The sequence below is a fragment of the Croceibacterium selenioxidans genome (assembly GCF_018599195.1).
GTDB lineage: Bacteria > Pseudomonadota > Alphaproteobacteria > Sphingomonadales > Sphingomonadaceae > Croceibacterium_A > Croceibacterium_A selenioxidans.
Map to the genome: position 1 here is coordinate 1 of NZ_JAHFVK010000003.1, position 56271 is coordinate 56271.

Genomic DNA, 56271 nt, shown 5'->3' on the forward strand with positions numbered 1-56271 from the left:
CCATCGCGTCGTAGCCGTAAAGCCCCGAGTTCGCCGGGTTGAGGTGGTCGTCGATCGAGGCGATGTTGCCATCGGCATCGTAGCCGTACGACAAGTTCGAAAGATCCGAGCCGTCGAGCGTGCGGTAAAGCCGCCGCGAGGCGAGCAGGCCGGCAAGGTCGCGCTCGTTCGCAACCGACAGCCCGTTGCCCAGCTTCATCTCCGCAACCGCGCCGAAGGGTTCGTAGCTGTAGCTGTTCGATACGGTGACCCAGGGCCGACCTTGCCATCTATTTTGGCTGACGCAAGAATCGCCCTTTCCAACTAACGGGCTCCATCAGGTCCTCTATGTTGATGTATTGGGCATTCCGGGTGCGGAATTGCTTTTCGGTTTCATAGCTTGCTGACCACCATCGACGTTGACAGCAGAACTCCACAAATTCTTCGCGCGCTTGTTCAAATGTCAACTGGATCGGCGCGCCGAAGACGTACTTTACTCGAACTCGCCTATACCGCCGACGACTTACCATGTTCCAGGGGGTCCACGACGCGCCTAGATCGATCAAATCCAGGAAAGGAAATTTCCGGCATTCGACGTCGACAGAAAAGCAGTCTTGGCCTTTCCACCATCCCAAATCCAGTTGCCATCTGGTGGGCGTAAATTCCCAACTATTCCCCTCAATTTTCGTTATGAATTCTGGATGAAAAAAGAGGTATGGCGCCGATGGCTCATGTTCCTCCAACAATAGTTCAATTCCCATCGATTGCCTCCTCGATCGCGCTGCCTGCGCCGATCGCCGCACCGCCAAGGACGGGTTTTGGGGTCCCTCGAAGGAAACCCGGCAGAAACTCTCCAGCGTGAAGGTCCTGATGCACATTTCGCGGCAGCGGATTGAGGTTCCATGGCCGATTGATGATACGATCGCGCAACCCTCCAACGCCATCGCCCGCTCTTTTCGGGACGAGCCAATGGTGCAAGTCCACATCCTTCTTGACCAGCCCTTCCGCTCTACGGACCCGGCGCGACACATTGTTCCACTTCATCGAGCCTGGAGTGAGGCGCACCCAACCTTTGACCCAATTTCCTCCGAACGCACCCATCGCCCCGGCAGCCGCCACTTCTCCCCATTCGTAGCAATCTGGATCGAAGATATCGCGTCCACCCCACCAGTTCGAGAGTCCTTGGAGGCCCAGTTCGATGCCCGCTCCGATCAAGGCACCGCCGATAATCGCAGGCACGAACTGACCGGTTGGGTCGGTCAGATTAACCGGGTTGTTCCCGGCATAGGCGTAGAGGTTACTCCCACCCCCAAGCCCGATCGGATCGGCCTGGATGTAGCGCCCGGTGACCGGGTCGTAGTCCCGGTAGCGGTTGTAGTAGAGGTCGGGGAACGCCCGGCTCTGGCCGGGGAACCCGGGGAGCAGGTAGGCGTCCGACAGCGCCACCGGGTTGCCCGCGGCGTTGGTCGTGACCAGTGGCACCCCGAGGTGGTTGCCATGGACCCAGGTGAGCGCGAGCGCGCCCGAGGCGTCGGGGCTTGCCACCGCCAGCGGCGCGTAGCCGCCGACACCGTCGCCGCCGCCGAACGGGCCGTTGTCGTTGGCCGCCTGGGGCAGGGCCCAGATGAACTCGGCGTGCACCTCTGATGCGCTTTCGCCGTATTCGCCGAGCACGCGGCCGTCGGCGTCGTAGATGAAGCGCCGGGTGGCCGTCGGGCTTAGCATCGCCACCCGGTCGTCGAGGCCGTTGTAGACATAGCTCTGCGCCCCGGCGTTCGAGCGGTTGTATTCGATCAGTCGACCGTAGCCGTCATAGGCCGTGGTCACACTCACTCCCCCGGGCCGGGTCTCGGTGAGGGTGTTGCCGCGCGCGTCGTAGCCGATGGATCGCGTGCCCGCGGCGTCGGTCATCGAGGCCAGGCGGTTGGTGCCGGGAGTGTAGGCATAGTTCTGATCGCTGCCGCCGGCAGGCGTCACCGCCAGGGTCAGCCGGCCCATCGCGTCGTAGCCGTAAAGCCCCGAGTTCGCCGGGTTGAGGTGGTCGTCGATCGAGGCGATGTTGCCATCGGCATCGTAGCCGTACGACAAGTTCGAAAGATCCGAGCCGTCGAGCGTGCGGTACAGCCGCCGCGAGGCGAGCAGGCCGGCAAGGTCGCGCTCGTTCGCAACCGACAGCCCATTGTTATTACAAAATCCCCCCGCCGGTTCTATCAAACCCCTTCATGCTTTCACCTTCATTCATAAAAAATTCAGGGTCGTCACTATTTTCACATATTGCTCCAACGTAATCCAAAGCGCACTCCATGGCATTAAACTCGTCTATCCCTTTTGATGATGCATTGTATTTAGGAACGTTTGAAAATGTTATTTTGCAAGAATATTTATTATCATCTATTTTAAAGGGTTTCTCGATCACGATTTGTGTCTCAAAGAGCACGCCGTCCCACATCGTGAATACATTCCTCTCAATGAACGTCGAGTTTCTGCTCATTCTAGGGTTTAATCCTATTCTTGTCCGGACCACTGCGGCGCCCATTGGGCAGAAATAGCGGTGTCGTGATATTGGCTGGGTTGATCCCTCGGCTTCGGCATTCGCCGAATCTCGTTATTACCGTGCGCATGCAAATCGCATATCCTTGACTTCTTGTATAACCCGCCCTCGTTCCAAAAATATGCCATTGATTGCATTCAAGTTCGTCTGCTTCCTTTTGAATTTGACAAGGGTCATCGTCGTCGAAGCAAACTTCAATGAAATCTCGAAGCCTCTCCAGATTCCGTTGCATTCGCCGGGTGATGTCCTTGCCGTCAGGGACACCGTTGCGATTGCTGTCTGCGCCAGGCCCGTACGGCGGAGCGGGCCCGACAGGCACGGCGCCGGGCAGAGGGAGAAGCCTCCTCAATTGCAGCCCATCCGGATCCACCTGATTAACCGGGTTGTTCCCGGCATAGGCGTAGAGGTTACTCCCACCCCCAAGCCCGATCGGATCGGCCTGGATGTAGCGCCCGGTGACCGGGTCGTAGTCCCGGTAGCGGTTGTAGTAGAGGTCGGGGAGCACGCGGCTCTGCCCCGGGAACCCGGGGAGCAGGTAGGCGTCCGACAGCGCCACCGGGTTGCCCGCGGCGTTGGTCGTGACCAGTGGCACCCCGAGGTGGTTGCCGTGGACCCAGGTGAGCGCGAGCGCACCCGAGGCGTCGGGGCTTGCCACCGCCAGCGGGGCGTAGCCGCCGACACCGTCGTCGCCGCCGAACGGTGTGTTGTCGTTGGCCGCCTGGGGCAGGGCCCAGATGAACTCGGCGTGCACTTCGCTGGCGCTGGCGCCGTACTCGCCGAGCCCGCGGCCGTCGGCGTCGTAGATGAAGCGCCGGGTGGCGGTCGGGCTTAGCATCGCCACCCGGTCGTCGAGGCCGTTGTAGACATAGCTCTGCGCCCCGGCGTTCGAGCGGTTGTATTCGATCAGTCGACCGTAGCCGTCATAGGCCGTGGTCACACTCACTCCCCTGGGCCGGGTCTCGGTGAGAGTGTTGCCGCGCGCGTCGTAGCCGATGGATCGCGTGCCCGCGGCGTCGGTCATTGAGGCCAGGCGGTTGGTGCCGGGGGTGTAGGCGTAACTCTGATCGCCGCCGCCGGCAGGCGTCACCGCCAGGGTCAGCCGGCCCATCGCGTCGTAGCCGTAAAGCCCCGAGTTCGCCGGGTTGAGGTGGTCGTCTATCGAGGCGATGTTGCCATCGGCATCGTAGCCGTACGACAAGTTCGAAAGATCCGAGCCGTCGAGCGTGCGATAAAGCCGCCGCGAGGCGAGCAGGCCGGCAAGGTCGCGCTCGTTCGCAACCGACAGCCCGTTGCCCAGCTTCATCTCCGCAACCGCGCCGAAGGGTTCGTAGCTGTAGCTGTTCGATACGGTGACCCAGGGGCCGACCGTTGCTGTCTCCTTGGTGGTGACCGAAGCCACCCGCCCCTTGCCGTCGTAACTATACCGCACGATCCGGCCCGAGGGGTACGTGATCTGCGTGACCCGGTCCGCAAGGTCGTAGACGTAGGCGAGTTTCGACGCGATGGTCGTGCCAAGCGTCTGTTGCTTGAGGAGCAGGTTGCCGCGGTGGTCATAGCGGAAGAGCGTGGGGCCGGATCCGTCGACCACCTTGCCGAGACGGCCGATGCCGTAGGTCGGTACCAGGCCGCCCGTGTCCCAGTAATACTGGATCTTCTCCGATGCGGGCCGTCCTTGCGGCGTCTTGGTTGTCACCCGACCGAGAGCGTCGCGGGCATAGGCGATCACCTGGCCCCGGCCGTCGCTCGATTTGATGAGCCGGCCGGCCGCATCGTACCAGTAGATGCTGGTGCCCCGGTCGGGTGACACCTCCTGGATCACTTCCCCGAAGCCGTTGTAGACGAACCGCGTAGTCACCGAGATTGGGTCGGTATGGCTGACCGGATTGTCGCGCGCGTCGTAGGTAAGGGCGGTGGTGCCGCTGTCAGGGGCGACCGTGCTCACCACGCGATCGAGCGCATCGAAGGCCGTCGTTGTCGCATGGCCGTTGGGCGAAATCGAAGACACGGGGTTGCCAACCTTGTCGTAACCCCACTGCGCCGTGTGTCCGACGCCCGTCGTCTCGCGGATCAGCCGACCGAGTTCGTCGAAGTTCCTGCTTATGCTCAAGGATGTCGAGCCGTCGCCGTGCTTTACCGTCTCATGGCTGACGTTGCCCATCGCGTCATAGGCATAGTCCCACCGTTCGCCATCCGCCGTCCGCATGCTGGTAAGTCTGCCAGCGGGGTCGTAGTCCATGAACAGAGCCGCGGTTGCAGGCAGCGTCAGTTGCGTCACCTGCCCGGCCGCGTCGTACGCGATGGCAGTGGTTGTGTTCAGTGCCGAGGTGGCGGGATCCCTTACCGTGATCGCTGTGGCTCGGCCGAGCTCGTCATAGGAATAGGCTGTGATGACGCCGTTGGGATCGGTCATGGTGCGGGGACGGGCGGCAGCGTCATGGTCGCCGAACGCCGTAACGTGCCCGAGCGCGTTGGTAACGGTTACAAGGTTGCCCTGCGTGTCGTAGGCGTAGCTGGTGATGTCGTCCCGTCCCTGCGCATCGGCTGCAAGCGGCCCGTTGATCGACATCAGACGGCCAACGGCGTTCCAGCCGTAGGTCCACTTCCGGACCTGACCGTTGGTCGAATAGGGGGCCGTGTGGCTCGTAGTGTCGGTCAGCGTGACGGTTTCGAGTTGGCCACTCGCATTATAGGTATTCTCTTCGGTAAGTCCGGGCCTGACAATGCTGACAGGGACGTTCAAGGTCGGGTGCCAGGTGATTGCCGCAGTGCGCTCGTCGACGGTACCTTTTCCCTCGACTATGCTGGTCGGACGGCCCCGCGCATCGCGTAGCGTCGATGTGGTCCGTCCCTCCGCGTCGGTACTGCTGCTGATAAACGTGTTGCTGCCATAAGCCGTCAATGTGGTGCTGGCAGGCGTACTTGGGCTCGCCTCGCCCGCTACCTGAGTAAGGCGGTAATCGGCCGGCCCCGCGCCAGTGAAGGAAGAGTAAGTATAGACGGACGCCTTCCCAAGCGCGTTCGTCACGCGCCGAGTTCGGGAAGTTCCATTCTGTCCGTATTCGACCTCGTAGGAATCCGCACCACCGGCCGTCGCCGTTAAGGTCGCGCGGCCCTGTGCATCATAAGCGTAAGTGCGGGTGCGAACCTGGCGGTTGTCGATTATCCCGGTGATGTGCGTGGGAAAGCGGGCGTCTTCATAGAGGTATTCGACCGAGTCCAGGGCAACGCCCGCCGAACTCAGGCGCTCGACCTTGATCAGTCGTTTGATGACAGAGTTTGATGGTGCCTTCGTCGCCGGAGGCGGATCGTAGCTGTAGCGCAAGGACGTTCCATCGGGCAGCGCTATCGATGCGACCGCTTGAGGGAAGGGCAGTGATCCTGCCGGAGGTGACGCAAGCGAAGAGGTGAAATACTGATACCAACTGAAGGTCGCTGTACGCCCGAAGCTGTCGGTGATGGACCCGAGGCTGCTGTCGGCATTATAGGCAAAGGTCCAACTGTAGCCGTCGCGGGCGACCTTGGCCGTGGGCCAGGCCCTGTTGTAGCTGCCGCCATTCGGACCAATCCGGGTTTGCAGTGTCCAGGCGTTGTCGTCATGGTCGGTAAGTTTCCACGTACTCGACGCTTTCGCTATGTCCGAAAGGTTCGCCGGCAGATCTCCGACCAGTTCGAGCTTCAAGGAATTCGACGCGTTGGCTGCGCCAAACGCGGGATCTGGTATCCACCGGCCATCGGCCTGAAGGACGAAGCCGAAGCCTGTCCCGTCCGGAGCTAGGACGGCGACCTTGGCTTTGGGCGAGGACGGAGATCCTGAGAACGCCCCCAACTGCAGTTCATAACTGAAATCAAAATTCCAACCGCCTGTCAGGCCGCGCGGCAAAGATCTGGGAAGCGCCCTGCCGTCAATCGGGCGGCCTACCTGGAAACTGCGATAATGGCGGCCGATGCGGAAATCACCATCCGCGGTTTCATAGTCTCGGGCCGTTAAGAATTTTGCACCGGTGGAAAGGACGATTGGATTTCCGACCGTGGGATTGGTCCGGCCATCCGCGTCACAAATACAGGGCTGTTCGACCGGCGGATCTGCTCGGCAATGCCCGTCGACAGTCGGCGTATATCCGCTGGCGCACGAAAAGTAGACGTTCGAGGGCAAGACAGTGCCGCAGCCGCCGATGCCAGATCCAGGCTTTTCCTGAGGGCAAAGGTATTGGAAGCTGGTCCATTTGCAGGTTGCGATCGTCCAGTTGTCTTCGTGAGGTCGGGCCCCGATGAACCGACTGGCACCGCCGCCCATGTAGCGCTGCCATTGAGCCTCGCAGGCTTCGTAAGCTGTTGCGTACCCGCCGCTCCAACTGCCTCCGCCGTCTGCCGACTGCGCTCGTGCAGCGCCCGAGATGGCAAAACTCAGAAGTGAAAGTGCAATAGCGCCGTACTGAAGTGCGCACGAAAGCCACTTAACAGCGCGATTCACGCGATTACCAAAGGATACCACCTGCCCCCACAATCCAATCAGTCCCCAAGACCCCAAGGATTGGTCGATCACTTATTCCAGACGAAGCAGCCAAGCTTCCCCGACCCCCACTGCACCGGACCGGACGCGATCGTGCCCACCGTTTGCGCGATGCGATTTCCGTTCACATCGTACTTGAAAGTTACGCAACGGCTGCCCGAACTCAGGAGCTTCAAGCTCGACTGGCTGATCTGCGGCCCGAAAAGCATCAAGCCACTGGCCTGCGCGGATACAGGAACGCAAAAGGAGGCCAGGGCGCCGATTGCCGCAATCCGAAATTTAGTTAGTCCAGGAAAAATTCTGAACCGCATTGATGGTCTCCTCCGACGCAAGCACGCGACCGACCGCCTGCTCACTGACTTCTCCCTTGTGTGTTTACCGAATACGAACGCGCGCGCAGGTTCGGTATGTCACCTAATGGATGTAAAGAACTGTAATATTAGGAGCTTTTCATCTCGCGGGAGGTCTATCTATACGCAATGTCCGCAACTCATCGACCTAATGCCTGCCGGAGGGTGCTGTCAGACTAACGCGAACCGGTCTCCACTTTGCATAGTCGGGTCTTTGAAGGCCGCGAACTTCACGCAGCGAGATTCTGCCACTCGGCCAAGGCGGCCGAGCGGGCTCTGGATTTGCGGCTCATTTTTTCGCCGCTAGCAGCTTCGCACTGTCACGTTGGTCTGACAGTACCTGGTGCTGGGACTGGCTGGCGGAGCGGGAGGGATTCGAACCCTCGATACGGTTTTGCCGTATACACACTTTCCAGGCGTGCGCCTTCGACCACTCGGCCACCGCTCCGCATGCCTGACGGGAGCGGCGCACCTAGCGAGAGGGGCGCGGCATTACAAGCCATGTGACTTGTCGCGTTCGTTTGTGGCCCCTATCCCGTTCGAATGACCCGCACGATCGGTCTGGCACCGTCCGCTGACGAAATCGAAACGCTCGCTCGTGCGGCGATGGAGCGGCTGCCGGCGGAATTTGCCGTCCACCTCCAGGATGTCCTGCTTCAGGTAGAGGAATATGCCGACGAAGTATTGCTGGCCGAGTTCGGAATCACGGATCCGTACGAACTCAGCGGCGTCTACGAAGGCACGCCTCTGCACGAGAAGAGCATCGACCATTCGGGCCGCATGCCTGACCGAATCCGCCTGTTCAGGGCGGCGATTCTCGACGAATGGATCGCCCGAGGAAACGAGACGCTCGAGCATCTCGTGGCCCATGTGCTGATCCACGAGGTCGGGCATCATTTCGGCCTCAGCGACGAAACCATGCATGCGCTTGAGGATGCAGCGAGTTAGCGGCACGGTGGGGACATGAAGCTACTGTCTACCTTGGCCCTTGCGCTCCTGGCCACGGCCGCATCCGCGCAGGAGAGTGCGCCGCAAGCCACTCCAACGTCCATCGTCGCCGGTGCGCCGGTGAGCGACTGGCGGGCGATCGACCCGGCGAACTTGCTGGTGATGACCCTCGCACCCGACAGCAGCGGGAAGCCCAGGCAGGTCGTGATCCAACTCGTTCCCGCTCCGTTTAGCGAAGGATGGGTGGGGAACATCCGGACATTGGCGGGCCAACACTGGTGGGACGGAACCACGGTCTATCGGGTGGTCGACAACTGGGTGTCTCAGTGGGGCGACGGCGAGGACGATAAGCCCGATGCCAAGCCGCTGCCCGAAGGCCTGAAGGTCATCCCCGAAAGCGAATACACCGCGCCCATGACCTGCGAGGTCTATAAGTACGACGGGAAAGTCCTCGACGAGCGGTGCGCGCCGGCGTTCGCCGCGATCGAGGCGATCGACCCCTACGTCATGCAGGGCCAGACCGGCTTCTCAGGCGGTTGGCCAGTGGCCTTCATGCTCACTCCAGAGGGCAACCGAATCTGGCCGACGCACTGTTACGGCACCGTGGGCGTGGCGCGCGATCTGTCGCCTGACACCGGGACGGGAGCGGAGCTCTACGCGGTGATCGGCCACGCACCGCGTGCACTCGATCGAAACATCGCCGTGGTCGGCCGGGTGATCGAAGGGATTGAGCATCTCTCCACCCTGCCGCGCGGAAAGGGTGAGGCGGGGGTCTATGACGATCCCGCGCTCAAGGTGCCGATCGTCTCTGTTCGGCTCGGCAACGACATGCCCGAAGCAGACCGGCCGCATTTCGAATTCCTCGCCAGCGACAGTGCGAGCTTTGCCCAACTGATGAAGGTGCGCGCCAACCGGAGCGACGAGTTCTACAAGGTCCCCGCGGGCGGCGTGGACGTATGCAACGTGCCGGTGCCAATGCGGCGAGCGGCGTCTCGATGAACCCCGCCCTGGTCCGCTTTGCTGCCCCGTTGCAGATATGGACCAACGAGGCGGAGAACAGTTCGGTCGGTTTTGTGATACTGCCCGCCGAAGCCGCCGAACAAGTCGCCGGACATGAGCTCGTGCGACGGCTGGAGCTCGGCAAGCGTCGCGGCTTCGGATCGGTCAAAGTGACGGCAACCATCGGCGATAGCACGTGGGACACGTCGGTCTTCCCGCAGAAGGGCCGCGAGAGTTGGTTCATGGCCGTGAAGGTAGCGGTCCGCCGGGCCGAAGGGATCGAGGAAGGTCACTTGGTCGAGGTCGAGCTGGAGCTCCACTAGATACTCCCCCAGAGTCTCGCCCGTCAGGAGCCATTCTAGATGCGCTCTGCCTCCGCCACGGCGTCGCTCGCCCGGAGTGCGCTGACGATGCGCGTGAGATGGGCGAGGTCCTGCACTTCCATGTCCACCTCGTAGGTGTGGAAGGGATCGTCGAGCTCTGTTTGCTCCAGAGTGATCACGTTCGCGCGGTTCTTGGCGAAGATGCCGGCCATCTCCGCCAGGGTGCCCAGCCGGTGGTAGAGCACCACACGCAGCCGTCCGACCGCGCCCTGTGAACGCTCTCCCCACGACAGGTCGATCCAGTCGGCATCGACGCCGTTGGCCAGCTCCATGCAGTCGATCGCGTGGACTTCCACCCCTTCGCCCTTGCGCCTGAGGCCGACGATCCGGTCCCCCGGAACAGGGTGGCAGCATTCGGCGAGCGTGAAGCCCATGCCGGGGGTCAGGCCCTTGATTGATATTGCTCGCGCCTGCGTCGGCTCATCCGGAAGGTCGACGGTGCTTCCGGGAACGAGCGCTTCCATCACCTCGCGATCGTCCACCTTGGCAGCGCCGATGGCGTACATCAGGTCTTCCTCGTCTTCGAGGTCGAGGCGCTCCGCGGCCGAGGCGATCGCCTTCTTGCCGACCTTGGCGGGCAGACGCTCGGCGATCTGGTTGAACAACTCGCGTCCGATCGTGACGACTTCCGCCCGTTCCTTCGCCCGCACCGAGCGGCGGATCGAAGCGCGCGCCTTGCCCGTCACCACGAAGGCCAGCCATGAGAGCTGAGGCTCCGCGTTGGCGCCCTTGATGATCTCAACGACGTCGCCGTTGTTGAGCGGCGTGCGCAGGGGCATGTGGCGGCCGTTGATCTTGGCGCCCACGGTATGCGCGCCCAGGTCGGTGTGAACGGCAAAGGCGAAGTCGACCGGCGTCGCGCCCTTTGGAAGCTGGAACAACGCGCCTTTCGGGGTAAAGGCGAAGATGCGGTCCTGGTAGATCGCCAGCCTGGTGTGTTCGAGCAGCTCTTCGGCGTCGTGGCTGGAATCGACGATCTCGATCAGGTCGCGCAGCCAGCCGACCTGGCCATCGGGCTTGTCTCCCTGCTTGTAGGCCCAGTGAGCGGCGAGGCCAAACTCGTTCAGGCGATGCATCTCACGAGTGCGGATTTGCACCTCGACGCGCATCGAGTTCTCGAAGATCAATGAGGTGTGGAGCGAGCGGTAGCCGTTGGTCTTGGGGGTCGAGATATAGTCCTTGAACCGGCCGGGCACGAACTGCCACGCCTGGTGCAACACCCCGAGTGCGCTGTAGCAATCGCCGACCGACTCTGCGAGGACGCGGAAGGCCATGATGTCGGTGATCTGTTCGAAGCTGACGTGCCGTTCGGCCATCTTCTTCCAGATCGAATAGGGGTGCTTCTCGCGGCCCCAGACCTCGACCTTCATGCCCGCTGCGGCCAGGGCCTGCTTGATCTTGAGCGCGATCGCATCGACCTGCCCACCTTCGGAACTGCGGATCTGTTCGAGCCGCCCGGTGATCGTGGCGTAGGCTTCGGGTTCGAGTTGCTCGAACGCGAGCAGCTGCATCTCGCGCATGTATTCGTACATGCCCACACGCTCGGCAAGCGGGGCGTAGATATCCATCGTCTCGCGGGCGATGCGCTTGCGCTTCTCCGGGCTCTTGATGAAGTGCAGCGTGCGCATGTTGTGTAGCCGGTCGCCGAGCTTGACCAGGAGCACGCGGATGTCCTCGCTCATCGCGAGGAAAAACTTGCGCAGGTTTTCGGCCACGCGCTCGTTCTCGGCCAACTGTTCGATCTTGGAGAGCTTGGTGACTCCGTCGACCAGCTTGGCGACGTCGGGGCCGAAGTTCTTCTCGATGTCCTCGATTGTCGCCAGCGTGTCTTCAACCGTGTCGTGAAGCAGCGCGGTGACGATCGTCTCCTGGTCGAGCTTGAGGTCGGTCATCAGGCCGGCCACCTCGACCGGATGGCTGAAGTAGGGGTCACCGCTCGCGCGTTTCTGGGAGCCGTGCTTCTGCACGGTGTAGACATAGGCGCGGTTGAGCAACGCCTCATCGGCGTCGGGGTCATAAGCTTTGACCCGCTCCACAAGTTCGTACTGTCGCAGCATTACACCTGATGTGCGTTGCAGCGCGGCGGGGGGCAAGGGGGCTTTTTCCGCTGGTGCGTCAGGACAGGCATATCTGTTGCGTTTACATAACGGATAGGCTTATATGCGCGCATGAGCGCACGAATATACAATCGCATCGCTGTGTTCCGCGCCGAAGTCGGAATGACGCGCAAGGCGCTCGCCGAAAAAGTCGGCGTCAATCCGCAGACGATCGGGTTCCTGGAGCGCGGGGACTACAACCCCAGCCTTGAGCTCGCCCTGCGTGTCTCCCAGGTGTTCAAGGTGCCGGTCGAGCTGCTGTTTTCCTTTACCCCATTCCCGAGCGTGGCGGCGACGCTGCTCGGCCAGGAGAGTGATAATGCCTTACAAGGGTGATCCGATCGCCGAGAAGCTCGACAAGCTGGCAGAGGCAACCGGGATGCCGCAGCTCTCGCGCCGGCTGGCCAACCGATATCCGGTCCGCTTCCGGATCGTGCCCCTGATCTTGCTGGCCGTCGCTTTCGGCGGTTTATGGGCGCAGATCGCCGTCAGCGAGATCTACGGATACTTCGTAGTCATGTTTGCCTTCCTGGGGACCATGGCGCTCTTGCCATTCAGCCCGTTGAAGAAGGTTGGCCGCGGGTTCGACGAACGCGAAGCGGCGCTTGTGAAGTCCGGCCATTTCATCGGCCTTCTGGTTGCGGCGGGCCTCGTAGTGCTCGGATGCGTGTTCATCGGACTCGGTGTGGTTGCTTCAAAATTGGGCCTCGGCCACTTCTGGGCGCCGTCCAGAGTGACTGACTGGTTCGCGCTGGCGCTGTTGCTTGCTACGGTCGAAATCAATGTCGCGATCCTGGCGGCCAGTGCCCGGCTGCCTTCAGACGATCCGAATGACGAGGACGAATGAGCCCGCCAACGACCACGATCTTCGACCGCATGTCCGCCCTCGCGCGGGAGCTTGGCGCTATCAATCTGGGGCAGGGCTTCCCCGACTTGCCCGAGCCGCCAGAGCTGCTCGAGGCCGCGCAACGGGCTCTGGTCGAAAAGTCGAACCAGTACCCACCCATGCGCGGGCTCGCCGACCTGCGCGATGCCGTTGCGCGCTACTACGCCCGGGAGCAGGGACTGCAGATCGAGCCGGAAGAGGTCATCGTCACCTCTGGCGCGACCGAGGCCCTTGCTGCGGCCATCTTCGCCTTCCTACGGCCAGGTGACGAGGCGATCCTATTCCAGCCGTTTTACGACGCCTATCTGCCCCTGGTGGAGCGCGCGGGCGGGGTGGCTCGCACGGTCAGTCTTGTTCCGCCGAGATGGTCCTTGCCGCTCGACCGGTTCGAGGCTGCGATCGGTCCCAGGACTCGGCTGGTCATTCTCAACACGCCGAACAATCCGACCGGCACGCTGGTGGATGACGCCACGTTGGAAGCCCTGGGGGAGCTTTGCGAACGTCATGACCTCATCTTGCTATGCGATGAGGTGTGGGAAGGGATGATCTACGGCGGTGCGAAGCACATGTCCCCGCTCGCCCTCTCATCGTTGCGAGAGCGGGCCGTGAAGGTCGGATCGGCGGGCAAGATATTCTCGCTCACGGGCTGGAAGGTCGGCTGGGCTATCGCCGCGCCGCCCCTGGCCGAAGCGATCGCACGGCAGCATCAGTACCTGACGTTCACCACGCCTACGCCGCTGCAATGGGCCGTGGCCGAGGGGCTGGGCTTGCCGACCGAATGGCATGCGGATCATCGCGCGCGCTACGAGGCGGGGCGGGACCGGCTGGTGAATGGGCTGACCGCGGCGGGCTATGCCTTGCTGCCGTCCCAGGGGACCTGGTTCGTTACAGTCGACCTCGCCGCGTCGGGCCTGCCGCCCGACGACGAAGCCGTTGCCGAGCGCCTGATCCGCGAGGTCGGTGTGGCGTCGATCCCGCCGTCGGTGTTTTACCGCGACGATCCGGAGCGAGGCTACCTACGGCTATGCTTCGCCAAGGACGATGCGACGCTCGACGAGGCGATCGCGCGGTTGGCGCGGTTCAGGCAGGGCTGAACGTCGCGCCGGCGTCCTTCGACAGGCTCAGGACGAACGGAAGTCGGGAGGAATCCAGTAACCCCGAAAGTCCGTTCGTGGTGAGCTGGTCGAACCCCTCAAGCACCGCGCTCAGGATCACCCGCCCGAGGTGACCAACTTGTCGACGGACCCCTGCGTCACCGAGTGATAACCCGCCCGCGTTTCGGCATAGATACGCTTGGCGATCGGCTGGCCCCACTCGCCTTGACCCCACAGCGCCTCGAACAGCGGCAGGACGAACTTCCGGCGGCCGACCTGCGAGAGAAACTTTTCCGCCACGGGAACGGCCGGGTCGTAGCGATTGGCCAGCGCCAGCTCGAGCCAGGCGAACAGGACTTCGCTGTTGCCCGAGTGCGAAAGGCCGAGGTCACGGTCGAGCCGGTCAAGCTCATCATGGCTGAGCTTGCGCGGCAGCTTGGCGAGCAGGCGTTGGCGCTCGGCGGTGGTCCAGCCCGCCCAGGCTTCCGGATCGATGAAATGGGAAGAGGGATAATGCGCGGCCGCACCGTCAACTTCAGCGAAGGCCGAAGCTGCCGGGCGCGCGACATTCGAGGGCAGGCCCGGTGCATAGACCCACTGGTCGAGCATGAGCTGCTCTTCGAGTTGGGCATCCCCCGCGATCAGATGCTCGCGCATGTCGGCGACGATCATCGCCGAAGTCGCGGGTTGGAAGGCGTGGCTGTCGAACCACTGGCGCAACCAGGCGTCGAACCGTTCGCGGCCGACGGCTTTTTCGACGGTGCGCAAGAATACCGCGCCCTTGTCGTAAACGATGCCGGACTCGCTGTCGTCCGGGCCGTCGGTGCCCTTTGGCAGATGCAGCGCCGTAACGGGCGAATCCGCACCCTTTTCCGCCAGCACCGTCTCGATTTCGGCAAAGCTCAGCGCAGCTTCCTGGCTTGCCCGGCGCGAACCGTAGAGAGCCTCGACGATGCGGTTCTCGAAGTAGCTGGTCACGCCCTCATTGAGCCACGAGTCCGACCAGTTGGCATTGGTGACGAGGTTGCCCGACCAGGAATGCGCCAGTTCGTGCGCAACGAGGCCCGTCAGGCTGCGGTCGCCGGCGATGAACGTCGGCGTGAGGAAGGTCATCACCGGGTTTTCCATGCCGCCATAGGGAAAGCTCGGCGGCAGGACGATCATGTCGTAGCGGCCCCAGCGATAGGGGCCGTAAAGCGCCTCTGCGGCTTCGACCATTTTTTCGGTGTCAGCTAGTTCGGCCGCAGCGGCGTCGAGCATCGAAGGTTCGGTCCACACGCCGGTACGGGGGCCAAGCTCGCGGAAGGCGATGTCGCCCGCGGCTATGGCGATCAGGTAAGGCGCGACCGGCTTGTCCATCGAGAAGCGGAAGGCACGGGTGCCGCCAAGATCCTCGGGCTCGCCGACCTTGAGGCCGGACATGACCACGGTCAGCGGCTTGGGCGCGACGATGCGCGCTTCCCAGGTCTGGCGAATGCCGGGGCTGTCCTGGGTTGGGACCCAGCTGCGGTTGAGGATCGCCTGGCCTTGGCTCAGCAGATAGGGAAACTTGCCGCCAGCGGTTTGCTCTGGTGTGAGCCATTGCAGCGCCTCGGCTTCGGGCGCGGCAGCGTACGTGACCACGATGCGACGGGCCTTGCCGATGCTGACGGTGACCGGCGCGCCCTTGCCTTCGACCTCTTGACCGACAGTGAAGGGCAGCGCCCGTCCCGCGTCGTCGGTAATCCGGGCGATCTGCAGCCCCTCGCTGTCCAGAACGACCGTGTCCGCATCAGGCCGGGCGGCGATGTCGAGCGTGGCGGTGCCGCCCACGCTCTTGGCTTCGAAATCGAGCGCGAGATCGAGCGCAACATGGGTCACTCGCGCCACTTCGGGCTGGGCAAAGCTCCACGGATCGCGCGCGTCATCGCTCAAGAGCACCGGAGAAACCAACTCAGCGGACTGCGCCTGCGCGGGGACGGCGGCAACGGACGCCAGGAGCAAGGCAAGCGGGGCAGCGAAACGCATTCGAATCTCCGGAGAGGGGCAGGAAGTTTCGCGTGTAACGATAGGGAGCTGAACGAGAGTTGTCACCACGGGCGGGCTCATTGCCCGCCGGAGTCGCGCAAAGCTCAGTTCTTGGCGCGCAAACCTGCCGCTTCGATCGCTGCGAGCGCGCAGGCTTCGTCATTGTCGCTCGTGTCACCGGTAACGCCGATCGCGCCGACCACCGTGCCGCTTCCATCGCAGATGATCACTCCACCGGCCGCCGGGACCATTCCGCCTTCGCTCATCGTGTCGACCGCGGCGATGAAGTGGGGACGGTCGACCGCCATGTCGCCAATGGTGCGGCTCGATACGCCCAGCGCCAGTGCGCCCGCCGCCTTGCCGCCCGCCAGCTTGACCCGCATGTTCGAAGCGCCGTCCTGGCGCTGGCAGGCGATCAGGTAGCCGCCCGGATCATGGATGGTGACGGTGAGCGGCTTGAGGCCAAGCTCGGCGCCCTTGGCCAGGGCGGCTTCGATCAGGGTGTTGGCTTGGGCGAGGTTCAGGCGATGCATGGCTTCAACTCCACTTAACCTCGGGCGGCAGGCTCATCAGGATCGCGTCGATATTGCCGCCGGTCTTGAGGCCGAACAAGGTGCCACGGTCATAGACCAGATTGAATTCGACATAACGCCCGCGCCACTCGAGCTGGGCTTCCTTTTCCGCCGGTGTCCACTCCTGTCCCATGCGCTTGCGCACGATCCGGGGAAATACGTCGAGGAACGCCTCGCCCACATCCTTGGTGAAGGCGAAGTTGCGGTCCCATTCGGGATCGTCGGCGCACTCGAGGTGGTCGTAGAAGATTCCGCCCACCCCGCGCGCCACGTTGCGGTGAGGGATGAAAAAGTACTCGTCGGCCCACTTCTTGAACCGCTCGTAGTAAGTGGGATTGTGCGCGGCGCACGCGGCGCGGAAGCGAGCGTGAAATTCCTCGGTGTCTTCCTCGTAGGGAATTGGCGGATTGAGGTCTGCCCCGCCGCCAAACCACGCCTTGCCGGTGGTGAGGAACCGAGTGTTCATATGCACCGCGGGCACGTGCGGATTAGTCATGTGGGCGACGAGGCTGATGCCCGTCGCCGTGAAACCGGGATTCTCGTCAGCACCGTGAATTGTCCGCGCGAATTCGGGCGAGAACTGCCCCGAGACAGTCGAGACGTTGACTCCGACCTTCTCGAACACCTTGCCCTTCATCACCCCGCGCACGCCGCCACCGGGATTCTCGTTGCCGGCTTCCTGGCGATCCCAGCCGATGTACTCGAACCCGGCGTCCGAGCCGGCTTCGCGCTCGATCGCTTCGAATTCGGCGCAAATGCGGTCACGCAGGCTTTCGAACCAATCCTTGGCGCGGGCGGTGTGGGGGGTCCAGTCGATCATCAAGTCCTCACTTGCAGGAGATGGGGTATCGCCCGCATCTGCCCGGCCTCGCAACTCGCCGCATTGACGAGCCTCAAGCGGCCCGGTTCCCTTGCCAAAGCCGCCGGTCGGGGGCAAGGGAAGCAAATGGTTCCCCTTTCGTTCGCTGGCGAGGAATTCCTCCTGACCACCGGTCGCGCGCTCTACTGGCCGCGCGAACAGGCGTTGCTGGTCGCCGACCTGCACCTCGAAAAGGCCAGCTTTTACGCGCGGCATGGCCAGATGCTCCCGCCCTACGACAGCCGGGAGACCCTGGAACGGCTGGCCTTGGCCATTGGCGAGACCGGCGCTCGTCGGGTGTTCACGCTGGGCGATAACTTCCACGACTCGGCAGGGACCGAGCGGCTCGAACCCCACGCGGCCGGAATGCTCGCGGCCCTGACGCGCGCGACCGACTGGGTCTGGATCACCGGCAACCATGACGCGGCCATGGAAGCGCGCGCAGGCGGCACTTTGGCAGCCGAGCTGGAGATTGCTGGAATGGTGCTGCGTCACCAGGCGCGGGCAGGGGAGACCCGGCCCGAGTTCTCGGGACACTACCACCCGCGCCTTCGGCTGACCGTGCGCGATCGTCACATCCGCCGCCCTTGCGCCGTCTTGAGCCGGGATGGGAAGGGCGGTGGGCGGATGATCCTGCCCGCATTCGGTGCGCTCACGGGCGGAATGGATGCCGCCGATCCAGCAATCCTCTCCGCGCTTCAGCCCGCGACGCAGATCGACGCGGTGCTTCCGGCGGGAGGAAAGCTCGTCCAGTTTCCGTTGTGGCGAGCGGCCGCCTGAATCATCCGCGTGCCGGGGAGGAATCCAACCCCTAGCGCGTTTCGCCTTAAGCCACTAAGTAGCCGCCTTCGCTAAACCGATTCAGGAGATTGCCCCATACCCCGTCCACCCCGGCGCATGCTCGCGCCCCCGGTTAAATCCGGCCCTCGCTTCGACGATATGATCCAATCGGACAAAGTCCGCGTGATCGACGAGAACGGCGAAAATCTTGGCGTCATGTACACTCGCGAGGCGATCGAGCAGGCGAACGACGTTGGCCTGAACCTCGTTGAGGTTTCGCCCAATGCCGACCCGCCGGTGTGCAAGTTCCTGGACGTTGGCAAATTCCGCTACGAAGCGCAGAAGAAAGCCAACGCTGCCCGCAAGACGCAGAAGACGCAGCAGATCAAAGAGATCAAGATGCGTCCTAACATCGACGATCACGACTACGACGTGAAGATGCGCAGCGTGGTCAAGTTCATCGAAGAAGGCGACAAGGTGAAGATGACCTTGCGCTTCCGCGGCCGCGAAATGGCGCACCAGGAGCTGGGCATGAACCTGCTCAAGCGCGTCCAGGACGATGTGGCGGAAATCGCCAAGATCGAGGCTTATCCGCGCCTCGAAGGCCGCCAGATGCTCATGGTGCTGGCGCCCAAGTAAGGCCCCTTATGCTCCGTTCGTCTGTCGCGCTTGCGTCCTTCGACAAGCTCAGGACGAACGGAGGCCGGGTTCTGTCAGAAGACTAGATCCTCCAAAGCCGTTCGTGGTGAGCTTGTCGAACCACGGTGCGCAACGTTTAGCCGCTGGCGGCCGGGGGTTCCCACAATTCGATCGGGTTGCCTTCGGGATCGTGGATGCGGGCGAAGCGGCCCACGTCCGGATGGTCCCACTCCGGCTTGGTGATCACTTCGATCCCTGCCGCCTGAAGCCGCGCGATCAGCGCGTCGATCCCCGCGACCTTCAGGTTCACCATCACCTGCCGGTCAGCCGCGAAGTAGTCGCTGGATCGCGGGAAGATCGAATAGACGGTCTCTCCCCCCTCCGCCTTCCAGAACCAATCCCCGTCGGGAGTGGCCTCCCCCGCCGGCGTCACGGGAAAGCCCAGTTGGTCGCGATACCAGGCCGCGAGCGCCTGTGGATCCTCGGCCCGCAGGAACAATCCGCCGATTCCGAGAACCTTGCCGTTGTCCATCGCCTGTTCCTTTGTCCTTGCCGGGAGGAGACGAGAGCCTAGGATCGCGCCGGAAGAGGGTAAAGGGGGGACTGCCGCATGTCGGCAAAGCGTATCGGCTTCATCATCGGTCTCGGCGCTTTCCTGCTCACCCTCGCGATCCCCGCTCCTGCTGGAATGCCCCCTGCTGCCTGGCTCACCGCCGGCCTTGTTGCATGGATGGCCGCCTGGTGGATGACCGAAGCCGTCCCTCTGACGGCCACGGCCTTGCTGCCCTTCGTAGTTCTGCCGCTGGGCGGAGTGATGACCGCCAACGACGCGGCGAGCAGTTATTACTCGCCGACCATGTTCCTGATCCTGGGCGGCGCATTTCTCGCGCTCGCCATCGAGCGGACCAACCTGCATTGCCGCCTCGCCGTCGGCATCCTCAACGCGATGGGCAAGCACGGCGGGCCGAACCAGTTGCTGTTTGCCTTCATGATCGCGACGGGACTGCTCTCGACGACGATCTCCAACACCTCGACCGCGCTGATCATGATGCCGATGGCGTTGGCAGTGCTGGGCGCGGGCGGAGTCTCGGCCGACCGGCAAGACGGCCTCTCCGGCGCCCTGCCGATGGGGATCGCCTTTGCCGCCTCGATCGGTGGCCTTGGCACGATCATAGGTTCGCCCACCAACGCCATCGCCGTCGGCCTGCTCGAAGAGACCATCGGTGTCCGCATCAGCTTCGTGCAGTGGATGATCTACGGCATGCCGATCGTGCTGCTGGGAATTCCGCTCGCCGCGCTGATCATCTCCCGGGTGCAGAAGGTCGGGCACGACAGCTTCGACGTCGGCGCCGCCCACGCCGCCATCGCCACGCAGCGCGAATGGACCGTGCCAGAAAAGCGCCTGGTCCCGCTGTTCGCGCTCGCCTTCCTGTTGTGGGTGACCCAACCGCTGACCGAGCCGTTGCTGCCCAAGGGGGCGCTGACCGATGGCACGATCGCCGTGTTCGTCGGCCTGCTGCTGTTCATCGCCCCGGATGGGACGGGGCGCCCGATGCTTACCTGGCCCGAGGCCAACCGCGCGCCGTGGGACGTGATCATGATGTTCGGCGGCGGGCTGGCCCTTGCCGCCGGAATGACCGCCTCGGGGCTCGCCAACTGGCTCGGTCAGTCGCTGTTGCCGTTGTCCGCCCTGCCGTTGTGGGTCGTGGCGCTGGCGGTCGTTGGTCTGGTCATCCTGATCACCGAGTTCGCGAGCAATGTCGCCACCGCCAGCGGAATCATGCCTGTGGTCGCGAGCCTGACCGTTGCGCTTGGAGCCGATCCCCTGCTGCTCGCCCTTCCGGCAGCGATGGCGGCGAGCTGGGGCTTCATGCTTCCTGCTGGCACCGGTCCCAATGCCATCGCCTGGTCGACCCGCCGGATCGCGCTCCCGCGCATGGTTGGCGCCGGGTTCGCGCTCGACGTCGCCGGGATATTTTTGCTGGTCGGAGCGGTTTGGGCAGTGGCCGCGTTGTTCTAGCTGGTAGCCCGCTATCGAGGTCGTCATCGGAGAAACCATGCCTGAACCAATCGACCGCACACCACGACGCAAGCCCAAGCCCGAGGTCAGGACGCTGAAGGGGCGCAAGCTCAAGCCTTCCACCTTGATGATGGGATATGGCTACGATCCCGTGCTGTCCGAAGGATCGCTCAAGCCGCCGATATTTCTCACCAGCACGTTCGTATTTGAGAGTGCGGAGGCGGGGAAGCGGCACTTCGAAGGCATTACGGGCCAACGCGCCGGCGGCGCGACGGGTCTGGTCTATTCCCGATTCAACGGCCCAAATCAGGAAATACTCGAAGATCGCCTGGGCGTCTGGGACGGTGCCGAGGACGCTTTGGTCTTCTCGAGCGGCATGACCGCGATCTGCACGCTGATGATGGCCTATTGCGAGGCTGGGGACGTCATTGTCCATTCCGGGCCGCTCTATGCCGCGAGCGAAGGGTTCGTGGCCAAGGTGCTGGGCCGGTATGGCGTAAGCTACGTCGATTTCCCCGCGGGGGCGACGCGCGACGAACTCGACGCGGTGCTGGCCAAGGCCAAGGCGCAGGCGACGGCTTCGGGCGGCAAGGTGGCGATGATTTATCTCGAAAGCCCCGGAAACCCGACCAATGCCCTGGTCGACATCGAAGCGGTGCACGGCGCACGCGATGCCGCGCTCGATCCCGAAGTGACGCCGATCGCCATCGACAACACCTTCCTCGGCCCCCTCTGGCAAAGTCCCCTACAACACGGGGCGGATATCGTAGCTTATTCGCTGACCAAGTACGCGGGCGGCCATTCGGACCTGGTGGCGGGCGGCATTTCGGGTGCCAAGCGCTGGATGGAGCCGGTGCGTGGCCTCAGGAATACCATGGGCGGAATCTGCGATCCCAACACCGCGTGGATGCTCCTGCGCAGTCTGGAAACTCTCGAGATCCGCATGCAGCGTGCGACTGAGAACGCCATCCGCGTGTGCGACTTCCTCAAGGACCATCCCAAGGTGGAGGGCGTCGGGTTCCTGGGATTACTGAAGGATCCGCGGCAGAAGGACATCTACGACCGCCACTGCACTGGCCCCGGCAGCACCTTTTCGCTGTTCATCAAGGGAGGCGAAGCGGAATCCTTCCGTTTCCTCGACAACCTCAAGGTCGCCAAGCTGGCGGTGAGCCTGGGCGGGACCGAGACTCTCGCCAGCCATCCGGCGGCGATGACCCACTTGTCCGTACCTTCTGAACGCAAGGCGATGCTGGGGATCACCGACAACCTGGTCAGGGTATCGATCGGCATCGAGGATGCGGACGACCTTATTGCCGATTTCGATCAGGCGTTGGCGGCAGTCTGACGGCTAAAGGATGAAATAGTCCCCCGCCGCCCGCACGGTCACCTCGGCAATCGAGACTCCCCAAGGCTGGTCGATCGCTTGGATGATGGCGTCGGCGATATGCTCGGGTGCCAGCGAAGCGTAATCGATGTTGTCCTGGTCGAGCCGCTCGGCCGGGAAGGTCCCGTCCTGCAGGCCCATGACCATGTCGGTGAACTCGCCCATGTTGTGCGCCAGGATGCCGATGCCGGCCGCCTGGTTGACGATGGTTGCGTTGAGACCGGTCACCGGAACGCCGGTCGGACGGACGACTGTGACCTTGATCCTGCCGCGCCCTTCGACGCGCAGCGATTCGGAGAGGAAGTTCACCGCGCTCTTCGTCGCGCCATAGACCGCCGCGCCGACGACCGGATGATTACCGTAGATCGAAGACATGTTGATCACGTGCCCGCGGCCTTGCGCCATCATCTGGTCGAACACCGCGATGATGCCGTGCATCACGCCCTTGAAGTTGATGTTGATGCATCGATCCCAGGCTTCGAGCGCGGCCTCATGGTCGGCGAAGAACGCCAGCGGCATGATACCGGCATTGTTGAGCATCACATCTATAGCGTCGTAGGCTCGTACCGCTGACTGGGCGAGCGCGCGCATCTCGGCCATGATGGTGACGTCGGTACGGACCGCCTGCGCCGTGCCGCCGGCGGCCACGATCTCCGCGACAACGGCCTCGATCGCCTCGAGGTTGATGTCCGCGCACGTCACGCGCGCACCCAGGGCCGCGGCCTTCTTAGCTACCAGCCGACCGAAACCGCTGCCAGCTCCGGTGATGACGATCGATTTGCCTGCGACATTCCCACCCATCGGCACAGCTTAGCGGGCCGGTCGGATGGCGCAACACTCCTCACCACTTGGGAACGGAAGGCGCCCGTCGCGCCGCGATGGGAAGGTGAGGGTCGGCCGCCGCGATCACCCTGACCCTCCCAACGGGAGAGGGAGATTGCGACCTGGATCGCAACGTGGTTCAATCCCCCGCAGCTAATTCGGGGGAGAGGACGATGAAGCTTTCGCGTGTCGCAATCGGCGCCGCTGCCTGCGTGATGGCGGCGGGTTCGTTTTCAGTTTTCGCCCAGAGTCCTGTCGAACTGGCGGCGGCGTCGGGCGCTCCAGAGGCTCCCGCGGGCTGGACCGCCCCGCGCACCGAATGGGGCGATCCCGACTTGCGCGGTACCTGGCCGCTTGATGCCGTGGGCCGCACCCCGACCGAGCGGCCAGCGAACCTCGGTGACAAGGCTTACCTGACCGACGAGGAATACCAGGCCGCCATAGCCCAGGCGGAGAACACCGCGCAGAACTACGACCGAGAGGATGAGGCTGGCACCATCGGTTCGGGCCACTGGTTCGAATGGGGTCGCCCGCTCAAGCAGACATCGCTGATCATGGAGCCCGCTAACGGTCGCATCCCCCCGTTGACCGCGCAGGGCGAGAAGCTGTCGAGTGAAATGCGCAGCAGCTGGAACGTCCAGCAGTTCGACCGGATCGGCGACTTCAACTCGCTCGACCGCTGCATCAGCCGCGGCCTTCCGTCCTCGATGACGCCGTTCCCGTACAACAACGGCATCCAGATCTTCCAGTCGCCGGGCTACGTCGTGCTGCGGCTGGAGATCGTGCACGAGACGCGCATCATCCCGCTCGACGGTCGCCCGGGCCTGCCCGCGACGATGCGCAACTACCTCGGTGAATCGCGCGGCCATTGGGAGGGTGAGACGTTGGTGATCGAGACCACCAATCTCACTGGTGACACCCCGATGAACATCGTCGGCCCGGGCAACAAGCCGATCCCGACCAGTCCGGAACAGAAGGTCACCGAACGCCTGACGCCTGTCGGCCCCAACACCATCCTCTACGAGGCGAGGGTCGAAGACCCGGTAGTCCTGACCGCCCCCTTTACCTTGCGCTTCCCGTGGACGCGCGACGAGACCTACAAGCTGTTCGAATACGCCTGCCACGAGGGAAACACCGTCGTCCCCAACTACATCAAGACCACCTCGCCGCGGTTTGTCGGCAAGCTTGAGAATCCGTCGGACCCGGCGGAGTGGGTGCGGGATACGGTCCAGAGGTAGGGATCGCAGGAAATCCCGCCGTTCCGGTATGGGGCGCTATCTGCCGCCGCAAGGAACCGATCGACCTCCGAGACGGTTAGAGCCGGCGAGGAGGCGTAGATGACGGTCGAGCAAGCCTTTGCCAGGCGGTCGGCATGCGTGATGAGCGGCTAGACATACTCCGCGGCTACGCGATGGTGACGATCGTTCTCAATCATTTCCAGGCCCTGCTCTCCGAGTTAGGCCTGGAAGGCTTTGCCATACCGACGCTGACCAATTTCGGATTTTCGTCCGCGGCCGAGATATTCTTCCTGATGTCCGGCTGGATGGTTGGCCTGGTCTACATGCGCCGGCCCAATCGCAACGCGGTGGTCCTGAAGCGCGGCGCGACGATCTACGGCTTCAACATCCTGGCCTTCGTGGCGGCTGTCTTGGCGGCGTGGCTTGCCGGGTCGGCGGTCGCGGCAGCGACGGATGTCAGCTTCACCTTAGCGCATCCGTTGACCGAGGTCCTGCGGTTCCTGGTCTTTCTCCAGCACCCGTACTTGCTGGGCGTCCTGATGCTCTATGTCGTATTCATGCTCGTAGTCCCGTTTGCCGCCCGCTTGCTCGATCGGTGGCCGGCGCTGTTCGTTGCGACCTCCGTGGCCATTTATCTCTTCGTGCAGGTGGTCCCGGAGTTCAACTTGCCGGGCGGCTCGCCGAGTGGAGACCGGCAATGGAACTTCAATCCCTTTGCCTGGCAGCTCCTGTTCTTCATCGGGATGTGGCTGGGCAAGGCCGGCTTCCATCGCACCGCGTTCGATTATCTGGCGGGAAGGTTATGGACCACCGCTGCGCTGGTTTGTCTCCTGCTCCTGTTCGCGGTTTTGCATCGGCTCGACTTGCGCGGGTTCCTGTCGGTGCCGATGACCGGCAAGGAGAACCTGGAGCCCCTTCGCCTCATCCACGCGACGGTGGTGGTCGCCACGCTGGCCGCGCTTATCGCCAACGCTCCCGCGTCACTCAAGCCGTTGCTCGATTGGTTCGCTCTGAATGGCCGGCAGACCCTCTATTGCTTCACCGCCAGCATACCCCTGACTTATCTGGCCGCGGGGCTGTGGCTTGGCCTTGGAGGCGGCTACTTCGCGTACGTCGGACTGGCGGTGGTGCTGGTGCTGGCGATCACACTTACCGCGCTGATAGCCGAGCGATGGCGCCGCGGCGGCGCACCGGCCGCTTCACGTCCCCAGGAAGGCACCGCGAGCGAGGGTGTGGGCCGCCCATAAGGCACGGCAGCTCAGGTGTTAACTTAAGGCCATGGCCGAGACGCATTCAGCGGCCCCTTAAGCGATTGGGATAGCGCCGGTGTCAGGGGCTGGTCGGATTGTCGTCATCGTCCAGGATGAGGATGAGGAGCACAATGGCAACCAGGGCACCACCGACGATCCAGATCGTGGAAACCCCAGCCACCTCTTCGCTTTGGGTGCTGACCGGGGCGGGAGCGCGGGCGGGGACGGCGGCCTGTGCGGTAGTGCCAGCCACCAGCGACAACGCCAGGGCGGAGGAAATGATAGCTTGACGGATCATGGCTATGTTCCTGACCAATGGAGTCGGACGCTTGTGCGACCGCCGCCCTTCTGCCGTCGTGCCAGCCCGTTGACTATTGGGACAAACCCGAGGTCAGCGAGAAAGAGTTCCCAAGTCATCCAGGCCATCATGGGGCGGTCCTCTCTCGCCCAGGGAACTGAGCCCGAGCGAATGTATCGCCGGCGTGATCGCAACAGCTTGAAATTGGCCGAAAACACTTTCCTACAAGGCCGCGATCAGGGCATGGTCGCTTCGGCTCATTCCCTTTGTCGGGTTCACTGGTGGAAAGCCCAATCGTGACGCCCGAAATGTGTCAACTTGGCGGAGGCATGGCGAAAGCCAAAGGTGACACTTCGACCGTAAGTTGACACAAAATTTGGCGGTTTTCCGCGGAAATTGGGCAAGGTGACACTTTTTCGCAAAGGCCGCTCTACCGTGTCACCCCGTCACCCCTAAAGTGTCAATTTGAGGGAAGCAGGAGGCGCCTGGGCGGCTACGCCCGGTAAGCCGCAAGAAACGGTTGCAGATATTCTCGATAGGGCTCGGCGGACCCCACGGCCTTCCGGTTGATCGGCCGGCGGACTTGCATCACGCTCGAGGTCGTGACGATACGTTCGTTCCGGTGCGGCTCAAAGACCTGCGGTTCTTCGGCCAGCCCGCAATGACCGAGGATACGACGGGTCCAGCTGGTGGGGTCTTCGGTCAGGGCTTCATAAGGCACGACCAGCAAGCGGTCGCCCAGGACCTGCTGCCATTGCCCGAGGAGCTGGTTCTCAAGCTCGAAGCGGAAGGCGATGTCCTCAAGGTCGTAACTCCACTCCACGCCGGCGAGAAAGTGGGTCCGGAAGCAGGACCAGGCGCAATCGAGCGGATCGCGCCTGAGCCAGACGATCGGCGCTTCCGGCAACAAGGCCGCCGCGAGACCGAGGTACCGGCTCGTCTCCATCGACTTGTCGACCACTCGCCCCGGCGCCGGGAAGCGCTCGTCCATCCAATGCCGCCAGAGGCGAGCGGCCGGCGGTGCGCCGTGGCTGGCGACATGGCGGGCGAGCGACGAATGGGAGGCGCCGCCGACGTCTCGCGCCAGCATCGGCATCCGGTTGATCTCGGCCCCATCCGAAACCTCGCTGTGACCTGTCAGGATCTGGTCGACGAGCGTGGTGCCCGAGCGTGGCAGCCCGCTGACGAAGATCGTGCGGTCGGTCGGCTCACTCTGTTGCCTGGCGATGCTCGCGACCGCGTCGGCATCGTAGCCGCGTACTGCTTCGGCGGCGGCCGCACGATCGCCTTGCCTGTCGTAAGGGCGCTCTGATTTCTTGAGCCGCGCACCCTCCGCGAAAGCCGCGAAGGCCCGGGCATGCTCGCCAAGATCGGCATAGGCCTTCCCCAGGGCATGGTAATAGGGTGCCTGCGCGGCGGGCGGCGCTTGCCGCATCTGGCGTTCGGCGGCGACGATTCGTTCTGTAAGCTCCGGTTCGCCGGCGAAGTTGACCAGGGTCGATAGCGGCAGCCAGGCCTGGCCCAACTGAGGGCGCAGCTCGATGGCCCGTTCGAGCAACTCGCGGGCTTCCTCGAGCTTGCCGATGAACACCGCGGCCGCCCCGCGACTATAGGCGTTGACCGCCGGGTCGGGCACGTTCTCCGGCAACGCTTGGAGCAAGGCATAAGCCTCTTGAACCGCGCCGCCCTGGGCCAGGAGGCCTGCCTGCTGATATCGCGCCATGGGATTTCCGCCCGATGCCTCGACATAGAGCGCCATGGCCTGGCGGGAGAGGGTGAGTTCGCCGTGATCGGCTGCCATGTAGGCAATCTGCTGCCACTGCGCGCCCATGGGCGCTCCACGGCTGACCAGCTGCCGGACGGCGTCCACGATCCGGGCGCGGTCGTTCCGACCGAGCGCGCGCTGCAATTCGTCGACTAGGGCTAGCGACGCGGCCAGATTTGAGCCGGTCGCTCCGCCCGTGCCTGGGGGACTGGACACTGTCTGGGCCGTGCTTTTTACGTTGTTCTTCAAGCTCAGAGAGGCGATGCACCGCCGGACATCAACGCCAAAAGTGTCGTAAATTGTGTCGATAGTGGCCCATTTGTCGCAAAACGCGATGGATTCGTCTTGCTGTCCAGCGCGGTCCCGGATTAATCAAGATTCAGGAGAGGCTGCCGCCCACGTCGAGTCAATCGGCGGGGCTGCTAATATGAAGGGGTGGGTGGCTATCGCGACCCGGGCTTCCAAGGCTGGAAGGGGACGTCCCCCTGTCCAGATTCAGGCGCAATTTCTGCGCGAGTCAAACGCATATACGCGTACCGGTCCGATGTCCGGCTTTGCGATCATTCCTGAAGAGGAAGCGCTACGTCCGGTGGAAATCGGGGCCCGAGATGCGGAACCCTGGCAGGAACAGGACGTCCAGCGTGCCATCGCGGCGGCGCTAACGGCTGGACTGACGGACTACCGCGTCGAGCTAGCTCCCGACGGCACCATATCCATCATCGTGGGTGCGCCATCGGTCGCAGCGGACAGTTCGGGGGACTAGCTCGAGGCCTTGTATCCGGCTGACTGACCGGCGGCGCGTGGCCACCCGTCAGTCAGCATAGAAGAATGGCGAAGCTCCCTACTTTGCGACGGCCGCTGCCAGCATCTCCGGCGTCGGCGGCGCGGTGTCCTTCGGGTCGGAGCCCTTGTGTTTGTCCGTCGCAGGCAGGGGCGCGCCGTTGGCGATCCCGAATCCCGCCTGTTCGCCGGCGAACTCGCTGTAGGCGATGTTCACGTTCATATGCGCCCGGGCGAGCGGCGTGTTGCCGTATTCGAGCCCCTTCTTGATGTGGGTGTCGAGCAGCGGAGCGAAGTCCGGATTCTTCTGCAGCTGGGCCACGGCGACACCCGGCGCATCACCCCGGTCGTAGGCCGCCCGCGCTTCGGTCAACAGGGCGCGATTGAAGCGTGACAGCCGCTCGAGACCGGCCCAGTCGTTCACGTGACCGTGACCCTCGACCACAATGTCGATGTCCTTGACAGTGGCCACGAGCTTCTCGGTCTCTTCCGTGATCGCCGCCGCTCCGCCCGCGGGAAGGAACGGCGCCATGTTCCAGGCCATCACGTCGCCCATGAACAGCAGTTTCGCGGAGGGCACCACGACGAACGTGTCGCCGCCGGTATGGCCCGTGCCTGTGTGATAGAGCTCGATCCGGTTGGCGCCTTCGCCGATCGTCAGCCGGTCCTTGTAGGTCTCGGTCGGCAGCAGCGCAGGGTTCCCGCGCGGGTTGGCGGCAAGTTCGGCCTTGGTGCCTTCGCTCATAATGATCCGCACATCGGGATAACGCTCGCGGATGAAGTCGGTGCTGCCTGTATGGTCCGGATGGCTGTGGGTGCTGATGATCGTGGTAATCGGCTTGTCGGTGACCTTGCGAACCTCGTCGAGGATTGCCTGACCGTTACCAGGCATCTTGGTGTCGACGAGTACGACGCCCTTGTCCTGCACGACTACCAGCGTGTTCCCGCCGCCGCCGAAGATCTTGTACACGTTCCCCGTGATGTGCTCGATCGGCTCGGGCGGAGGCAGAGTTGCACGGGGCGGACCTGCGGCCGGACGCCCGCCGGGTGCCGTTCCAGCGGCCGGTTGAGCTTGTTGCGCGACTGCGGTTGCAGACAGACCGCCCGCCAGGAACAAAGCCACGAGCACTTTCGATTTCATTCCGATCTCCCAATCCCTTGGGTCCCACTCGGGTCCCTCTTCAGGGCCTGCGTACTTGGCCCATCGGGCTTGGCAAGATGTCGCCGTGTCGCGAAATGTCTCAGGGATATCGCTCGCAGCAGCGCGGTCCTTAGCTTTCGCGTGCAGCCCTTATCGCCGCGCCGCCGGCGAACGGAGTGATCGCTACCAGTAACAGGCTGATCGCGGCGGTCAGGGCGATGCCGCTATCACCTCCAGTCGAGAGCGCGCCCGCACCGAAGACAAGCAGGGGCACTGCGAGGGGGATCAGCAGGAGGCCAGACAGCGCGGCACCGCCTCGCATGCCAACCGTAAGCGCGGCGATGATCAGGCCGATCGCGGCGAGGCCGGGCGTGCCGGCGAGGAGGCCAAGCTCAACGGTGCGCAAGGTCTGGCCGTTAATTCCGAGCAAGGCGGCGGCGGGAATAGCGGCAACCATCAGCGGTGGCCCGAAGCTGAGCCAGTGGGCCAGCAGGCGGACGGTGACCACCAGTTCCTCCGATATACCGCGCAAGTAGAGCTGGTCGAAGAACCCGCGCTCGACGTCGCTTTGCAGCAGGCGGTCGAGCGGCAGGATCGAGGCAAGCAGGGCGGCGACCCAAATCACCCCGCCGCCGGTCCGGGCGAGCAGTTCCGGAGCGGGGCCGACAGCGAAGGGATAGAGCATGGCGACGGCAATGAAGAACAGTACCGGCAACAGAGTCGCGCCACGCCGCCCTCCGCCGAACATCTGGCCGAGGTCGCGCAGCAGAAGGGCGGCAAAGAGGTTCACGACGCGAAGTCCTCCAGCGTGATCCGGCGAAGCTGCGGCACGTCGAATGGCTGGTGCGAGGCAACGACCACCATGCCCCCCTGCGCGAGGAAGCCGGCTACGTGCCGTTGGAAGTCCGCCGCGGCGTTGACGTCGAGCCCGTTGAGCGGCTCGTCGAGCAGCCACAACCCGGCCTTGTGCGTGTTCGAAACCAGGATCGCCGCACGCTTGCGTTGGCCGGTCGAGAGATAGCGCACAGGCACGTCGGCCAGCCGGTCGAGGCCGTTGGACTGGATCAGATGTGAATCACGGCGTCCGCCTTCGAGGCGGCTCCAAAAGGCCATGGCGCGGCCCAAGGGCAGGTGTCCATCGAGGGGTAGCCGCTCGTCGAGGAGGGCGACCGTTACGTTTCTTTCGACCGACCCCGCCATGGGGCGCATCAGACCGGCGAGAATCCTCAGCAAGCTCGACTTGCCTGTGCCGTTAGGACCGACGACCTGTAGGGCTTCCCCGGACTTGAGCTCGAACGACAGCCCGCGGAACAACAGCCGCTCCCCGCGGCGGCAGGCAAGGTCCGTCGCGGCCAGTCTCGCATCTTGGGGCCGGGCGGCTTCCATGGATGCGCGGGTTAGGGCAGAAGGCGTTGGTCGACAAGCGAGGGAGCGAGCCTATGCCCGTGCCGCAACTCACCGAGGCCGAACGCGAGGGGGTGCTTGCCTCCTTGCCCGAGTGGACACTGCGCGCCGATAGCCTCGCTATCGAGCGCGAATTCAAGTTCCGCACCTTCAGCGAAGCGTGGGCCTTCATGGCGCGTGTCGCGTTGCTGGCGGAGAAGCAGGACCACCATCCCGAGTGGTCGAACGTCTACAACCGGGTGGCGATAACCCTGACCACGCACGACGCCGGCGGGCTGTCCGAAAGAGACTCGAAACTGGCTCGGGCAATAGACAAGCTGCTCGCATGAGTTGCGTGCATTGGCATGAGGGACTCTACCTCTTGCGAGTTGGGATTTTTCCGCGTTCTTGGCATGACCATTTGTGCGACCAGGTGGGCCGAACACGATGAGATCGGTACCGCCATTCGTGTTGAGCATGGCTACCCTGCTCGTGTTCGGGATCGCCTCGCGGCCGGCGATTGCGCAGGAAACGCCCTCCTGGGTGGGCGTGTGGGAAGGTCGGATTGGGACCTATCCGGTTCGCGCTTGCCTGGAGAGCTTTGGCGACGGGCCGGGGCGCGGCTCCTACTACTACATGTCGACGCTTGAACCGATATCGATCAGCGAAGAGGATGGCGAAGGGGGCTGGATCGAGCGCACCCCTGACGGCAACACGCAAGCGACTTGGGAGCTGGCGGAGTTCAGCGGAACTCGCGTGCGTGGAGCTTGGCGACAGGGCAGCCGCAGCTTGCCACTCGACCTTAAACCGGCCGCTTGGGAGGCCGGCGAGCGGGGTGGACCATGCAGCTCGGCGGCGTTCCTAGAGCCTCGGACTGGGAAGGGGACGGTCATTTCCGAACCGCGTGAGCTTGCGGGGTGGGCCTATACTCGCAAGACCTACCACCCGGCCAAGTCTTTTGAGGATGATGTCTCGATTGAGAGTTTCGACTTCGCGCCTGAGCAGCCCGGCGACAAGGCGATCCGTGAAATGCTCGCCGCCGACCTTCCGGGCGAGACTGTTGACGACGATTTCGTGAAATGTTTGGCCGGAGCGATCGCAACTCTAGGGATTGACGGGGACTACTCGCTTACGGTGAAGCCGACTTTGATGAGCCGGGCGTTCCTTGTGACGGAACAGAACTCCGGTTCGTTCTGCGGGGGAGCCCATCCTAGCAACTATACGTTGTCGCGCATCTTTGATCGACAATCGGGCGAGGAGATCGACTTGTTCGGCTGGATCGGTGACGAGCGGATCGATGGGGAGGACTCGATCATCCCCGGGGCCCTTCGCGACCTCATCCTTGTCAAGTGGCCCCAGGATTCCGCCGACTGTCGCGAATATGTCGAGGACACGAGTTTGTGGTCCATCGGCCTTGCCAAGGAAGGTTTGGAGTTCCGCCCAGACCTTCCGCACGTCGCCACCGCCTGCGTAGAGCCCGTGCTCATCGACTGGAACGCACTCGGCCCATTTCTCGACGCGGAGGGTAGAGCCGGCCTTGCGCGGCTGCGCGCGGGCTAGCTCAGGCGCCGATCAGGACTTCGGTGCCCACCTCAGTCATGGCGAACAGCCGTGACGCGAACTGGGAGGGGAGCCGAACGCAGCCGTGCGATGCGGGATAGCCGGGCAAATGACCAGCGTGCATCGCGATGCCGTAGCTGTCGAGCCGTTGCATGAAGGGCATCGGCGCGTTCTCGTACTTGATCGAACGGTGAAACCGCTTCTTCTCCAGGATCGGGAAGATGCCGGTGGGCGTAGGCTTTTTGCTGTTACCGCTGGAGATCGTTGAGATGCCGACCAATTCGTCCCCGCGATAGGCATAGGCCATCTGGTCGGAGAGGCTAATTACCACCCGGGTCACCGCGCCGGATTGTTTGCCATCCTTCCAGACGAATTGGCCATTCTTCAGGGAGTCCTTGCCGAACACCACGCGCATGTCATCGCGCGCCTGTTCGGCAGCGTCGGCTGCCGCTTGCTTGGCTTCTGCCGTTTCGATGGTGGCAAATGCGGGGGTGGACGGAACCGCGAGCGTCAGTGCTCCCCCCAGCGCGAGGGCGAGGGCAAAATGCTTCATCATGTCTGCCGTATGTTGAGGGTCTCTACAGACTTATAATGACTCTGGCCCCCCTCGGGTTCCGACGAGAGGGGCAAAATCAGCGCCGGATGACCGTCATTCGGCGACCAGATTGTTCCTCAAGGCATAGCGGACGAGATCAGCAGTGGTCGCCAGTCCCAACTTGTTCAGGGCGTTCGTGCGATGGGTTTCGACGGTCTTGATGCTGATGCCTAGCTTGTACGCTATATTCTTTTGCACCAGGCCTTCAGCGATCAGTTGAACGATTTCCTGTTCTCGAGCAGATAGGCCGATCGAGCTGGTCGCTATATGGCGAGATTCCTTGCGGGCTTTCGCCAAGGTTGGCGTGAAATATTGCCGGCCGAGCGCCACGGATTCCAGCGCTTCGAGCATGAATTTTTCGTCCTCGGATTTCAGGACAAAGCCCAGGACCCCGATCTCGATGGCTTCGCTAACGACCCGTTCCTGTTCGAACAGGGTGAACATGACGATCTCAACCCTTGGGTAAAGTTCCTTGAGCGTCCTGGCGACCGAGAGACCGTCCTGAAAAGGTAAGGAATAATCGAGAATGACGATGTCGGGCTGAGCTTCGCCGACTACGGTAAGGGCCTCTCGACCATCAGACGCCTCTCCGATGACGGCGTAGCGAAGTCTTGATTCGATCAGTCCGCGAAGCCCCCGGCGAACCATGTCGTGATCGTCGACGATCACTACCCTAATAAGGGGCATATTCAATCGGCACCCCCGATCATCGCGTTTTTCCAAGAGGGATTGTCACGTGTCCCTGAAAAGGGACGTGTGTGCGGCTGCAGGGGGCAGCCTGCGCATGACGCCAGAGTGGCGATTCCCACCATGTCCCCCATCCTTGCGCGACGGTTCGCGCACGTGTTTTATATACGACCCGGAGGACGAAGTCCCCCTTCGCAAGGCCTACTGTAACCTATTGAAGTGGCCGGGTTTAGGGGTTTTTTGGATTCGGAAACTAATATTTGTGGATTAGTGATTTTGAGACGGGCGGTAACGGCCGCGAAGGGCCGCTACCGCCACGATCTCAACAGCCTTAGCGCGCTCCGCTGCGCGCCGGTTGCGCGGCTGCGGCCGGCGGCGGTCCCGGAGGGGCCGGACGGTCATTGGCGGCGGGATCGTAGTCGAACTGGTTCGCGAAGCGTGAACGGTCGTCACCCTCGATCGTCGGGGCCGCGGCACCACCGGCGATCTGTTCGCGATGAGCGCGCGAGGCGGTGATGTAATTCCTCACCTGCACGTTGCCCTCGTGGCAGGCGTATTCGAAGAAGTTGTAGTCATCGTCGCGGATCCACTCGATGCGGGTCGTCCAGGGTTGAGTGAACACCTCCGGATCGGAGTAGGTGAGTTCATGCACCAGCGTGTTCGGGCCGGTCATCGTCAGGCGCTCGACCGTCTTGGCCTTGGCACTGGTCGGGATCGTGTTGAACGGCGGGACGTGCTGAGTCGCCATGTTCAGCGGCGCGGCGGCACGGGCATAGATGTCATGCGTGACGCTATCGCCGGACTTGATGTTGGTGGTCTCGATGACGAGCGTCTTGCCTTCCCAGTGGCCGCGGCTGTTGCCCATCCAAGCTTCCACCTCGCCCGGCCAGTGCGGCTGGTCGCCGATCGGAATCACTCGGGTGCCGAGCATTTCGAGGTTGATGACCACATAACCAGGTGACTGGAAGATGCGGATGCCGTTGTTGTAGCGGAACGGATACATCGAGGCGGGGTAGCCGCGGCTGATGCAGCGGTCCCAGCTGTCGAAGTCGTCGACCCAGTCATACTCTTGCAACGGGACCCACCCCGACCGGCCAGCCTTGTACAGGGCTTCGGCCTGCGGGGTCAGCGGCGGGAGCTGGCCGTCGGCCGGGCTCACAAGCATCGAGGTCCGGTGACCAAATGAAGAGTTCTTGATCCAGTCTGCCAGACCTTCGGTGCCAGGTGTGCCGACGCCATTTTCCGAAGCCGGTGCAAAGTTCGAATCCGAACGCTCGGCCGCGGCCACGCGGCGAGCGAACTCTTCGTCGTTCACCCACACGCGGTTGCCGAACACCTTGGGCCGCTGGAACAGGATGCGGGCGTTGTTGAGGTATTCGATCTGATAGGTGTGGCTGAAGTTGTAATCGCCCCACGAGGTCTTGTCCGGCGTGTAGTCGGTCGGCACCGGCGGAAGCTCGGTCAGATCGGCCGGCCGTTCCTGCGCGGCGACACCGGTTGGCGTCGCAAGCACTGCCGCGAGGGCAGTGGCTGCAGTGAACAGTCGTGAAGCGAAACGGTTGCAGGTCATTAGGCCGGTTTCCTCTCTTCCAGCTTGTTTTGCGCCAGTCTCTATGACTTTGTCCGGTTTCAGGCCAGCGCTTTTGCACCGTCATGACGCGGGACAAGAGTTGCCTGTGTCTGGTTCGCCGTTCCGCCGGTTGTGAACCGACGCGCTAATGCTAGCATCGCGGTTCCGCCGGAACGCGGCAAAGGGGGAGGGAGCACGGGGATGACCTTTCGATGGATTGCAGGCGCCTTCCTGGCGATGGCCTTTCTGGCCACGGGCGCCAGCGCACAGAACGCCGATTACTATCGCGGCGGCTGGCGGACTGACGGCGGGGAGCCGCACGTCTACCAATTCGTCATCAAGGGCAGCGAGGTGAGCGGCGTCTATTGCACCCATTGCGCCGACGGTACGACATTGGCCCCGATCGAAGGCACCTTCAGCGAAGCCGATGGTTTGACTTTCAAGATTCGCCACCTGAAGCTCGACGGCTCTCCGGCCTCAACCGACAAGCTGCAGGCCAAGCTTGTCAATGGCAAGCTGGTCGTCACCGGCAAGCGAGGGGGAGCCGGTGGCCTGACCTTCGAGCACACCGCGATCAAGGACCCTCGCGGCCCGACGCCGGGGCCTTACCAGCAATCGATCCTTCCGCCGGGCGCACCCCCGGTGCCGATCCTGCCGCGAACCGCTGGGCCGGCCGCTCCGCCACCCGCCCCATACGTCCAGCCCGCCCCATGGCGACGCCTTTCCGCCGACGATGTCGTTGGCGTCTGGCTCGGCTTCGGGGTCGGGATGGAAAAGCAATATTTCGTCATTCGCAAGGATGGCGATCATCTGTTCGGGCTCGCCTGTGGCCGGTGCGACAATCCCTATACGTTCGGCGCGCTGGAGAACTTCACCATCAGCGGCGACACGCTTGAGTTTGACATCGTCCATCAGGATTGGGGCGACGGGACGGTCCTGCCCTTCAACCGCCACGTGAAGGCCAATATCACCATGAATGAGATGCGTATGGATGCGCGACGGCCCGATCAGAGCGGACCCGGGATCGTGGCTTCGCTTGTGGGGCCCATTTCAATCGAGGCCACGGCGGGGAACGTAGTGAGGGACTGACGGCCCTGGCCCTCTCCGCTGCCGACGGCGGGGAGGGCGACAGGCGCGCAAGGTGAGGGTCCGCGGCATCGAACCTCTCACTCCGCCACTCTCTCCCGAGGGGAGAGGAATATCAGTGGTCAACAGCGCTTAGAGCAGTTCGGCCCCCGTCACGATCTGCGCTGTCGAACTTTCGACCTCCCCGCTGATTGGCTCGGCCCGCCCCCCGATGATTGTCGACAGGAAGTTTTCGACGATTGCGTTGAAAGCGATGTTGTTAGTCGGTTTGGCGAAGCCATGGCCTTCGTCCGGGAATACCACGTAAGTTACCGGAATACCGTGCTTTTGCATGGCGCCGACTATCTGGTCGCTTTCGGATTGCTTGACGCGCGGGTCGTTGGCACCCTGGCCGATCAGCAGCGGGCGGCAGATTTTGTCGGCCTTGTGCAGCGGACTGCGCTCGACCAGCAGGGCCTTGCCTTCAGGAGTGTTGGGATTGCCCATCCGCTCGTGGAACTGCTTCACCATCGGCTCCCAATAGGGCGGGATCGTTTCGAGCAGCGTTTCGAGGTTCGAGGGGCCAACGATATCAACGCCGCAGGCGAAGGCCTCGGGGGTGAACGTCAGCCCGGCGAGCGTGGCGTAACCGCCATAGGAGCCGCCCATGATCGCCACCTTGTCCCGTTCGGCGATGCCCTGATCCACCGCCCAGTCGACCGCGTCGATCAGGTCGTCGTGCATCTTCGCGCCCCATTCGAGATTGGCCGCGTTGACGAAGGCCTTGCCGAACCCGGTGGAGCCCCGGAAATTGACGCTCAGCACGGCGTAGCCGCGATTGGCCAGCCACTGGTGGGCACGATTGAACCCGAAACCGTCACGCGCCCAGGGACCGCCGTGGACCAGCAGCACCATCGGCACCGGCGCGCGCGGCACGCCGCGTTCTTCCGGATCGCTTTCGGGCGGCAAGGTCAGGTAGCTCGGCAGCACCAGCCCGTCGCGGGATTGCAGCTCGAGCGCGTGCATCGGCTGAAGCGGCGCGCCTTCGAGTTCGGGACGGGTGACGTAGAACTCGGTGAGTTCCTGCGCGGAGCGGTCGTAGAGATAGGCGACGGAAGGGCCAGTCAGCGGGTCGTTCCAGACCACCCACTTGCTGTCGTCCTCAGTCCGGCCGCTAACGCCGAATTCGCCCGGCAGACGTTCGGCCAGCCAGTCGATCGAGGCCTTCACCTCGGGATCGAAAATGATCTTCTCGGTCTTGAGGTAGTTGACTGTGTAACCCTGGATCTCGCCGGTAACCGGATGGCGGTAGGTCCCGCCGATGTCGGCCTTGTCGCTGGTGGCAATGACCTTGCGTTCGCCCGTGGAGGTATCCTGTGCGATCAGCGCAGCGGTGTCCCTACCGCGGCTGTCGTACCAGTAGAGCGTCTTGCCGTCGGCCGTGTATCCGGCGACGCCCGTGGTCAGTGCGTCCTCCAGGTCGGTGCTCTCGGTCGGCTCGGAGGCGACGTGGTTATCGATGACTTCGAACATATCAGTGCCGCCGGCCGCGTTCTGCTGAACCGCCCAGCGCAGCGTTAGCGTGTCGTCGGCGAGGAATCCGGCATAGGCGTCATTCTGCAGCACCAGAGTCAGTGCACCCGAATTCAGGTCAAGCAGATGGATGTCGTGAAATCGCGCGTCACGGTTGTTGAGGCCGACGAGGACCTTGTCCTTGATCGCGTGTGACGAACCCATAAGGCGAGCGCGGGTGTTTTCGAACGGCGTCAGACACCGCTCTTCGCCGCTGGAGAGATTGACCTGGTAGAGCAGGTAATTCTCGTCGCCGGCCTTGTCCTGGATGTAGAGCAGGCTCTGCGAATCCGGGGCGAAGAAGTAGGTCGGAATCGGCCGGTCCGTGGAATGCGTCATCAGCCGCGAGGCTGCCGGATCGCTCGTCGGGGCAAGCCAGACGTTCATCACCCCGCCTTCCGGCGCCATCCAGCCCAGCCACTGGCCGTCCGGGCTGATCTGTCCGCCCGAGCGGGTCGGGTTTCCGAATAGCGCCTCGCGCGGGATAAGCGGCGTCCCCTCCACGCGTTCGGCAGCGGAGGGGAGGGTGGCGGCGGCGTCGGTCATCGGGGAATCCTCAACTGTATTAATATTGCAATACACTTGCCGCAGGGCGGGGCACAAGCGGCAAGTCCGGCACGGCGTGATGTGGGGGGACGTGGGGAGCTATTTCAACACCATGATTCGCGTTCACAATGCCCATCTCGGGCCGTGTAGGAAAATGGTATTTGCCCCGGTCACAGAGCGGGATTGTTGTAGCAATGCCAGGTGAGGATGGCGACGGCTCCCCGGTGCGGGCGCCAGCCTTCGGCCAGTTCGCGAGTGGCCTTTTCCGACGGCCGCTCCTCCAACCCGAGAATGCGCCCTATGCCGACCTGAACGGCGAGATCGCCAGCGGGCCAGATGTCCGCACGGCCCTCGGCGAAGAGCAGGTATATCTCTGCGGACCAGCGGCCAATCCCCTTGATCCGCGTGAGCAGCGCAATGGCTTCCTCGTCATCGGCGGGCAAGTCGGACAGGTCCAGTTCGCCGCTGACCACCAGCTCGCACAGCGAGCGGGCATAGCCCTGCTTCTGACGCGACAGTCCACAGGCCCGCAACGTGTCGAAATCCTGCTCCAGCAGCAATTCGGGCGGAATGTCTTCTCCGAGCTGGGCCTCAAGCTTGCGCCACATGCTGGATGCGGCGGCGACGCTGACTTGCTGGCCGACGATGGTGCGCAGCAGGGTGCGATAACCGGTCTCGCGGATGCGCGGCTCGGGATAGCCGGCGAGGGCGAGGGCCGAGGCAATGGCCGGTTCGCCGGCGGCGACGGTGTCGAGGCCTTGCGTCAGTTGCTCTGCCGTCAAACCCATCGTGGACTCCCCATCACCGTCAGCTTGCCAAATCGGGCAGCAGTCCGTAGCAGCCCGGCGCCGGAAAGGAACGCCCATCGATGCCCAGATTGATCGTCACTACTCGCTCAGGCGAAACCCGCGAAGTCGAAGCGCAGTCGGGCCTCACGGTGATGGAGGCGATCCGTGATAACGGGTTCGACGAGCTTCTCGCGCTGTGCGGCGGCTGTTGTTCTTGCGCCACGTGCCATGTGCATGTGGACGATGAGTTCCTCGGCCTCCTGCCTTCCATGACCGAGGACGAAGACGACTTGCTGGATTCGAGCGACGATCGCGATGCGAGCTCGCGCCTGTCCTGCCAGCTGCCTTTCACCGATGAGCTCGACGGGTTGCGGGTGAGGATCGCCCAGGAGGATTAACTCCAGGTCCCGCCCGAGCTTGCTCGGTGTGCCCGAGGGTGGAAGGGTGTAGCGCTGTTCCGCCTGCCTCTTCGTCCCGCATCTGCGACGCGCGCCACCTCCCCTAAACCGGCTCGAGGTCGATCTAGGCAAGACTGATTTCAGCGGCCAGAAGCGCATTTGCATTGCGACGAACCGCAAGCCGCCCTAACTCCCCGCGAATGACCGCTCCTGCCGCACTCGGAAGCACTCTCGATCTCATCGGCAACACGCCCCTGGTCCTGCTCAAGGGACCTAGCGAGGCGGCTGGTTGTGAAATCTGGGGCAAGTGCGAGTTCGACAACCCCGGCGCCTCGGTGAAGGACCGGGCGGCGTTGTGGATCATCCGCGACGCCGAAGCGCGCGGAGAGCTCAGGCAGGGCGGCACGGTGGTCGAAGGGACTGCGGGCAATACCGGCATCGGTATCGCGCTGGTGGCCAACGCGCTCGGGTATCGCACGATCATCGTGATGCCTGACAATCAATCGAAGGAAAAGATGGACACGCTGCGCGCGCTCGGTGCGGAGCTGGTTCTGGTTCCGCCGACGAAGTTCGCCGATCCCAACCACTTCGTGCACACCTCGCGCCGTCTCGCTGAAGAGACCGAGGGGGCCGTCTGGGCCAACCAGTTCGACAACATCGCCAACCGCAAGGCGCATATCGAAGCGACGGCGCCGGAGATCTGGGAACAGATGGACGGCCGCGTCGATGGCTTTACGTGCGCTGTCGGCACGGGCGGGACCCTGGCGGGCGTCGCGATGGGGCTCAAGGCGTTCGACGAACAGGTCTGTATCGCCCTGACCGACCCGCACGGGGCTGCGCTTTACAACTACTATGCGCACGGCGAGCTCAAGGCCGAGGGCAACTCAGTGGCGGAGGGTATTGGTCAGGGGCGGATCACAGCGAACCTCGAAGGGGCGCCGATCGATACGCAGTTCCGCATCTCGGACGAGGAAGGGCTCTACTGGGTCGCCCGTCTGCTCAAGGAAGAGGGGCTGTGCCTGGGGCTGTCGTCGGGCATCAACGTGGCGGGCGCGGTCGCTCTCGGAAAGCAGCTTGGGCCGGGCAAGCGGGTGGCTACGATCTTGTGCGACACCGGCTTTCGTTACCTGTCGTCGCTCTACAATCGCGAATGGCTGGAGGCGAAGGGCCTGCCAGTTTTCGACTGGCTGCGTTAATGTCGCAGGTCTAGACTAGCGGCATGTCGCTCGATCCGACCAAGATACTCCGGCCCTCGCAAGTGGTCGACCACGCCGCATTCGCGCGCCTCAGTGCCGGCCGCTCTCAAGCGGTGCAGCGTCTGCAGATCGGCCTGTTTGGGCTAGCTGCGATGGTGCTGCTGGTCGGCCTCGCCAACATCCTGATCAACAATGCCGACCGCAATCAGGCCCGTGTTGTGCCGGAGGCCGCTCCTACGGTGGCTGTGCAGCCGAAGATCGAACAGGCTAGCGATCCGCTTGCCGAAGCCGGCGTCGTTCCGGACATGCCCGCGGCCCAGGAGCCCATCCAGAAGGCGCAAGCGGGCGCCGCGCAAGCCGAGGCCGCGCCTGAGATACCGTAGTCTCGCGCTGCTCGCCGCGTTGTGGTGGCTGCCGGGTGCTTGTAGCGCTCAGCAGGCGCCCGCCGCCGCTTCGGAACACCCAGACCTAGGCCTGATGGGCACCATCCCGATCTACTGGGGCGAATCCGGTAATGTGAGCGAACTGCTCGGCGGCAACGGCCAAACGCACTGGGCCCGGGACGAGCTCGAGAAGTCCTACCGCGTGCGTCCTCTCGATACTTTGACACCGGAGGCTCTGGCTGGCCTGAAGTTCCTGCTCTTGGCCCAACCCAGGGCTCTAAGCGCGGCGGAGAATGTCGCGCTCGATAATTGGGTCCGCGGGGGAGGTCACCTGCTGCTGTTTGCAGATCCGATGCTGACTGGTGAATCCCAATTCGCCATCGGCGACCGCCGTCGCCCCCAGGATGTGATCCTGCTGTCCCCCATACTAGGCCACTGGGGCCTTGAGTTGCAATTCGACGTCGAGCGACCGGAAGGCCTTGCCTTGGTCGAGACCTCGGCAGGGCCGATTCCGGTCAATCGTCCGGGATCCTTTGTTGCAGTGGGGACTCCAGCCGATTGCACGATCGCTGCAGAGGCCGTGCTGGCCCGCTGCACCATCGGCGAGGGCCGAGTCGTTTTGCTGGCCGACGCGGCCCTACTCAATTTGCACGATCCGCACCCTCAGTCCGCCGATGCGTTGGCCTGGTTGATGGACGAGGCCTTTCTCGAACACGGGAAATAGCGGGACGAAGGCGAATGGCTGCCTAAATACCCTTTAAATCAATTATATATGGGTGAATTCGAGGAGGTTCGCGCACTTCCTATCCATCTGTACTGTGCCTGATAACAGCCGAAACCTACGAGGAAAAAGCGATCTCACCCACATAATCCCGCAATTTCCCCTTTTCTCCCGCATCTCCCCGCGTTACATAACGAATCCATCGGACAAACCCCCGTGTTGCATTCCCGAAAGGGGATGACGGTCTCGCGCACTCACGCCTGCCCGCACGGGGAAGACGTGTCCGGTTTGGTTCAGGACTTGCCAGGGGGGCAATTGAGACGGTGCTTAAGGTTGCAGGCTATAGCGGACAGGGCTTTTCAGCCCGCGGCGAAAAGGGCCGCTACGTCCTGCCGCCTGCGTTCCGCAAAGCCATCGCGCCTGCCGACACCGACCCGCGTGTCCTCTGCCTCGCCAAGCACGATCGCTGGAACTGCCTGACCGGGTTCGGGCTCGATCGTACCGCCACGTTCGACGCGCTACTCGATCGCGAGGAAGATAACGCCGTCAAGCTCGGCAAGGAATTCGACCGCGAACTGCGCTCGATTCAGCTGTGGACCTTCTCCGAAGTCCCCTTCGATGCCAGCGGCCGCTTCGTCCTGCCAGACCACCTCGCGGAGCTATGCTCGATCGACAAGGGCATCTGCGTGCTCGGCGGCGGCCAGTTCTTCACCTTGTGGTCGCCAGATCAGCTCTACGCGATGGACCCGGCCTGGGATGGCCAGAAAGCCGTGTGCCGCAAGCTGGAAGCCGACGCCGCGGCCAAGGGGAAGGGCAAGTGAGCGGCGCCCCGCATATCCCCGTCCTCCTCGACGAGGTGATGGAAGCGCTGGCTCCCGGCCCTGGCGATGTCATCGTCGATGCGACGTTCGGCGCTGGCGGATACACCCGAGCGATCCTCGACGCCGGCGCGACGGTCCACGCTTTCGATCGCGATCCCGACGCCATAGCCGCTGGTGCGAGCTTCCCCGAAACGCGCGACAATCCGCCGCGCCTAATCCTGCATCCGCGCCGGTTTTCGGAGATGGTCGGCGCACTGGCTGAGGCAGGGATTGCCCGCGTCGACGGCGTTGCAATGGATATTGGTGTTTCCTCGATGCAGCTCGATCAGGCGGAGCGCGGGTTTGCGTTCTCGACGGATGGCCCGCTGGACATGACCATGAGCCGCGAGGGGCCGAGCGCCGCCGATTTCCTCAACGGTGCAGACGAAGCCGAGATCGCCGACGTTCTGTGGCACTACGGAGAAGAGCGGCAGAGCCGCCGCATCGCACGCGCGATCGTTGCGGCGCGCCCACTGTCGAGCACGGCCCAACTGGCGCAAGTCGTGCGCAAGGCGCTCGGCTATCGCGCCGGGGCACCGAAAGATCCCGCAACCCGTAGTTTCCAGGCCATCCGCATCCACGTCAACGGCGAGCTCAACGAGCTGGAAGAAGGTCTCAAGGGCGCTGAGCAGCTCCTGAAAAGCGGCGGGCGCCTGGCCGTGGTCAGTTTCCACAGCCTCGAAGACCGCATTGTGAAGCGCTTCCTGCGCGAGGCTGCTGGCGCCACGGCTCGGGCCAGCCGCCACTTGCCCGAGGTGAATTCGGCTGAGGCACCCACGTTCAAGAAAGTCTCCAAAGGCATTCGTCCTTCGGAGGCCGAAACGCTCCGCAATCCGCGAGCCCGTTCGGCGACTTTGCGTGCCGCGATCCGCACTTCTGCTCCGGCGAGGGAGGCAGCATGACCCCGCAGGACCGCATGCGCCGGATCGGCTGGCTGATGACCCTGGCGATCTGCACCGGGCTCTACCTGATGCTGCACCTCAAGGTGCACGCTGTGGTGAGTGACGTCGTCAGGGCCGAGCGGCAGATCGTTGCGCTCGAGCAGCAGAAACTTCTGCTCGAAACCGAGTTCGAAACCCGCTCCAACCAATTGCAGCTCGCTGCCTGGAACCAGGTCGACTTCGGTTACACCGCGCCGACCGCCGCCCAATTTATCGGCAGCGAGCGACAGCTCGCCAGCTTCGGCACCCCGCGTGGCCTCGGCGCCCCCGAGCCGATCCGGGTCGCCGGGGTTAACGGCGATACGCCTGCGTTCCCGAAGTTCGTATCGCCGCTCACTGGCAAGCCGGTCGACGATGCTCTAATTCAGCCTGAGCGCGTCGAGGCGCTGGCCGATGCCAGGTCGGACGACGGGGCGATGCGCATTCCGCTCAACGCTACCATCGCGAGCATTGGCGAATGAACGCCTATGCGATCAGTGCACCCCAAGCGCCCGGTCGCGTCCATCTGGTCGACATCCGGCGCAAGGCCCTGCTTCTCGCACAACTGAGGGTGTTGCTGATCGGGGCGGTGTTCCTGGCCCTCGCCGCCGCTGCTTTGTTGCGCATCGCGTACCTGGGGGTCGTGCAGCCGGCCCCCAGCCAACGGTCGATGGCCGATGCCTTGCTGCCCCCGCGTGGCGAGATCACCGACCGCAACGGAGTGCCCCTGGCGCGCGCTTTTCCGGCCTATGCACTGTGGTTCAACCCGACCGCGATGGACGATGGTGGGCCCCCGCTGGTCCAGTCGGCGAAAACCGTGGCCCATCGTCTCAGGGAGATATTCCCCGATCTCGACGAGGCAGAGATCGCCCGCAAGTTGGCCTCGGGGAAGTCCGGCTACTTGCGCCGCCGTATTCTGCCCGAAGACGCCAACAAGGTGATGGCCCTGGGTGAACTGGCGCTCGAACTGCCGCGCGAGACCGATCGCCACTATCCGCAAGGCTCGATGGCGGCCCATGTACTCGGGTACGTCGACGAGGACGGCAAGGGGCACGTCGGCATGGAGTCGGCGCTAAACGATCAGCTCCTCGACCCCGCGCGCCGCGGTACGCCGGTAGCGCTTTCGATCGACGCGCGCGTCCAGGGCGCGCTCGAAGACGAGCTGCGCCGCGGCATGCTCTCAGTCAACGCGGTGGGTGCGGCGGGCATCGTGCTCGATGTCGACACCGGTGAAGTCCTGGCGCTCGCCTCGCTGCCCGAATTCGATCCGAACAAGGTGGACAAGGATAGCCAGAAGTACATCTTCAACAAGGTCACCAACCAGGTCTACGAACTCGGTTCGACCTTCAAGCCGCTCGCCGTGGCCGCCGCGATCGACGCGGGAACGGTGACCGATCTGTCGCGCCGCTATTCCGCGGCGCCGATTCACATCGGCGGGTTCACGATCAAGGACAGCCACCCCCTGGGTGCCACGCTCAACGTGCCCGAGACGCTGATCCACTCTTCGAACATCGTCACTGCCCATATCGTCGACGACCTCGGGGCCGCGCGGCTCAAGCAGGTCATGGCGGACCTGGGCTTCAACGAGCGCCCGTACATCGAGCTGCCGGCTCGCGGCTTCCCGATCTGGGCAAGCGGCGAATGGCCGCGCCTGAGAGCGATGACCGTCGGCTATGGTCACGGCATCGCCGTTACCCCGCTGCATCTTGCAACCGCCTACGCCGCGATGGTCAACGGCGGAATCTGGCGCCCGGCGACGCTGCACAAGATCGAGCCGGGGCAGGCCAACCGTGGCCGCCGCGTGTTCAAGGCCAGCACCAGCGCTCGCATGAACCAGCTTTTGCGGATGATCGCGCTCTACGGTACAGGCCGCAAGGCCGACGCACCCGGCTTCCGAGTCGGCGGCAAGACCGGCAGCGCTGAAAAGCCGGGCGCCGGTGGGTACAACCGCACCTCCCTGGTTTCGACGTTCGCCGCCGCCTTCCCGATGGATAAGCCACGCTACGTCGTGATCTCGATGATGGACGAGCCGAAAGGCACCGTCGCCAGCTCGTTCCAGCGCACCGCTGCCTATACGGCCGCTCCGGTCATCGCCCGGCTCGTACCGAGAATCGGACCGATCCTGGGCGTCATGCCCGACGATTCCCGCGACATCGACCTCACCGACCTCAAGCCCCTGATCGGTTCCGAGGAATGAAACTCGCCCGCCTGGCCTCCGCCGCCGGTTTCGACGCGGGCGGTTATGGTGAATTTGAGGTTACCGGCTTTGCGATCGATCACCGGAAGGTCGCCCCCGGAACGGTTTTCGGCGCCTTTCAGGGCTCTGTCGTCAACGGCGAGGATTTCATCCCGGCAGCGGTGTCGGCTGGCGCGATCGCCGTGGTCGCAAGGCCGCAAGTGGAGGTGACGGGCGCGGCCCATTTTGCCCACCCCGAGCCGCGCCTCGCCTTCGCTCGCCTTGCCGCGCAGTTCTTCCGCCCGGTTCCGGAGACCGTGGTTGCCGTAACCGGCACCAACGGCAAGACCTCAACGGTCGAGATGACCCGCCAGATCTGGCGCATGTGCGGTCAGCGCGCCGCTTCGATTGGAACGCTTGGTGTGACAACCCCGGACGGAAGCGTCTCGACCGGGCTCACAACGCCGGACATTGTTACATTTCTTTCGAACATGACCGGCCTGGCGCGTGAGGGGGTGACCCACGTCGCCTATGAGGCGTCCAGCCATGGGCTCTCGCAATATCGCAACGAGGGTCTTTCGGTCGTGGCCGGGGCCTTCACCAACTTGTCTCGCGATCACCTCGATTACCACGCGGACATGGACGAATACTTCGCCGCCAAGATGCGCCTGTTCACCGAAGTGGTGGATGAAGGCGGGACGGCGGTCATCTGGGCAGACGACATCTGGAGCGAGCGGGCTCAGGAAGCGGCGTGGACCAGGGGGTTGCGCCTCTTCATGGTGGGAGAGCAAGGCGAGGGGATCCGCCTGCTCTCCCGCTTACCTGGACAGTTGGGACAGGAACTCGAGCTCGAACATGCAGGTGTCCGCCGCAGGGTTATCTTGCCGCTGATCGGAGCCTACCAGGCCGCCAATGCCTTGGTTGCGGCCGGACTCGTCATCTCCACCGGTGGGGAGCCGGGGGCGGTGTTCGACGCGCTGGGCCGCTTGCAGCCTGTGCGCGGGAGGCTCGAACGGGCGGCGATCACGTCCACCGGAGCGCCGGTCTACGTCGACTACGCTCACACGCCTGACGCGCTCGGCGCGGCTATTGACGCGCTTCGCCCACACTTGTCCGGGCGGCTGATTACGGTATTCGGAGCCGGTGGCGACCGCGACATCGGCAAGCGCGCCCAGATGGGTGAGGTCGCAGCTCGGCATTCTGAACTGGTTATCGTGACAGACGACAATCCGCGCGGCGAAGATCCGGCCGCGATCCGCTTGCAGATCCTCGCCGGAGCGCCAGCTGCGCGCGAGATCGGCAACCGGCGTGACGCCATCGCGGCGGCTATCGACGAGGCTCGGGGCGACGATATCGTCCTGATTGCTGGCAAGGGGCATGAACAGGGGCAGATCATCGGCTCGGGAGAGACGATGCGTATCCTGCCGTTCGACGACGTTACCGTGGCGCGCGAATGTGCCGCCGCACTGGCAGGAGCCAATAGATGAATGCGTTGCTGAAGACCCTTCGCTGGCCCAACGAAGGGCGGGACCGCCAGCGCCTCGCCCTCTGGACCGCGGAGGAGGTCGCTAGCGCAACGGGCGGCACGGCCAGCGGCGATTTCCAGGTCGCCGGCGTCGAGATGGACTCGCGCGATGTTCGTTCCGGAGATCTGTTCTTTGCCCTCAAGGGCGAGAGCCTGGACGGGCATGTCTATCTCGACAAGGCGTTCGCCAATGGCGCGGTCGCGGCGATCGTCGACCGTCCGATCGAGCAGCCGCACGTGCTTGTTGATGATACCTCAAGGGCACTTGAGCTTCTTGCAAAAACGGCTCGAGACCGTGCCTCTGCGTGTGTGATCGGGGTTACTGGCTCCGTCGGAAAGACCGGTGTGAAGGAAGCCATCTTTGCTTCGCTCGAGCGAGCCAGCAAAGGAGCGGCACACCGCTCGGTCCGCAGTTACAACAACCACGTCGGCGTTCCGCTGAGCCTTTCGCGCATGCCGTCGCGCAGCCGCTTCGGCGTGTTCGAGATGGGCATGAATCACGCGGGTGAAATCAGCGGCCTGACCCAACAGGTTCGCCCGCACGTGGCCGTCGTCACCACGATCGCGCCAGCGCACATCGAAAACCTTGGCAGTGAGGAAGCGATTGCCGACGCCAAGGCGGAGATCTTCGGGGGGCTCCAAGCTGGTGGCACGGCCGTGATCCCAGCCGACAGCCCGCACTTTGCTCGTCTGCGCGCCGCGGCGGAAGCCCGGGGCGCCCGCGTGCTCGCATTCGGCCAGTCTGAGCACGCTCAGGTTCGCCTGCTGGACGCCATCCCAGCGGCCAACGGTGGATCGCTGGTGACGGCCGCGATCGACGAGCGGCGATTGTGCTATTCGGTGGCCGAACCGGGCGATCACTGGGTGTCGAACTCGCTCTGCGTCATGGCTGCAGTCCACGCCGCGGGCGGAGATCTGGGGGCTGCGGGACTGGCTCTGGCCGAGATGGGTGGGCTGAAGGGTCGTGGCGCGCGCCACCGGTTGCGCGTACCCGGCGGCCATGCGCTGTTGATCGACGAAAGCTACAACGCCAATCCCGCCTCGATGCGGGCCACGCTCGGACAGCTTGGCGCCACCCCGGCCTCTCGCCGGATCGCGGTGCTCGGCAGCATGAAGGAACTGGGTGATTTCGCCGCTGGCTTCCACGCGCAACTTGCCGAACCACTTCTGCAGGCGAATGTCGATTTTGCCGTACTCGTCGGCGAGGAAATGAAGGCTCTTGCACGGGAGTTGGGGAAAGGCGCGCACGGGGCGCTTGGCAATCCGATTGCCTACGCTCATTGCGAAAATCCCGGGGAGGCGATTGCCGCGCTCGAGGAATTCGGTCTTGCCAGTGGCGACGCTGTCCTTGTTAAGGGTTCGAATTCGGTGGGGCTGGGCAGGGTCGTCGCTCATTTTACCGCCAGAGAGGGCTAAGCCGCTCGAATGCTGTATCTGTTAGCTGAATGGCTCAATTTCGAAGGTCTGCTTAACCTGGTTCGTTACCAGTCGTTCCGTGCCGGGGCGACGATGTTGACCGCGCTGGCCCTTGGCCTCCTGATCGGTCCGCGTTTCATCAACCTGTTGCGTGTCCGGCAGGGCAAGGGCCAGCCGATCCGCAGCGATGGTCCGCAAACGCACCTCGCCAAGGTCGGCACGCCGACCATGGGCGGACTGATGATCCTGACCTCGCTGGTCGTCTCGATGCTGATCTGGATGGATCCGCGCAATCCGCTCGTCTGGGCGTGCCTCGCGGTAACCGGAGGGTTCGGGTTGATCGGGTTCCTCGACGACTTCGACAAAGTGACCAAGCGAAGCCACAAGGGGGTTTCGGGCAAGGTCCGGCTGCTGCTGGAGTTCATCGTCGCCGGGGTGGCGGCCTGGATCATCATCGACCAGGTGAGCACCAACCTATACGTGCCGTTCCTGACCGGCCGCTACATCCCGCTCGGCCCGCTATACTACGTCTTCGCTGCGACAGTGATCGTCGGCTTCGGCAATGCGGTGAACCTGACCGACGGCCTTGATGGCCTTGCGACCATGCCCGTCGTGATCGCGGCCGGCGCGTTCATGCTGATCTGTTATCTCGTCGGCCGCGTGGACTATTCGAGCTACCTGGGCATCCCGCACGTTCCAGGTGCGGGTGAACTGGCGATACTCTGTGCCGGGATCATGGGCGCCGGTCTGGCCTTCCTGTGGTTCAACGCGCCGCCAGCGGCGGTTTTCATGGGCGATACGGGTTCGCTGGCTCTCGGGGGCGCGCTCGGTGCCATCGCGGTTGCCACCCAGCACGAGATCGTGCTGCTGATCATCGGCGGCCTCTTCGTGATCGAAACGGCGAGCGTGATCATCCAGGTCTTCTGGTTCAAGCGCACCGGCAAGCGGATTTTCCGCATGGCTCCGATCCACCATCACTTCGAACAGCTCGGCTGGAAAGAGTCGACCGTGGTGATCCGCTTCTGGATCATCGCGATCGTGCTCGCGGTGCTGGGCCTGGCCACGCTGAAAGTCCGATGATTGTAAGCGACGCCTTCCGCGGCAAACGCTATGTCGTGCTGGGGCTGGCGCGTTCGGGCATGGCCACGGTCGAGAGCCTGCTAGCCAGTGGGGCCGAGGTGACGGCCTGGGACCGGCGGGAAGGCCCGCGCGAGCAGCTGGCGGGCCGCGCCATCATTGCCGATCCTCTCGTGATCGATCTGGCGGGTTTCGACGGCGTGGTCGTCAGCCCGGGAGTTCCGCTCAACACGCATCCGATCGCCGAACGCGCTCGCGTGGCCGGCGTGCCGGTGATTGGTGACGTCGAACTTTTTGCCCAGGCCCGCGCCGAGCTTCCGCAGCATCGCGTCGCCGCGATCACGGGAACCAACGGAAAGTCCACCACGACGGCGCTGCTCCACCATTTGCTCGAGTCAGCAGGTGTCCCGGCGCGAATGGGCGGCAACATCGGCCTACCAATCCTGGCGCAGGACCCTCTGTCTGAAGGCGGTGTCTATGTGCTTGAGCTGTCGAGCTACCAGATCGACATCACCTACTCGCTCAATTGCGAAGCGGCTGGGTTGACCAACATCACCCCCGACCATCTCGACCGCTACGACGGCTTTGCCTCTTACGCTGCGTCGAAGGCCAAGCTGTTCGCGATGCAGAGCGAAGGCAATTTCGCGGTCTTCGGTTGCGCCGACGCTCCGACAACCGCGATCCAGCGGCAGGAAGTGCTCCGACGGCCGCAGGGCCGGGCGGTCTGTGCTCGCATACCGTTCTGGAAGGAAGGCCAGGGCAACTGGCCTTCGCTGCAGGGCCCGCACAACCTGCAGAACGCCGCTATTGCCGGGGCCATGGCGCTCGAACTCGGGCTTACCCTCGAACAAGTGCTTGCCGGTCTCGTAAGTTTCCGCGGCCTGCCGCATCGAATGGAGCGGTTGGGCGAATTTGGCGGCGTGCTGTTCATCAATGACAGCAAGGCGACCAATCCGGCTTCGACGGCTCCCGCGTTGGCCGCATTCCCGCCGAATCCGGACCGGCGCGTCCACTGGATCTGCGGCGGACTGCCCAAGGGCGACGATCTTGACGAGTGCGCCCCGAACTTCGGCAATGTTGCCACGGCTTACACCATCGGGGAGGCCGGCCCGCGCTTTGCCGAGCTTCTCGAACCGTTCATGCCGGTCCAGCGCTGCGAGATGCTGTGCGAAGCCACCACCCGGGCGATGGCCGCGGCGCAGACCGGCGACGTCATCCTGCTTTCCCCTGCTTGCGCAAGCTTTGACCAGTTTCGCGACTACGAGACGCGCGGGGATACGTTTCGCAAGCTCGTCGCTCAACTGACGGGCGCCGCCGAAGCCGACGGGGAGCCCTGCACAGCGAATTCGCCGGCATGACTCCGGTACGCCCCTACGTTCCTCGGCCGGGGGAGAGGTCCGCCCCGGCGCCGCAGTTCCCGCAGAGCCGCAGGCGCCGGGTCAAAGTCTGGTGGCGTGAGGTCGATCGCGTCCTCCTGTTCCTGGTCCTGGCGCTGATGACGGTCGGAGCGATCTCGGTCGCCGCCGCGTCCCCGGCCAGTGCGCGCCGGCTTTCCGGCACCGCCCAACTACCCGATCTTTACTTCTTCTGGCTGCATTTGCGTTGGCAGATGCTCGGGGTGCTGGTGCTGCTTGGGACCTCACTCATGCCGCGCGAGTTGGTGCGGCGTGGTTCGATCCTGTTGAGCGGGGCGATGATCTTCGCGATGCTGCTCGTCCCCATGATCGGAACCGAGGTGAATGGCGCGCGTCGCTGGCTCGATCTCGGCATCCGTTTTCAGCCGAGCGAATTTTTGAAGCCCGCCTTTGCCGTTGCCTGTGCTTGGGTCCTATCCTGGCGCGCCCGGGATTCCGAATTGCCCGTTATCCCGCTAAGCGCGATTTTCGTCGGCACGGTCGTGGTGTTGCTGATGATCCAGCCCAACCTTGGCGACGCGATCCTGTTCGTGGGCTGCTGGTTCGTTCTGGTGGTGCTGGCGGGTCTGCCTATGCAGCGGGTCGGAGTGCTGTTCGGCGTGGGAGTGGGTGGTCTGGCGCTCGCCTACACATTTTACGACAATGCGCGCCACCGCATCGATTCTTTCCTTGGGGGTGGCACTGCGTTCGATCAGGTCGACCTCGCCAGCCGGACGCTGATGGCCGGAGGGTGGACGGGCTCCGGCCTGTGGCTCGGTACACGCAAGATGATCCTGCCCGAAGCCCATACCGACTACATCTTCTCGGTAATCGGCGAGGAGTTCGGACTCCTGACCTGCGCCCTCGTAGTACTCATCTACCTTGCGATCGTGGTGCGGGTGCTCGTCCGACTGGTGGACGAGGACAACTTGTTCATCCTGTTGGCGGCAACGGGCCTTACCGCGCTGTTCGGGGGACAGGCGTTCGTCAACATCCTCGTCAACTTGCAGTTGTTTCCGTCGAAGGGTCTGACACTGCCACTGGTGAGCTACGGCGGTTCATCGACGATCGCCCAGTGCTTCCTCGTTGGACTGCTGCTGGCCATCACTCGCCGCAACCCCTATCTGAGCCGCGAGAAGTTTGACTGGCGCGGTGCAATCGAGATCAGCCCACTCGGCCGCGCCGATGGGGAGGTTCGGCGATGAGCCCGGTTTCGCGGCATTATGTTCTGGCGGCAGGGGGGACCGGTGGGCACCTCACGCCCGCATTCGCGCTCGCGCATGAGCTCGAGCGGCGCGGTCATCACGTGGCGCTGATCACCGACGAGCGAGGCGCCGAGATTCCGGGCAAGCCCGATTTTCTGCCGGCTCACGTGCTGCCGGCCGGGCGCTTCGGAAAGAATCCGCTGCGCTGGCCGTCCGCGATCGCTTCAGTCCTCGAAGGGCGGCGCATGGCGCTGCGCCTCTATGAAAGCTTCGAGCCGAGTGCGGTGGTTGGCTTTGGCGGGTACCCGGCCTTGCCGGCGCTCCTGGCCGCGCGGTCGGCCGGAATTCCTTCAGTCATTCATGAACAAAACGCCGTGCTGGGACGGGTGAACCGCCTTCTGGCCGGCCGCGTCAGCGCGATCGCCACCGCCTATCCGGACGTCGACCGGCTCAAGCCCAAATACCTGCCGAAGGTGCATCTGGTAGGCAATCCTGTGCGCCCGGATGTTCTGGCCCTTCGCGATGAGCCTTTCCCGGCCTTCACGGAAGAAGGTCTGATGAGGGTGTTGGTGACCGGTGGCAGCCAGGGCGCACGGGTGTTGTCCGAGATCGTGCCTGATGGTCTCTCGATGCTCGCTCCGGCGCTACGCTCGCGCCTGCAGGTCATCCAGCAGTGCCGCGCCGAAGATCTTGACGCGGTCCGCGACCGTTACGCCAACCACGGCATTCCGGCGGAGCTGGGAACCTACTTCGAAGACATGCACGTGCGTCTTGCCGACGCACACCTCTTCATCGGTCGGGCGGGTGCCTCGACCATAGCCGAACTGACGGCGGTCGGCCGGCCGGCGATCCTGGTGCCTTTGCCGATTGCGACAGACGATCACCAGGCCGCCAACGTGCGAGAGATCGTAAAGGCCGGTGGCGCCCGCTCGATCCGTCAGCACAATTTTACCGCCAAGGAACTGGCCAAGCAGATCAACGCCATGGCCCAGCATCCTGAAACCCTGGCCAACGCCGCGCACGCCGCCTGGAATTGCGGCCGTCCCAATGCGGCGAAAGATCTTGCCGATCTGGTCGAGAGCTTCGGCGCGGCTCCGATCCAGGACGTGATCCGTGCGGCCGGAGAAGGGGTTCGCGAAGGACGGGAGGCGCTGGCATGAATCGCGCGCTTCGTCAGTCCGGCGGCGGGCGGATGCCGACCGACATTGGCACGATCCATTTCGTTGGCATCGGCGGCATCGGCATGTCCGGCATCGCGGAAGTCATGAACAACCTCGGCTACTCGGTGCAGGGCTCGGATATCGCAGAAAGCACGTCGGTCGAGCGGCTGCGCGCGCGCGGGATCGAGGTCAAGATCGGTCATGACGCGGCCAATCTCGGAAATGCGGCGGTCGTCGTGACGTCGACGGCGGTGAAGCGCGACAATCCGGAGGTTGCCGCGGCGCTGGACGCCCGTATCCCGGTGGTGCGCCGCGCGGAAATGCTGGCCGAGTTGATGCGGCTCAAGCGCACGGTCGCGGTGGCAGGCACACATGGCAAAACCACAACGACCTCGATGGTCGCCGCGCTGCTGGATGCCGGCGGGGTTGACCCGACGGTGATCAACGGCGGCATCATCGAGAGCTACGGCTCCAATGCCAGGCTAGGCGACAGCGAGTGGATGGTCGTCGAAGCCGACGAGAGCGACGGGAGCTTCCTCCGCCTCGACGGGACCATCGCGGTCGTGACCAACATCGATCCCGAACACCTCGATCATTACGGCTCTTTCGACGCGGTGAAGGAGGCGTTCGTCGAGTTCATCGAGAACGTGCCATTCTACGGCGCGGCGGTACTCTGCGTGGACCATCCGGAAGTGCAAAAGGTCATTGCCCGCGTGCGGGACCGCCGCGTGGTGACTTACGGTTTTTCGGCGCAGGCCGACTGGTCGGCCGAGAATATTCGCCCGTCGGTCACGGGCATCGGCAACCTGTTCGACGCCGTTCATACCGATCGTGACGGCAATCGCCGGTTAATTGCCGACATCGCCCTGCCGATGCCTGGGCGGCATAACGTCCAGAACGCACTGGCGGCCATCGCGGTGGCCGATGAACTGGGTTGTGACGATGAGGTAATCCGCTCCGGCTTTGCCCGTTTCGGTGGGGTGCGGCGGCGCTTCACGCGTGTCGGCGAAGTCGCAGGCGCGACAGTGATCGACGACTACGCTCACCATCCGGTGGAAATCCGTGCAGTGCTCTCGGCGGCGCGCGAGGCGGCCAAGGGGCGGGTCATCGCGGTGGCACAGCCGCATCGCTTCACCCGGCTGCGTGACCTGATGGGCGAGTTCCAAAGCTGCTTCAACGACGCGGATGTGGTCTTTGTGGCCCCGGTCTACACGGCTGGTGAGGCACCGATTGCGGGCGTCGATGCCACGGCACTGGTCAAGGGCCTGAAGGATCTCGGCCACCGTTCGGCGGCTGAGGTTTCCGGCCCCGCCGATCTTGCCGATCGCCTCGCCGGCCTAGTTCAGCCCGGCGACATCGTGGTCTGCCTTGGCGCGGGCGACATCACCAAATGGGCGGCCGGCCTAGCCGCGGATGTCGCCGCTCGCCAGACCGGTGTGGTGGTCGAGGGGGCGGCATGATCCGTCAACCCGACAGTCAACACGCGGAGTGTGCCGCGCCGGGTTCCGACTCCGACCGGGGTTTCGACGGCTGGGTGCCGAGCGATGTGCGCGGTAAGCTCACCGAAGACGCGCCGCTCGACAAGCTCGTCTGGTTCAAGAGCGGCGGCGCCGCAGACTGGCTGTTCGAGCCCGCCGACACCGACGACCTCGTGTCCTTTCTCGCGCGGCTTGATGAGGGCACGCCGGTCATGGCGCTCGGCCTCGGCTCGAACCTCATTGTGCGCGACGGCGGCGTACCCGGCGTGGTGGTGCGGCTGGGCAAGGCTTTCGCCACCGTTGAGGTGCTTCGCGACCAGGTGGTCGAGTGCGGTGGCGGGGCTAGTGGGATCCTCGTCTCCTCGACCGCGCGCGACGCGGGTATCGCAGGACTAGAATTCTTGCGCGGCATTCCGGGCACCGTTGGCGGCTTCGTGCGCATGAACGGCGGGGCCTATGGCCGGGAGGTGGCGGACATCCTTGTCGATTGCGATGTGGCGCTGCACGACGGGACGCTGATCACCGTTCCGGTGGCCGACCTGCATTACACCTATCGCCATTCGAATTTACCCGACGGCGCCATCGTCGTTTCCGCGAGGTTCAAGGGCACGGCGGGCGACCCGAAAGTCATCGGCGCCGAAATGGATCGCATCGCCCAGGCGCGCGAAGAGAGCCAACCGCTACGCAGCAAGACTGGCGGCTCGACCTTCAAGAACCCGACTGGCGACAAGGCGTGGCGTCTGGTCGACGCAGCCGGATGTCGGGGGCTCAAGGTCGGCGGGGCCCAAGTCAGCGAGAAACATGCCAATTTCCTTATCAACACCGGCGACGCCACGAGTGCCGACATCGAAACCCTGGGCGAAGAGGTCCGCCGCCGGGTCTCCGAAAGCCAGGGCGTGACTCTCGAATGGGAAATCAAGCGAGTGGGCCGGTGGTAAGTCTTCCAAAACTTCACGTCGCCGTCCTCATGGGCGGCTGGGCGAGCGAGCGTCCGGTGTCGCTGATGAGCGGCGAGGGTGTCGCAAAGGCTCTGGAATCGCGCGGGCATCGCGTGACGCGGATCGACATGGACCGTCAGGTCGCCGCGCGCTTGGCCGAAGCGGCTCCCGATGTGGTGTTCAACGCGCTGCACGGCGTGCCCGGCGAAGATGGCACGGTGCAGGGCATGATGGATCTGATGGGCATTCCCTATACCCACTCGGGCCTCGCGACCTCGGTCATCGCGATCGACAAGGAACTGACGAA

At 63.8% G+C, this 56271-nt stretch carries 54 protein-coding genes and 1 tRNA gene (1 of these 55 only partly in view); 33 read left to right on the top strand and 22 right to left on the bottom strand.

Annotation, left to right across the window (positions count from 1 at the left end; genetic code table 11):
• From KK137_RS15705 to KK137_RS15730, 6 genes are all read right to left on the bottom strand, one after another.
• Positions 1-199, bottom strand: a 199-nt coding sequence (locus tag KK137_RS15705) for a hypothetical protein (protein ID WP_214537597.1), incomplete at its 3' end; no start/stop codon positions are given.
• Between the two features lie 530 nt (positions 200-729).
• A complete protein-coding gene (locus tag KK137_RS15710) occupies positions 730-2193 on the bottom strand; it encodes an RHS repeat-associated core domain-containing protein (RefSeq protein WP_214537598.1) in 1464 nt (487 codons plus the stop codon).
• Positions 2165-2428, bottom strand: a complete 264-nt coding sequence (locus KK137_RS15715) for a hypothetical protein (protein WP_214537599.1) — start codon at positions 2426-2428, stop codon at positions 2165-2167. Before KK137_RS15715 ends, KK137_RS15710 begins: the two co-directional genes overlap by 29 nt.
• A 43-nt stretch (positions 2429-2471) precedes the next feature.
• Positions 2472-7001, bottom strand: a complete 4530-nt coding sequence (locus KK137_RS15720) for an RHS repeat-associated core domain-containing protein (RefSeq protein ID WP_338028114.1) — start codon at positions 6999-7001, stop codon at positions 2472-2474.
• Positions 7002-7069: 68 nt separating this feature from the next.
• The gene (locus KK137_RS15725; protein WP_214537600.1) at positions 7070-7249 is read right to left on the bottom strand and encodes a hypothetical protein; all 180 of its coding nucleotides are present in this window, start codon (positions 7247-7249) and stop codon (positions 7070-7072) included.
• A gap of 498 nt (positions 7250-7747) precedes the next feature.
• Positions 7748-7838 (bottom strand) — tRNA-Ser (locus tag KK137_RS15730).
• Positions 7839-7933: 95 nt separating this feature from the next.
• Between KK137_RS15730 and KK137_RS15735 the strand changes: the two genes are divergently transcribed.
• From KK137_RS15735 to KK137_RS15745, 3 genes are read left to right on the top strand one after another with little or no spacing between them, the layout of a single operon-like run.
• Positions 7934-8338, top strand: coding sequence for a metallopeptidase family protein (locus tag KK137_RS15735; protein ID WP_214537601.1), 405 nt, complete (start codon positions 7934-7936; stop codon positions 8336-8338).
• A gap of 15 nt (positions 8339-8353) precedes the next feature.
• Positions 8354-9337, top strand: a complete 984-nt coding sequence (locus KK137_RS15740; protein WP_214537602.1) for a peptidylprolyl isomerase — start codon at positions 8354-8356, stop codon at positions 9335-9337.
• Positions 9334-9660, top strand: a complete 327-nt coding sequence (locus KK137_RS15745; protein ID WP_214537603.1) for a DUF1905 domain-containing protein — start codon at positions 9334-9336, stop codon at positions 9658-9660. Before KK137_RS15740 ends, KK137_RS15745 begins: the two co-directional genes overlap by 4 nt.
• A gap of 35 nt (positions 9661-9695) precedes the next feature.
• On the opposite strand, the gene KK137_RS15750 is transcribed toward KK137_RS15745, so the two are convergent.
• Complete coding sequence (locus tag KK137_RS15750) at positions 9696-11777, bottom strand: RelA/SpoT family protein (RefSeq protein ID WP_214537605.1); 2082 nt, start codon at positions 11775-11777, stop codon at positions 9696-9698.
• 111 nt (positions 11778-11888) lie between these two features.
• On the opposite strand from KK137_RS15750, the gene KK137_RS15755 reads away from it, so the two are divergent.
• From KK137_RS15755 to KK137_RS15765, 3 genes are read left to right on the top strand one after another with little or no spacing between them, the layout of a single operon-like run.
• A complete protein-coding gene (locus KK137_RS15755; protein WP_214537607.1) occupies positions 11889-12152 on the top strand; it encodes a helix-turn-helix transcriptional regulator in 264 nt (87 codons plus the stop codon).
• Positions 12136-12663: a hypothetical protein gene (locus KK137_RS15760; protein ID WP_214537609.1), complete on the top strand. Its 528-nt coding sequence runs from the start codon at positions 12136-12138 to the stop codon at positions 12661-12663. The genes KK137_RS15755 and KK137_RS15760 overlap by 17 nt, the downstream gene beginning before the upstream one ends.
• Positions 12660-13796 (top strand): aminotransferase, encoded by a 1137-nt coding sequence (locus tag KK137_RS15765; protein ID WP_214537610.1) that lies wholly within the window; start codon positions 12660-12662, stop codon positions 13794-13796. The genes KK137_RS15760 and KK137_RS15765 overlap by 4 nt, the downstream gene beginning before the upstream one ends.
• 117 nt (positions 13797-13913) lie before the next feature.
• Here KK137_RS15765 and KK137_RS15770 read toward each other — a convergent pair whose 3' ends face one another.
• The 3 genes from KK137_RS15770 to hemF form a co-directional block, all read right to left on the bottom strand.
• Positions 13914-15803, bottom strand: a complete 1890-nt coding sequence (locus KK137_RS15770; RefSeq protein ID WP_214537612.1) for a M1 family metallopeptidase — start codon at positions 15801-15803, stop codon at positions 13914-13916.
• Positions 15804-15907: 104 nt separating this feature from the next.
• The gene (locus tag KK137_RS15775) at positions 15908-16336 is read right to left on the bottom strand and encodes a GlcG/HbpS family heme-binding protein (protein WP_214537616.1); all 429 of its coding nucleotides are present in this window, start codon (positions 16334-16336) and stop codon (positions 15908-15910) included.
• 4 nt (positions 16337-16340) lie between these two features.
• Positions 16341-17195 carry an oxygen-dependent coproporphyrinogen oxidase gene (hemF, locus tag KK137_RS15780; protein ID WP_214537618.1) on the bottom strand — a complete coding sequence of 285 codons (855 nt, stop codon included), beginning with the start codon at positions 17193-17195 and terminating at the stop codon, positions 16341-16343.
• 126 nt (positions 17196-17321) lie between these two features.
• Between hemF and pdeM the strand changes: the two genes are divergently transcribed.
• Together pdeM and infC are read left to right on the top strand one after the other, a co-directional pair.
• Complete coding sequence (gene pdeM / locus KK137_RS15785; protein WP_214537620.1) at positions 17322-18014, top strand: ligase-associated DNA damage response endonuclease PdeM; 693 nt, start codon at positions 17322-17324, stop codon at positions 18012-18014.
• Positions 18015-18131: 117 nt separating this feature from the next.
• Positions 18132-18653 (top strand): translation initiation factor IF-3, encoded by a 522-nt coding sequence (gene infC, locus KK137_RS15790; protein ID WP_214537622.1) that lies wholly within the window; start codon positions 18132-18134, stop codon positions 18651-18653.
• A gap of 136 nt (positions 18654-18789) precedes the next feature.
• On the opposite strand, the gene KK137_RS15795 is transcribed toward infC, so the two are convergent.
• Complete coding sequence (locus KK137_RS15795; RefSeq protein WP_214537624.1) at positions 18790-19185, bottom strand: VOC family protein; 396 nt, start codon at positions 19183-19185, stop codon at positions 18790-18792.
• A 78-nt stretch (positions 19186-19263) separates the two neighbouring features.
• Between KK137_RS15795 and KK137_RS15800 the strand changes: the two genes are divergently transcribed.
• Positions 19264-20673 carry an SLC13 family permease gene (locus KK137_RS15800; protein WP_214537625.1) on the top strand — a complete coding sequence of 470 codons (1410 nt, stop codon included), beginning with the start codon at positions 19264-19266 and terminating at the stop codon, positions 20671-20673.
• A 37-nt stretch (positions 20674-20710) separates the two neighbouring features.
• A complete protein-coding gene (locus tag KK137_RS15805) occupies positions 20711-22018 on the top strand; it encodes a cystathionine gamma-synthase family protein (protein ID WP_214537627.1) in 1308 nt (435 codons plus the stop codon).
• A 3-nt stretch (positions 22019-22021) separates the two neighbouring features.
• On the opposite strand, the gene KK137_RS15810 is transcribed toward KK137_RS15805, so the two are convergent.
• Positions 22022-22858 (bottom strand): SDR family oxidoreductase, encoded by an 837-nt coding sequence (locus KK137_RS15810; protein WP_214537628.1) that lies wholly within the window; start codon positions 22856-22858, stop codon positions 22022-22024.
• A gap of 194 nt (positions 22859-23052) precedes the next feature.
• Between KK137_RS15810 and KK137_RS15815 the strand changes: the two genes are divergently transcribed.
• The gene (locus tag KK137_RS15815) at positions 23053-24117 is read left to right on the top strand and encodes a hypothetical protein (protein ID WP_214537629.1); all 1065 of its coding nucleotides are present in this window, start codon (positions 23053-23055) and stop codon (positions 24115-24117) included.
• Between the two features lie 134 nt (positions 24118-24251).
• Positions 24252-25364 (top strand): OpgC domain-containing protein, encoded by a 1113-nt coding sequence (opgC, locus tag KK137_RS15820; RefSeq protein WP_214537632.1) that lies wholly within the window; start codon positions 24252-24254, stop codon positions 25362-25364.
• A gap of 82 nt (positions 25365-25446) precedes the next feature.
• On the opposite strand, the gene KK137_RS15825 is transcribed toward opgC, so the two are convergent.
• On the bottom strand, positions 25447-25665 hold the full coding sequence (locus KK137_RS15825) for a hypothetical protein (protein WP_214537633.1): 219 nt from the start codon (positions 25663-25665) through the stop codon (positions 25447-25449).
• 493 nt (positions 25666-26158) lie between these two features.
• Positions 26159-27646 carry a tetratricopeptide repeat-containing sulfotransferase family protein gene (locus KK137_RS16855; RefSeq protein ID WP_214537634.1) on the bottom strand — a complete coding sequence of 496 codons (1488 nt, stop codon included), beginning with the start codon at positions 27644-27646 and terminating at the stop codon, positions 26159-26161.
• Between the two features lie 373 nt (positions 27647-28019).
• On the opposite strand from KK137_RS16855, the gene KK137_RS15835 reads away from it, so the two are divergent.
• The gene (locus tag KK137_RS15835; RefSeq protein WP_214537635.1) at positions 28020-28193 is read left to right on the top strand and encodes a hypothetical protein; all 174 of its coding nucleotides are present in this window, start codon (positions 28020-28022) and stop codon (positions 28191-28193) included.
• A gap of 78 nt (positions 28194-28271) precedes the next feature.
• Here KK137_RS15835 and KK137_RS15840 read toward each other — a convergent pair whose 3' ends face one another.
• From KK137_RS15840 to ccmA, 3 genes are all read right to left on the bottom strand, one after another.
• Positions 28272-29351: an MBL fold metallo-hydrolase gene (locus KK137_RS15840; protein WP_214537636.1), complete on the bottom strand. Its 1080-nt coding sequence runs from the start codon at positions 29349-29351 to the stop codon at positions 28272-28274.
• Between the two features lie 130 nt (positions 29352-29481).
• On the bottom strand, positions 29482-30141 hold the full coding sequence (locus KK137_RS15845; RefSeq protein ID WP_214537638.1) for a heme exporter protein CcmB: 660 nt from the start codon (positions 30139-30141) through the stop codon (positions 29482-29484).
• Complete coding sequence (gene ccmA / locus KK137_RS15850) at positions 30138-30737, bottom strand: heme ABC exporter ATP-binding protein CcmA (protein ID WP_214537639.1); 600 nt, start codon at positions 30735-30737, stop codon at positions 30138-30140. Before ccmA ends, KK137_RS15845 begins: the two co-directional genes overlap by 4 nt.
• Positions 30738-30790: 53 nt before the next feature.
• Between ccmA and KK137_RS15855 the strand changes: the two genes are divergently transcribed.
• Positions 30791-31084, top strand: a complete 294-nt coding sequence (locus tag KK137_RS15855; protein ID WP_214537641.1) for a 4a-hydroxytetrahydrobiopterin dehydratase — start codon at positions 30791-30793, stop codon at positions 31082-31084.
• Between the two features lie 97 nt (positions 31085-31181).
• Complete coding sequence (locus tag KK137_RS15860; RefSeq protein ID WP_214537643.1) at positions 31182-32294, top strand: hypothetical protein; 1113 nt, start codon at positions 31182-31184, stop codon at positions 32292-32294.
• 1 nt (position 32295) lies between these two features.
• On the opposite strand, the gene KK137_RS15865 is transcribed toward KK137_RS15860, so the two are convergent.
• The 3 genes from KK137_RS15865 to KK137_RS15875 all read right to left on the bottom strand — a co-directional run bounded on the left by KK137_RS15865 (position 32296) and on the right by KK137_RS15875 (position 35146).
• Positions 32296-32847 (bottom strand): L,D-transpeptidase family protein, encoded by a 552-nt coding sequence (locus KK137_RS15865; RefSeq protein ID WP_214537645.1) that lies wholly within the window; start codon positions 32845-32847, stop codon positions 32296-32298.
• A 96-nt stretch (positions 32848-32943) separates the two neighbouring features.
• Complete coding sequence (locus tag KK137_RS15870; RefSeq protein ID WP_214537647.1) at positions 32944-33576, bottom strand: response regulator; 633 nt, start codon at positions 33574-33576, stop codon at positions 32944-32946.
• Positions 33577-33907: 331 nt separating this feature from the next.
• Entirely contained in the window at positions 33908-35146 is a 1239-nt protein-coding gene (locus KK137_RS15875; protein WP_214537649.1) for a hypothetical protein, read from the bottom strand.
• Between the two features lie 201 nt (positions 35147-35347).
• Here KK137_RS15875 and KK137_RS15880 point away from each other — a divergent pair, with 201 nt between their 5' ends.
• Positions 35348-36235 (top strand): hypothetical protein, encoded by an 888-nt coding sequence (locus KK137_RS15880; RefSeq protein WP_214537650.1) that lies wholly within the window; start codon positions 35348-35350, stop codon positions 36233-36235.
• Between the two features lie 129 nt (positions 36236-36364).
• On the opposite strand, the gene KK137_RS15885 is transcribed toward KK137_RS15880, so the two are convergent.
• Both KK137_RS15885 and KK137_RS15890 read right to left on the bottom strand, forming a co-directional pair.
• The gene (locus KK137_RS15885; RefSeq protein ID WP_214537651.1) at positions 36365-38329 is read right to left on the bottom strand and encodes a S9 family peptidase; all 1965 of its coding nucleotides are present in this window, start codon (positions 38327-38329) and stop codon (positions 36365-36367) included.
• 170 nt (positions 38330-38499) lie between these two features.
• Positions 38500-39117, bottom strand: coding sequence for a DNA-3-methyladenine glycosylase family protein (locus KK137_RS15890; RefSeq protein WP_214537652.1), 618 nt, complete (start codon positions 39115-39117; stop codon positions 38500-38502).
• An 80-nt stretch (positions 39118-39197) separates the two neighbouring features.
• Between KK137_RS15890 and KK137_RS15895 the strand changes: the two genes are divergently transcribed.
• From KK137_RS15895 to KK137_RS15975, 17 genes are all read left to right on the top strand, one after another.
• Positions 39198-39515, top strand: a complete 318-nt coding sequence (locus KK137_RS15895; protein ID WP_214537653.1) for a 2Fe-2S iron-sulfur cluster-binding protein — start codon at positions 39198-39200, stop codon at positions 39513-39515.
• 200 nt (positions 39516-39715) lie between these two features.
• Positions 39716-40711, top strand: coding sequence for a cysteine synthase A (locus KK137_RS15900; RefSeq protein ID WP_214537654.1), 996 nt, complete (start codon positions 39716-39718; stop codon positions 40709-40711).
• Positions 40712-40734: 23 nt separating this feature from the next.
• Positions 40735-41094: a hypothetical protein gene (locus KK137_RS15905; RefSeq protein WP_214537797.1), complete on the top strand. Its 360-nt coding sequence runs from the start codon at positions 40735-40737 to the stop codon at positions 41092-41094.
• 19 nt (positions 41095-41113) lie between these two features.
• Positions 41114-41818 carry a Gldg family protein gene (locus KK137_RS15910; protein WP_214537655.1) on the top strand — a complete coding sequence of 235 codons (705 nt, stop codon included), beginning with the start codon at positions 41114-41116 and terminating at the stop codon, positions 41816-41818.
• Positions 41819-42138: 320 nt separating this feature from the next.
• Positions 42139-42636: a division/cell wall cluster transcriptional repressor MraZ gene (locus KK137_RS15915; RefSeq protein WP_338028115.1), complete on the top strand. Its 498-nt coding sequence runs from the start codon at positions 42139-42141 to the stop codon at positions 42634-42636.
• Positions 42633-43577 carry a 16S rRNA (cytosine(1402)-N(4))-methyltransferase RsmH gene (gene rsmH, locus KK137_RS15920; protein ID WP_214537656.1) on the top strand — a complete coding sequence of 315 codons (945 nt, stop codon included), beginning with the start codon at positions 42633-42635 and terminating at the stop codon, positions 43575-43577. The genes KK137_RS15915 and rsmH overlap by 4 nt, the downstream gene beginning before the upstream one ends.
• Entirely contained in the window at positions 43574-44077 is a 504-nt protein-coding gene (locus KK137_RS15925; RefSeq protein WP_214537658.1) for a hypothetical protein, read from the top strand. The genes rsmH and KK137_RS15925 overlap by 4 nt, the downstream gene beginning before the upstream one ends.
• Entirely contained in the window at positions 44074-45792 is a 1719-nt protein-coding gene (locus KK137_RS15930) for a peptidoglycan D,D-transpeptidase FtsI family protein (protein ID WP_214537659.1), read from the top strand. Before KK137_RS15925 ends, KK137_RS15930 begins: the two co-directional genes overlap by 4 nt.
• Positions 45789-47258, top strand: a complete 1470-nt coding sequence (locus tag KK137_RS15935) for a UDP-N-acetylmuramoyl-L-alanyl-D-glutamate--2,6-diaminopimelate ligase (RefSeq protein WP_214537660.1) — start codon at positions 45789-45791, stop codon at positions 47256-47258. Before KK137_RS15930 ends, KK137_RS15935 begins: the two co-directional genes overlap by 4 nt.
• Complete coding sequence (locus KK137_RS15940; RefSeq protein ID WP_214537661.1) at positions 47255-48712, top strand: UDP-N-acetylmuramoyl-tripeptide--D-alanyl-D-alanine ligase; 1458 nt, start codon at positions 47255-47257, stop codon at positions 48710-48712. The genes KK137_RS15935 and KK137_RS15940 overlap by 4 nt, the downstream gene beginning before the upstream one ends.
• 9 nt (positions 48713-48721) lie before the next feature.
• Positions 48722-49792: a phospho-N-acetylmuramoyl-pentapeptide-transferase gene (gene mraY / locus KK137_RS15945; protein ID WP_214537663.1), complete on the top strand. Its 1071-nt coding sequence runs from the start codon at positions 48722-48724 to the stop codon at positions 49790-49792.
• On the top strand, positions 49789-51147 hold the full coding sequence (gene murD, locus KK137_RS15950) for a UDP-N-acetylmuramoyl-L-alanine--D-glutamate ligase (RefSeq protein ID WP_214537664.1): 1359 nt from the start codon (positions 49789-49791) through the stop codon (positions 51145-51147). The genes mraY and murD overlap by 4 nt, the downstream gene beginning before the upstream one ends.
• Positions 51144-52388: an FtsW/RodA/SpoVE family cell cycle protein gene (locus KK137_RS15955; RefSeq protein ID WP_214537665.1), complete on the top strand. Its 1245-nt coding sequence runs from the start codon at positions 51144-51146 to the stop codon at positions 52386-52388. Before murD ends, KK137_RS15955 begins: the two co-directional genes overlap by 4 nt.
• A complete protein-coding gene (gene murG / locus KK137_RS15960) occupies positions 52385-53548 on the top strand; it encodes an undecaprenyldiphospho-muramoylpentapeptide beta-N-acetylglucosaminyltransferase (protein ID WP_214537667.1) in 1164 nt (387 codons plus the stop codon). Before KK137_RS15955 ends, murG begins: the two co-directional genes overlap by 4 nt.
• Positions 53545-55008, top strand: coding sequence for a UDP-N-acetylmuramate--L-alanine ligase (murC, locus tag KK137_RS15965; RefSeq protein WP_250894012.1), 1464 nt, complete (start codon positions 53545-53547; stop codon positions 55006-55008). Before murG ends, murC begins: the two co-directional genes overlap by 4 nt.
• Positions 55005-55964, top strand: a complete 960-nt coding sequence (murB, locus tag KK137_RS15970) for a UDP-N-acetylmuramate dehydrogenase (protein ID WP_214537669.1) — start codon at positions 55005-55007, stop codon at positions 55962-55964. The genes murC and murB overlap by 4 nt, the downstream gene beginning before the upstream one ends.
• Positions 55934-56271 carry the beginning of a D-alanine--D-alanine ligase gene (locus tag KK137_RS15975; protein ID WP_214537671.1) on the top strand. The gene runs 643 nt beyond the window's last position, so 338 of the gene's 981 nt are visible here — the first part of the coding sequence; the start codon lies at positions 55934-55936; its stop codon lies off the right edge, out of view. The genes murB and KK137_RS15975 overlap by 31 nt, the downstream gene beginning before the upstream one ends.

Coding starts and splice junctions, on each gene's coding strand:
- KK137_RS15715 (WP_214537599.1), bottom strand. CDS start 2,428: ATGTGGGACGGCGTGCTCTTTGAGACACAAATCGTGATCGAGAAACCC.
- KK137_RS15725 (WP_214537600.1), bottom strand. CDS start 7,249: ATGCTTTTCGGGCCGCAGATCAGCCAGTCGAGCTTGAAGCTCCTGAGT.
- KK137_RS15735 (WP_214537601.1), top strand. CDS start 7,934: ATGACCCGCACGATCGGTCTGGCACCGTCCGCTGACGAAATCGAAACG.
- KK137_RS15740 (WP_214537602.1), top strand. CDS start 8,354: ATGAAGCTACTGTCTACCTTGGCCCTTGCGCTCCTGGCCACGGCCGCA.
- KK137_RS15745 (WP_214537603.1), top strand. CDS start 9,334: ATGAACCCCGCCCTGGTCCGCTTTGCTGCCCCGTTGCAGATATGGACC.
- KK137_RS15750 (WP_214537605.1), bottom strand. CDS start 11,777: ATGCTGCGACAGTACGAACTTGTGGAGCGGGTCAAAGCTTATGACCCC.
- KK137_RS15755 (WP_214537607.1), top strand. CDS start 11,889: ATGAGCGCACGAATATACAATCGCATCGCTGTGTTCCGCGCCGAAGTC.
- KK137_RS15760 (WP_214537609.1), top strand. CDS start 12,136: ATGCCTTACAAGGGTGATCCGATCGCCGAGAAGCTCGACAAGCTGGCA.
- KK137_RS15765 (WP_214537610.1), top strand. CDS start 12,660: ATGAGCCCGCCAACGACCACGATCTTCGACCGCATGTCCGCCCTCGCG.
- KK137_RS15770 (WP_214537612.1), bottom strand. CDS start 15,803: ATGCGTTTCGCTGCCCCGCTTGCCTTGCTCCTGGCGTCCGTTGCCGCC.
- KK137_RS15775 (WP_214537616.1), bottom strand. CDS start 16,336: ATGCATCGCCTGAACCTCGCCCAAGCCAACACCCTGATCGAAGCCGCC.
- hemF (WP_214537618.1), bottom strand. CDS start 17,195: ATGATCGACTGGACCCCCCACACCGCCCGCGCCAAGGATTGGTTCGAA.
- pdeM (WP_214537620.1), top strand. CDS start 17,322: ATGGTTCCCCTTTCGTTCGCTGGCGAGGAATTCCTCCTGACCACCGGT.
- infC (WP_214537622.1), top strand. CDS start 18,132: ATGCTCGCGCCCCCGGTTAAATCCGGCCCTCGCTTCGACGATATGATC.
- KK137_RS15795 (WP_214537624.1), bottom strand. CDS start 19,185: ATGGACAACGGCAAGGTTCTCGGAATCGGCGGATTGTTCCTGCGGGCC.
- KK137_RS15800 (WP_214537625.1), top strand. CDS start 19,264: ATGTCGGCAAAGCGTATCGGCTTCATCATCGGTCTCGGCGCTTTCCTG.
- KK137_RS15805 (WP_214537627.1), top strand. CDS start 20,711: ATGCCTGAACCAATCGACCGCACACCACGACGCAAGCCCAAGCCCGAG.
- KK137_RS15810 (WP_214537628.1), bottom strand. CDS start 22,858: ATGGGTGGGAATGTCGCAGGCAAATCGATCGTCATCACCGGAGCTGGC.
- KK137_RS15815 (WP_214537629.1), top strand. CDS start 23,053: ATGAAGCTTTCGCGTGTCGCAATCGGCGCCGCTGCCTGCGTGATGGCG.
- opgC (WP_214537632.1), top strand. CDS start 24,252: ATGCGTGATGAGCGGCTAGACATACTCCGCGGCTACGCGATGGTGACG.
- KK137_RS15825 (WP_214537633.1), bottom strand. CDS start 25,665: ATGATCCGTCAAGCTATCATTTCCTCCGCCCTGGCGTTGTCGCTGGTG.
- KK137_RS15840 (WP_214537636.1), bottom strand. CDS start 29,351: ATGAAATCGAAAGTGCTCGTGGCTTTGTTCCTGGCGGGCGGTCTGTCT.
- ccmA (WP_214537639.1), bottom strand. CDS start 30,737: ATGGAAGCCGCCCGGCCCCAAGATGCGAGACTGGCCGCGACGGACCTT.
- KK137_RS15855 (WP_214537641.1), top strand. CDS start 30,791: ATGCCCGTGCCGCAACTCACCGAGGCCGAACGCGAGGGGGTGCTTGCC.
- KK137_RS15860 (WP_214537643.1), top strand. CDS start 31,182: ATGAGATCGGTACCGCCATTCGTGTTGAGCATGGCTACCCTGCTCGTG.
- KK137_RS15865 (WP_214537645.1), bottom strand. CDS start 32,847: ATGAAGCATTTTGCCCTCGCCCTCGCGCTGGGGGGAGCACTGACGCTC.
- KK137_RS15870 (WP_214537647.1), bottom strand. CDS start 33,576: ATGCCCCTTATTAGGGTAGTGATCGTCGACGATCACGACATGGTTCGC.
- KK137_RS15875 (WP_214537649.1), bottom strand. CDS start 35,146: ATGACCTGCAACCGTTTCGCTTCACGACTGTTCACTGCAGCCACTGCC.
- KK137_RS15880 (WP_214537650.1), top strand. CDS start 35,348: ATGACCTTTCGATGGATTGCAGGCGCCTTCCTGGCGATGGCCTTTCTG.
- KK137_RS15885 (WP_214537651.1), bottom strand. CDS start 38,329: ATGACCGACGCCGCCGCCACCCTCCCCTCCGCTGCCGAACGCGTGGAG.
- KK137_RS15890 (WP_214537652.1), bottom strand. CDS start 39,117: ATGGGTTTGACGGCAGAGCAACTGACGCAAGGCCTCGACACCGTCGCC.
- KK137_RS15895 (WP_214537653.1), top strand. CDS start 39,198: ATGCCCAGATTGATCGTCACTACTCGCTCAGGCGAAACCCGCGAAGTC.
- KK137_RS15900 (WP_214537654.1), top strand. CDS start 39,716: ATGACCGCTCCTGCCGCACTCGGAAGCACTCTCGATCTCATCGGCAAC.
- KK137_RS15905 (WP_214537797.1), top strand. CDS start 40,735: ATGTCGCTCGATCCGACCAAGATACTCCGGCCCTCGCAAGTGGTCGAC.
- KK137_RS15925 (WP_214537658.1), top strand. CDS start 43,574: ATGACCCCGCAGGACCGCATGCGCCGGATCGGCTGGCTGATGACCCTG.
- KK137_RS15930 (WP_214537659.1), top strand. CDS start 44,074: ATGAACGCCTATGCGATCAGTGCACCCCAAGCGCCCGGTCGCGTCCAT.
- KK137_RS15935 (WP_214537660.1), top strand. CDS start 45,789: ATGAAACTCGCCCGCCTGGCCTCCGCCGCCGGTTTCGACGCGGGCGGT.
- KK137_RS15940 (WP_214537661.1), top strand. CDS start 47,255: ATGAATGCGTTGCTGAAGACCCTTCGCTGGCCCAACGAAGGGCGGGAC.
- mraY (WP_214537663.1), top strand. CDS start 48,722: ATGCTGTATCTGTTAGCTGAATGGCTCAATTTCGAAGGTCTGCTTAAC.
- murD (WP_214537664.1), top strand. CDS start 49,789: ATGATTGTAAGCGACGCCTTCCGCGGCAAACGCTATGTCGTGCTGGGG.
- KK137_RS15955 (WP_214537665.1), top strand. CDS start 51,144: ATGACTCCGGTACGCCCCTACGTTCCTCGGCCGGGGGAGAGGTCCGCC.
- murG (WP_214537667.1), top strand. CDS start 52,385: ATGAGCCCGGTTTCGCGGCATTATGTTCTGGCGGCAGGGGGGACCGGT.
- murC (WP_250894012.1), top strand. CDS start 53,545: ATGAATCGCGCGCTTCGTCAGTCCGGCGGCGGGCGGATGCCGACCGAC.
- murB (WP_214537669.1), top strand. CDS start 55,005: ATGATCCGTCAACCCGACAGTCAACACGCGGAGTGTGCCGCGCCGGGT.